Annotated in this window: 53 protein-coding genes and 1 tRNA gene (2 of these 54 cut by a window edge); 45 read left to right on the forward strand and 9 right to left on the reverse strand. The window is 44.3% G+C overall.

Features of this window, described 5'->3' with window-relative positions; translation table 11 throughout:
* A protein-coding gene (locus GM612_RS07055) for an APC family permease (protein WP_155431682.1) crosses the window boundary here: on the forward strand, positions 1-1,733 show its 3' portion. 103 nt of this gene lie to the left of the window's left edge; 1,733 of the gene's 1,836 nt are visible here — the last part of the coding sequence; its start codon lies beyond the left edge, outside the window; the stop codon is at positions 1,731-1,733.
* 291 nt (positions 1,734-2,024) lie between these two features.
* On the opposite strand, the gene lrgB is transcribed toward GM612_RS07055, so the two are convergent.
* Together lrgB and GM612_RS07065 are read right to left on the reverse strand one after the other, a co-directional pair.
* The gene (gene lrgB, locus GM612_RS07060; protein ID WP_155431683.1) at positions 2,025-2,789 is read right to left on the reverse strand and encodes an antiholin-like protein LrgB; all 765 of its coding nucleotides are present in this window, start codon (positions 2,787-2,789) and stop codon (positions 2,025-2,027) included.
* Between the two features lie 38 nt (positions 2,790-2,827).
* Positions 2,828-3,274 carry a CidA/LrgA family protein gene (locus GM612_RS07065; protein ID WP_155431684.1) on the reverse strand — a complete coding sequence of 149 codons (447 nt, stop codon included), beginning with the start codon at positions 3,272-3,274 and terminating at the stop codon, positions 2,828-2,830.
* A gap of 278 nt (positions 3,275-3,552) precedes the next feature.
* Here GM612_RS07065 and GM612_RS07070 point away from each other — a divergent pair, with 278 nt between their 5' ends.
* The gene (locus GM612_RS07070; protein ID WP_155431685.1) at positions 3,553-4,647 is read left to right on the forward strand and encodes a glycosyltransferase family 4 protein; all 1,095 of its coding nucleotides are present in this window, start codon (positions 3,553-3,555) and stop codon (positions 4,645-4,647) included.
* A 269-nt stretch (positions 4,648-4,916) separates the two neighbouring features.
* On the opposite strand, the gene GM612_RS07075 is transcribed toward GM612_RS07070, so the two are convergent.
* Positions 4,917-5,567 carry a YigZ family protein gene (locus GM612_RS07075; RefSeq protein ID WP_155431686.1) on the reverse strand — a complete coding sequence of 217 codons (651 nt, stop codon included), beginning with the start codon at positions 5,565-5,567 and terminating at the stop codon, positions 4,917-4,919.
* A gap of 54 nt (positions 5,568-5,621) precedes the next feature.
* On the opposite strand from GM612_RS07075, the gene GM612_RS07080 reads away from it, so the two are divergent.
* From GM612_RS07080 to uvrA, 23 genes are all read left to right on the forward strand, one after another.
* On the forward strand, positions 5,622-6,962 hold the full coding sequence (locus tag GM612_RS07080; RefSeq protein ID WP_425500339.1) for an ATP-dependent helicase ComFA: 1,341 nt from the start codon (positions 5,622-5,624) through the stop codon (positions 6,960-6,962).
* The gene (locus GM612_RS07085; RefSeq protein ID WP_155431688.1) at positions 6,963-7,643 is read left to right on the forward strand and encodes a ComF family protein; all 681 of its coding nucleotides are present in this window, start codon (positions 6,963-6,965) and stop codon (positions 7,641-7,643) included. It abuts the gene before it with no gap.
* Positions 7,644-7,802: 159 nt separating this feature from the next.
* Entirely contained in the window at positions 7,803-8,363 is a 561-nt protein-coding gene (hpf, locus tag GM612_RS07090; RefSeq protein WP_155431689.1) for a ribosome hibernation-promoting factor, HPF/YfiA family, read from the forward strand.
* Positions 8,364-8,574: 211 nt separating this feature from the next.
* Entirely contained in the window at positions 8,575-10,938 is a 2,364-nt protein-coding gene (gene secA, locus GM612_RS07095; protein WP_155431690.1) for a preprotein translocase subunit SecA, read from the forward strand.
* Between the two features lie 86 nt (positions 10,939-11,024).
* Positions 11,025-12,141, forward strand: a protein-coding gene (gene prfB / locus GM612_RS07100; protein WP_216644511.1) for a peptide chain release factor 2 whose coding sequence is annotated in 2 segments (ribosomal slippage) — positions 11,025-11,084 and positions 11,086-12,141 — 1,116 coding nt in all. Because the reading frame shifts where the segments join, the coding sequence is not laid out codon by codon here.
* Positions 12,142-12,344: 203 nt separating this feature from the next.
* On the forward strand, positions 12,345-13,496 hold the full coding sequence (locus GM612_RS07105; protein WP_155431692.1) for a PDZ domain-containing protein: 1,152 nt from the start codon (positions 12,345-12,347) through the stop codon (positions 13,494-13,496).
* 10 nt (positions 13,497-13,506) lie between these two features.
* Positions 13,507-14,217, forward strand: coding sequence for a response regulator transcription factor (locus GM612_RS07110; RefSeq protein ID WP_155431693.1), 711 nt, complete (start codon positions 13,507-13,509; stop codon positions 14,215-14,217).
* Positions 14,210-15,592, forward strand: coding sequence for a two-component system histidine kinase PnpS (gene pnpS / locus GM612_RS07115; protein ID WP_155431694.1), 1,383 nt, complete (start codon positions 14,210-14,212; stop codon positions 15,590-15,592). The genes GM612_RS07110 and pnpS overlap by 8 nt, the downstream gene beginning before the upstream one ends.
* A 183-nt stretch (positions 15,593-15,775) precedes the next feature.
* The gene (locus GM612_RS07120) at positions 15,776-16,663 is read left to right on the forward strand and encodes a phosphate ABC transporter substrate-binding protein PstS family protein (RefSeq protein WP_155431695.1); all 888 of its coding nucleotides are present in this window, start codon (positions 15,776-15,778) and stop codon (positions 16,661-16,663) included.
* Complete coding sequence (pstC, locus tag GM612_RS07125) at positions 16,656-17,582, forward strand: phosphate ABC transporter permease subunit PstC (protein ID WP_155431696.1); 927 nt, start codon at positions 16,656-16,658, stop codon at positions 17,580-17,582. The genes GM612_RS07120 and pstC overlap by 8 nt, the downstream gene beginning before the upstream one ends.
* A complete protein-coding gene (pstA, locus tag GM612_RS07130) occupies positions 17,579-18,463 on the forward strand; it encodes a phosphate ABC transporter permease PstA (RefSeq protein ID WP_155431697.1) in 885 nt (294 codons plus the stop codon). Before pstC ends, pstA begins: the two co-directional genes overlap by 4 nt.
* Positions 18,464-18,535: 72 nt before the next feature.
* Positions 18,536-19,324 carry a phosphate ABC transporter ATP-binding protein PstB gene (pstB, locus tag GM612_RS07135; RefSeq protein ID WP_425500340.1) on the forward strand — a complete coding sequence of 263 codons (789 nt, stop codon included), beginning with the start codon at positions 18,536-18,538 and terminating at the stop codon, positions 19,322-19,324.
* 12 nt (positions 19,325-19,336) lie between these two features.
* Positions 19,337-20,092 (forward strand): phosphate ABC transporter ATP-binding protein PstB, encoded by a 756-nt coding sequence (gene pstB / locus GM612_RS07140; RefSeq protein ID WP_155431699.1) that lies wholly within the window; start codon positions 19,337-19,339, stop codon positions 20,090-20,092.
* A gap of 30 nt (positions 20,093-20,122) precedes the next feature.
* On the forward strand, positions 20,123-20,785 hold the full coding sequence (gene phoU / locus GM612_RS07145) for a phosphate signaling complex protein PhoU (RefSeq protein ID WP_155431700.1): 663 nt from the start codon (positions 20,123-20,125) through the stop codon (positions 20,783-20,785).
* A gap of 183 nt (positions 20,786-20,968) precedes the next feature.
* Positions 20,969-21,262 (forward strand): PspC domain-containing protein, encoded by a 294-nt coding sequence (locus tag GM612_RS07150; RefSeq protein ID WP_246147641.1) that lies wholly within the window; start codon positions 20,969-20,971, stop codon positions 21,260-21,262.
* A gap of 12 nt (positions 21,263-21,274) precedes the next feature.
* Positions 21,275-21,631, forward strand: coding sequence for a phage holin family protein (locus GM612_RS07155; RefSeq protein WP_155431702.1), 357 nt, complete (start codon positions 21,275-21,277; stop codon positions 21,629-21,631).
* A gap of 197 nt (positions 21,632-21,828) precedes the next feature.
* On the forward strand, positions 21,829-22,767 hold the full coding sequence (hprK, locus tag GM612_RS07160) for an HPr(Ser) kinase/phosphatase (RefSeq protein WP_155431703.1): 939 nt from the start codon (positions 21,829-21,831) through the stop codon (positions 22,765-22,767).
* A 34-nt stretch (positions 22,768-22,801) separates the two neighbouring features.
* Complete coding sequence (gene lgt, locus GM612_RS07165; protein WP_155431704.1) at positions 22,802-23,656, forward strand: prolipoprotein diacylglyceryl transferase; 855 nt, start codon at positions 22,802-22,804, stop codon at positions 23,654-23,656.
* 12 nt (positions 23,657-23,668) lie between these two features.
* Entirely contained in the window at positions 23,669-24,682 is a 1,014-nt protein-coding gene (locus GM612_RS07170; protein WP_155431705.1) for an NAD(P)H-dependent glycerol-3-phosphate dehydrogenase, read from the forward strand.
* A 188-nt stretch (positions 24,683-24,870) separates the two neighbouring features.
* Complete coding sequence (gene trxB / locus GM612_RS07175; protein ID WP_155431706.1) at positions 24,871-25,815, forward strand: thioredoxin-disulfide reductase; 945 nt, start codon at positions 24,871-24,873, stop codon at positions 25,813-25,815.
* Positions 25,816-25,976: 161 nt separating this feature from the next.
* Positions 25,977-26,501, forward strand: coding sequence for a GNAT family N-acetyltransferase (locus tag GM612_RS07180; RefSeq protein ID WP_155431707.1), 525 nt, complete (start codon positions 25,977-25,979; stop codon positions 26,499-26,501).
* A 460-nt stretch (positions 26,502-26,961) separates the two neighbouring features.
* The gene (gene uvrB / locus GM612_RS07185) at positions 26,962-28,968 is read left to right on the forward strand and encodes an excinuclease ABC subunit UvrB (protein WP_155431708.1); all 2,007 of its coding nucleotides are present in this window, start codon (positions 26,962-26,964) and stop codon (positions 28,966-28,968) included.
* A 17-nt stretch (positions 28,969-28,985) separates the two neighbouring features.
* Positions 28,986-31,853, forward strand: a complete 2,868-nt coding sequence (gene uvrA / locus GM612_RS07190; protein ID WP_155431709.1) for an excinuclease ABC subunit UvrA — start codon at positions 28,986-28,988, stop codon at positions 31,851-31,853.
* A 216-nt stretch (positions 31,854-32,069) separates the two neighbouring features.
* Here the strand turns inward: uvrA and GM612_RS07195 are convergent, their stop codons facing one another.
* Positions 32,070-33,074, reverse strand: a complete 1,005-nt coding sequence (locus tag GM612_RS07195) for a YeiH family protein (protein WP_155431710.1) — start codon at positions 33,072-33,074, stop codon at positions 32,070-32,072.
* 116 nt (positions 33,075-33,190) lie between these two features.
* On the opposite strand from GM612_RS07195, the gene GM612_RS07200 reads away from it, so the two are divergent.
* From GM612_RS07200 to whiA, 5 genes are all read left to right on the forward strand, one after another.
* Positions 33,191-34,015 carry a LysR family transcriptional regulator gene (locus tag GM612_RS07200; protein ID WP_155431711.1) on the forward strand — a complete coding sequence of 275 codons (825 nt, stop codon included), beginning with the start codon at positions 33,191-33,193 and terminating at the stop codon, positions 34,013-34,015.
* A gap of 120 nt (positions 34,016-34,135) precedes the next feature.
* Positions 34,136-34,672, forward strand: coding sequence for an HdeD family acid-resistance protein (locus tag GM612_RS07205; RefSeq protein WP_155431712.1), 537 nt, complete (start codon positions 34,136-34,138; stop codon positions 34,670-34,672).
* A gap of 249 nt (positions 34,673-34,921) precedes the next feature.
* Positions 34,922-35,800, forward strand: coding sequence for an RNase adapter RapZ (rapZ, locus tag GM612_RS07210; RefSeq protein WP_155431713.1), 879 nt, complete (start codon positions 34,922-34,924; stop codon positions 35,798-35,800).
* A 2-nt stretch (positions 35,801-35,802) separates the two neighbouring features.
* Positions 35,803-36,813 carry a gluconeogenesis factor YvcK family protein gene (locus GM612_RS07215; RefSeq protein WP_155431714.1) on the forward strand — a complete coding sequence of 337 codons (1,011 nt, stop codon included), beginning with the start codon at positions 35,803-35,805 and terminating at the stop codon, positions 36,811-36,813.
* Between the two features lie 5 nt (positions 36,814-36,818).
* Positions 36,819-37,757 (forward strand): DNA-binding protein WhiA, encoded by a 939-nt coding sequence (whiA, locus tag GM612_RS07220; RefSeq protein ID WP_155431715.1) that lies wholly within the window; start codon positions 36,819-36,821, stop codon positions 37,755-37,757.
* Positions 37,758-37,837: 80 nt separating this feature from the next.
* Here whiA and clpP read toward each other — a convergent pair whose 3' ends face one another.
* Both clpP and GM612_RS07230 read right to left on the reverse strand, forming a co-directional pair.
* On the reverse strand, positions 37,838-38,431 hold the full coding sequence (clpP, locus tag GM612_RS07225) for an ATP-dependent Clp endopeptidase proteolytic subunit ClpP (protein WP_155431716.1): 594 nt from the start codon (positions 38,429-38,431) through the stop codon (positions 37,838-37,840).
* A 518-nt stretch (positions 38,432-38,949) separates the two neighbouring features.
* Positions 38,950-39,021 (reverse strand) — tRNA-Arg (locus GM612_RS07230).
* A 229-nt stretch (positions 39,022-39,250) separates the two neighbouring features.
* On the opposite strand from GM612_RS07230, the gene GM612_RS07235 reads away from it, so the two are divergent.
* The 11 genes from GM612_RS07235 (at position 39,251) to smpB (ending at position 52,507) form a co-directional block, all read left to right on the forward strand.
* Entirely contained in the window at positions 39,251-40,279 is a 1,029-nt protein-coding gene (locus GM612_RS07235; protein WP_173021244.1) for a sugar-binding transcriptional regulator, read from the forward strand.
* 66 nt (positions 40,280-40,345) lie between these two features.
* Positions 40,346-41,356 carry a type I glyceraldehyde-3-phosphate dehydrogenase gene (gene gap, locus GM612_RS07240; protein ID WP_155431718.1) on the forward strand — a complete coding sequence of 337 codons (1,011 nt, stop codon included), beginning with the start codon at positions 40,346-40,348 and terminating at the stop codon, positions 41,354-41,356.
* Positions 41,357-41,473: 117 nt separating this feature from the next.
* Entirely contained in the window at positions 41,474-42,676 is a 1,203-nt protein-coding gene (locus GM612_RS07245) for a phosphoglycerate kinase (RefSeq protein ID WP_155431719.1), read from the forward strand.
* Between the two features lie 157 nt (positions 42,677-42,833).
* Positions 42,834-43,589: a triose-phosphate isomerase gene (gene tpiA / locus GM612_RS07250; protein ID WP_343031842.1), complete on the forward strand. Its 756-nt coding sequence runs from the start codon at positions 42,834-42,836 to the stop codon at positions 43,587-43,589.
* Positions 43,590-43,686: 97 nt separating this feature from the next.
* The gene (eno, locus tag GM612_RS07255) at positions 43,687-45,006 is read left to right on the forward strand and encodes a phosphopyruvate hydratase (protein WP_155431720.1); all 1,320 of its coding nucleotides are present in this window, start codon (positions 43,687-43,689) and stop codon (positions 45,004-45,006) included.
* 143 nt (positions 45,007-45,149) lie between these two features.
* On the forward strand, positions 45,150-46,853 hold the full coding sequence (locus tag GM612_RS07260; protein WP_155431721.1) for a hypothetical protein: 1,704 nt from the start codon (positions 45,150-45,152) through the stop codon (positions 46,851-46,853).
* A gap of 85 nt (positions 46,854-46,938) precedes the next feature.
* Entirely contained in the window at positions 46,939-48,477 is a 1,539-nt protein-coding gene (locus tag GM612_RS07265) for a ClC family H(+)/Cl(-) exchange transporter (RefSeq protein WP_155431722.1), read from the forward strand.
* Between the two features lie 119 nt (positions 48,478-48,596).
* Positions 48,597-48,833, forward strand: coding sequence for a preprotein translocase subunit SecG (gene secG, locus GM612_RS07270; RefSeq protein WP_155431723.1), 237 nt, complete (start codon positions 48,597-48,599; stop codon positions 48,831-48,833).
* Positions 48,834-48,919: 86 nt separating this feature from the next.
* The gene (locus GM612_RS07275) at positions 48,920-49,654 is read left to right on the forward strand and encodes an alpha/beta hydrolase (protein ID WP_246147644.1); all 735 of its coding nucleotides are present in this window, start codon (positions 48,920-48,922) and stop codon (positions 49,652-49,654) included.
* 18 nt (positions 49,655-49,672) lie between these two features.
* A complete protein-coding gene (gene rnr, locus GM612_RS07280; RefSeq protein ID WP_343031843.1) occupies positions 49,673-52,012 on the forward strand; it encodes a ribonuclease R in 2,340 nt (779 codons plus the stop codon).
* A 21-nt stretch (positions 52,013-52,033) separates the two neighbouring features.
* Entirely contained in the window at positions 52,034-52,507 is a 474-nt protein-coding gene (smpB, locus tag GM612_RS07285; RefSeq protein ID WP_425500341.1) for an SsrA-binding protein SmpB, read from the forward strand.
* A 72-nt stretch (positions 52,508-52,579) separates the two neighbouring features.
* Here smpB and GM612_RS07290 read toward each other — a convergent pair whose 3' ends face one another.
* Positions 52,580-53,143 (reverse strand): LURP-one-related/scramblase family protein, encoded by a 564-nt coding sequence (locus GM612_RS07290; protein WP_216644512.1) that lies wholly within the window; start codon positions 53,141-53,143, stop codon positions 52,580-52,582.
* Positions 53,144-53,397: 254 nt separating this feature from the next.
* On the opposite strand from GM612_RS07290, the gene GM612_RS07295 reads away from it, so the two are divergent.
* The 4 genes from GM612_RS07295 (at position 53,398) to GM612_RS07310 (ending at position 56,183) form a co-directional block, all read left to right on the forward strand.
* Complete coding sequence (locus GM612_RS07295; RefSeq protein WP_155431726.1) at positions 53,398-54,111, forward strand: uracil-DNA glycosylase; 714 nt, start codon at positions 53,398-53,400, stop codon at positions 54,109-54,111.
* Between the two features lie 45 nt (positions 54,112-54,156).
* Positions 54,157-55,131: a phosphate acetyltransferase gene (gene pta / locus GM612_RS07300; RefSeq protein ID WP_343031844.1), complete on the forward strand. Its 975-nt coding sequence runs from the start codon at positions 54,157-54,159 to the stop codon at positions 55,129-55,131.
* Between the two features lie 73 nt (positions 55,132-55,204).
* Positions 55,205-55,687, forward strand: coding sequence for a tRNA (adenosine(37)-N6)-threonylcarbamoyltransferase complex ATPase subunit type 1 TsaE (tsaE, locus tag GM612_RS07305; protein ID WP_155431727.1), 483 nt, complete (start codon positions 55,205-55,207; stop codon positions 55,685-55,687).
* Entirely contained in the window at positions 55,677-56,183 is a 507-nt protein-coding gene (locus tag GM612_RS07310) for a GNAT family N-acetyltransferase (protein ID WP_173021245.1), read from the forward strand. Before tsaE ends, GM612_RS07310 begins: the two co-directional genes overlap by 11 nt.
* Positions 56,184-56,415: 232 nt before the next feature.
* Here GM612_RS07310 and GM612_RS07315 read toward each other — a convergent pair whose 3' ends face one another.
* Together GM612_RS07315 and GM612_RS07320 are read right to left on the reverse strand one after the other, a co-directional pair.
* Positions 56,416-56,949, reverse strand: coding sequence for a 3'-5' exonuclease (locus GM612_RS07315; RefSeq protein ID WP_155431729.1), 534 nt, complete (start codon positions 56,947-56,949; stop codon positions 56,416-56,418).
* Between the two features lie 32 nt (positions 56,950-56,981).
* Positions 56,982-57,671 carry the 3' portion of an exodeoxyribonuclease III gene (locus GM612_RS07320; RefSeq protein ID WP_343031845.1) on the reverse strand. Its footprint extends 75 nt past the window's final position, so the window shows 690 of its 765 coding nt (coding positions 76-765); its start codon lies off the right edge, out of view; the stop codon is at positions 56,982-56,984.

Genomic DNA, 57,671 nt, shown 5'->3' on the forward strand with positions numbered 1-57,671 from the left:
CTGATGCGTTGTCATCAGTCGCATATGGGACTGAACAAATCACAACAGTTTTAATTACACTTTCTGCAGCTGCTTTAATGTATCAATTATGGGTAGCAGCGCTAGTGTTGGTATTACTGTTTGCTATTACACTGTCTTATCAACAAATTATTCATGCCTATCCATCCGGTGGTGGCGCTTACGTCGTGGCAACGACTAATTGGGGACAATCTGCTGGGTTGGTTGCCGGCGGCTCACTTCTGGTCGATTATATGTTGACTGTGGCGGTTTCTGTGACTTCTGGTACAGATGCCATTATATCGGCGATTCCGTCACTAAGTGCCCATCAGGTAGGAATCTCAATCCTTCTTGTGCTTTTGATCATGGGCCTAAACCTGCGTGGGATGCGTGAGTCGGCATCGTTTTTGACGTTACCGGTTTATTTCTTTATTGCGATGATCCTTATTATGATTGGTTGGGGAATCTACGAAATTGTTACGGGTCAAATTGTTTACCATGCTGCCGCCCATATTGGTGCGCCAGTCCAAGGTATGACGCTCGTTTTGTTCTTCCGTGCCTTCTCAAGTGGTTCATCTTCATTGACTGGTGTTGAAGCCATTAGTAACGCGGTACCGAATTTCAAGAAACCTAAGAGCCATAACGCTAGTGCAACGCTCGCTATTATGGCCACGATTCTGGGGTTCTTCTTTGGTGGCATTACCTTTCTAAGTTATTACTTAGGCATTCGGCCAATGGCTGATAACACTGTTTTGTCACAAATTGGTTCGGCAATTTTCGGTCACGGTTTAATTTACTACTTGTTACAATTAGCAACTGCAGCTATCTTAGCTGTGGCAGCAAATACCGGTTTTTCAGCCTTTCCGATTTTGGCTTATAACCTGGCAAAGGATAAGTTCCTACCGCACGCCTACTTGGATCGTGGCGATCGGCTCGGCTACTCTAACGGTATTATTTCACTGGCACTGGGTGCGATTGTTTTAATTATTATCTTCCACGGGAAGACAAGCCTATTAATTCCATTGTACGCAGTCGGAGTTTTCGTGCCGTTTACTTTATCGCAGTCAGGAATGATTCGCCACTGGTTCCGAGTCCGTGAGGGGAAATGGCCATTAAAAGCAATGATCAACTTCCTGGGGGCTTTCATTTCATTTTCATTGGTGGTCTTTCTGTTCTGGTTGCATTTTGGCAACGTTTGGCCTTATCTGATCGTCATGCCTGCTCTGTGCTACATGTTCTATCGCATCCATCTGCATTATATGAACGTGGCGCGACAGTTAAAGGTGACCGCCGAAAGCGAGTCAGTTAATCACCACTATGATGGGGCAACGGTGATCGTTTTAGTTAGCAACGTAACTCAAGTGACAGCTAACGCTATTGATTATGCGCGTTCGGTAGGTGATTACGTGATTGCAATGCACGTTTCATTCGATGAGAATCCACGCAAGGAGCATAAGACCGCTCAAAAGTTTAAGGTCGAATTCCCTGATGTTCGATTTGTGGACATTCATTCTTCTTATCGGTCAATCATTACGCCAACGCTGCGGTTCTGTGATGTGATTGCGAAGCGGGCAGCTGAACGGAACTTTACAACGACCGTCTTAGTTCCACAATTTGTACCACGACGGCCATGGCAAAATATTTTGCATAATCAAACAGCGTTACGACTGCGATCAGCATTGAATACGCGTGAAAACATCATTGTTTCAACGTATAGTTACCACTTAAAACGTTAATAAAGAATTTAAGGCAACACTACAATTAAACAAACGAAATAGGGTTCCTGGAGACCAGCGACGATGTGTCGATTCTGGTCTCTAAGAACCCTATTTTGATCTTATGTGCTTGAGCAGCAATTTAATTGGCTCATAATGGCAGGTTGTTATTATCAATGAGACACCTGTATTTAACGTCAAATGCCGTTTGCAGTCAGAAGCTAGTCGAAAAATGCCTAGAGCAGCCAAAATAGGTCTAAAAAAAGCCCCGGAGCAAATGCTCTGGGACCTTTTTGAACGATGACTTTGAGATTAGAATAAGTGCATCATTGAAGCGAATGGTGGAACAACGACATCAACAACGATTGAAATAACAACAACCGCGATTGAAGCCATAGCACCTTGGATAGAACCAAGTTGAACGGCCTTCGCTGAACCAACCGTGTGTCCTGCGGTACCTAAACCTAAACCAGCACCAACGGGATCACTGTTCAAACGGAAGATCTTGATCAAGAAGTCAGCTAAAGCGTAAATCAAGACGGCGTTTAAGATACATGCCATCGCAGTTACGGCTGGCACGCCACCAGTGGCGCCAGAAATAGGCATCGCAATAGCAGTCGTTGCAGCTTGTGGTAACATTGATGAAATCATCTGGTTGTTCAAACCGAACAGTTTGGACATGTAGTAGATGATAAACAGTGAAATAACCATCCCGACAATTAATGAAAGAATAATTTCAAGCCAGAATTTTTTAACAACGTCATTACGACGGTATAGCGGAATGGCGAACGCAATAGTGGCAGGGTTTAAGAACCAGAAGATAATATCGCCACCTGGTTTGTAGGCTTCCATGTAGAAGGTTGGCAGGGTAACACCGAACCATTTAGCCATTAACCAAAGGATAAAGATACCTAATACCATACCAACGAATAGCGGTTGGAACAAGAAGAAACCATTTGAAATCTTAAATAGCCATTGACCAATTAAGAAAACGATTAATGATAGAAAGATACCAAAAAAGGCAATTCCACCAATTTTCGGATCTAACGCATTACCAAAAAAGTTGACCCAAGTCATTTAACTCAATCCTTTCTTTATTAAGATGAGAGTACCAATTACTGGATATCCGTGCTCTTGTGGAAGACGTGACGGCTGATAGCCATGAAGCCAGCGGTCGTGTAAGCAATGACAACTAACAAGATGATAGTCGCTAAGATAATAGTGACGATCAACATAACCCCAGTAAAGGCACCATCGTCAGTAAAGACGTTCAGTGAGTTGGCCATTTGAATTCCAGAAGGAACAAACAAGAAGGCAATCAGACTGATTAAGAAGTCGGCCATCTTTTCTACTTGGTACAACTTAATAATGTGTGAGGCTAAAAGCACGTACATCAAAACCAAACCAATAACCGGAGTTGGCACAGGAAACGACTTAGGGAATAATGGAGAAATCAATGATGACACAAACAGAACACACGCAAAAATACCCATTTGTTGTAAAATAGGTGCCGGTTCGTGTTCAACCTCCGATGTTTTGGCAGCTTGTTGATTACTTGCCATAGGTAAACACTCCTTTCAAAATATATATAAAAACTTTCACAAACTTGCAAAGCGTTTCCACTTCACATATACAGTATAATAATTTTTGCTTAAAAAGGCAAGAAGATAAAGATGTATTGGCATACAAAGCGGGATACGCAACTTGTGAAAAACCCGAAGAATCAGCTCTCATTGCTCAAAAATGCACGGATAATGTTGAAAATTCCATTAAGATTCATTGTGTTTACTGAAAGCGATTTGTATAATAGTACCAATGCGTCATGAAGAGAGGAATACAAATGAAATTTGAAATCATCGTCAGTTTGGTTGCGACCATGATTTTATCCGCGATCCTGACGCCGTTCGTACGAAAGTTGGCGTTCAAGGTTGGCGCTATCGACAAGCCAAACGCTAGGAGAGTCAACAAGGTGCCCATGCCAACCATGGGCGGTCTGGCAATCTTTTTGGCCTATACATTTGCCACTGTTTTCCTGTTAAGGGAACAAATACCGACCCGTCAGCTTTGGGGCGTATTCGGCGGCGAATGCGTCATTATTTTGACTGGAATCATCGATGATATCTTTGAATTAAAGCCCCGTCAAAAAGTTTTGGGGATCTCAATTGCAGCGCTGGTAGCCTACTTCGCGGCCGGTGTCAAAATGAGTCACGTCACAATTCCGTTTGTTGGTATGGTCTCGCTTGGCTGGCTGAGTCTGCCAGTCACCTGGATCTGGATCTTAGCCATTACTAACGCAGTCAATTTGATTGACGGCCTGGATGGGTTAGCAACCGGAGTAGGGATCATCGCATTGTCCACGATGGGAATTACCGGCTTGTTTTTCTTGAACGTTGCCAATACTTTCGTCGCAATCTCAATTTTCGCCTTGGTTGCTGCGATGGTTGGCTTTTTACCCTATAATTTCTTTCCCGCTCGCGTTTATTTGGGTGATACCGGGTCGCTATTTATCGGCTTTATGATCTCGGTTTTTTCACTCTATGGTTTGAAAAACGTCACTTTTATCACGATGATTATTCCGGTCATCATCTTAGGTGTTCCAATTACCGACACGGTTTACGCTATTTTACGGCGAATGCTTAATCGGCAGCCAATTTCACACGCGGATAAGCACCATCTGCACCACCGGTTGATGCAGATGGGCTTGACTCACCGTCAAACGGTGCTTGTTATCTATGGTATCGCGCTGATTTTTGCCTTTATCTCACTGCTTTATCCAATTTCACCAACCTGGGGCGCAATCTGTTTGACAATTGCTAGTCTAGTTGGTTTGGAGCTATTTGTGGAGGCCATTGGGCTGGTTGGCAGTCACCGTCAACCGTTACTTAACTGGATCAAAAAATTGGTTAAGGGTACGACGTCAAAGAGTTCCCGATAACTAAAACTGCATTTTAAAATTGTTAAAACTAAGTGCTATTCACTTGGTCAGCAATCGAGACGGTGACAATACTCAGCGATTAATAAAGTGGGCACTAATTTCTAGATTACTCAATCGAGGCTAAACAGATTTAGATCACCGCCATATAGCGATACTTAAAGTGGGTTCCCTAAACTTTTGGGAACCCATTTTTGATTTTGCGACATTCTGTGACCTAAACGTGTTCTACCACCTTTGCTACTTTGCGGGTCATCGAAGGTAGCCCTTCCTTAGGATTCGCCGTAAACTGGAACATCCACTTCGTGATAAGATTCGGTGCCGACGTCAAAGGTCGTTTGTCCTGATAGTAAGTTCATGACATCGTTTTTCAAGGCTTCCAAATCAGGTGTGTCGACTGCCACTTCGACTTTGACCTGTGCCGTGTACGCTGTGTCTTCAATCGCAATTTTTTGCTGTTCTAAAAAGTAACCTAGTTTTTCAAAGTTGGAGTAACTTACAGTCATCGTGACGCTGGTCTGCAAAACTAATTTGACGAGGCCGACACTCTCAATTGCGCGAGATGTGGCATTGCTGTAGGCACGGATCAAACCGCCTGCACCTAATTTAATACCCCCAAAATACCGTGTCACCACAGCGACTAAGTTATGTAAATTCATTTTTTTTAAAACTTCAAGGATTGGGACACCGGCTGTACCAGAAGGCTCTCCGTCATCTGATTCTCGCTGGATCTCATTATGCTCACCAATCATATAGGCAAAGCAGTTATGGTTAGCCTTGGTATTTTGGTGCCGAATCGTTTCGATAAAAGCATCGGCATCTTCCTTGGTTGTGACCCGCTGTAAATGGCAGATGAACTGTGATTTTTTGATATCCAATTCATGACTGCCAGACGTTTTAATTGTTAAATAATTTTCTGGCATATAAACATTGTCTCCTTTTCTGACGTAGTTAGTTGAGAAGGGATGATGAAAATGATTGATGCAGAACAGTTATACGGTCGTCAAATTTTGGCTGATGAGGTTCACTTAAATAACGCACAAGGCGTTCAACTGATTCGACGCCCTGCACTGGCAATTCAAGACCGTTGGGTACTTTGTCAGCGGTGCGGTCAACGAACGTTAAAAAAAGAAGTCCGGTTACCTGGAAATAAATTTTATTGCCCCCATTGCTTCCAACTGGGTCGGGTGACCTCTGATCAATGGCTGTGGTCGTTAGCCGAGCCTAACTTGTTCATGCCTATTGCAAGCTCACCGTTATCTTGGCGTGGTAAATTGACACCCGCACAGGCCAGCTGCAGTCAACAAGTTCGTCAATACTTTGCAGCCGGTCGGACGCACTTGCTTTGGGCAGTAACTGGAGCCGGTAAAACTGAAATGTTATTTCCGGGGATCCAATGGGCATTGTCGCATGGTCTGCGAGTTGGCATTGCGTCGCCTCGAGTCGATGTTTGTCTCGAACTGGCACCCAGATTTGAAGCGGCTTTCAAAAGCATTCCTCAAATTGTCCTGTATGGCGATATGAGTGGCACTTATGAATACCGCCAACTAACGATTTGCACCACTCATCAACTACTCCGATTTTACCATGCTTTTGATGTTTTAGTGATCGATGAGGTGGATGCTTTTCCATTTGCTGCTGACCCAGGATTAAGCTTTGCGGCTGAACAGGCCAAAAAAGAGAGTGGGGCCCTACTGTACTTAACCGCCACTCCCAGTCGAGAATTACAACGTCAAGAAAAGCAAAATAGATTGACGGTTAGCTATCTGCCTGCCCGCTACCATGGTCACGCCCTGCCGGAAATCAAAGTCAAGACGACTGGTAACTGGCGGAAAAGACTTAACCAGAACCACTTGCCTGGAAAGGTAAACCGAACACTTAGTCAATTGATCATGAAACAAAGACGATTTTTAATTTTTGTGCCACACGTTAATGACTTGCCAAGGGTTGAGACGGCGTTAAAAAAGCAGTTTCCTCCTTTAAAGTTGGCGACTGTCCATGCGACTGATCCGCAACGCCACGAAAAAGTGCAGTGGATGCGGGATCAACAGATCGATTGCTTGATCACCACGACAATTTTAGAACGGGGAGTGACTTTCTCTGACATTGACGTTATTGTGATTGGTGCAGATGACCAGGTTTTTTCGACTGCTGCACTGGTTCAAATCGCGGGTCGCGTTGGCCGTAAAGCTGACTTTCCCAGTGGATTAGTTCAATTCTTTGCTGATAGCCAGACTAAGGTGATTCGTGAAGCGCGCAGGCAGATCCGGTTTGTGAATCGCAAAGCCCGACAAGAAAAATTGATTGGTGATGTGTAAATGCAAACTTGCTTACTCTGCCACCGTGAAAACTTATATCAGCCGACCCTTTGGCAGCTACTCAATTTTCAAACCGTTTCACAATCTCCCGTCTGCACCGGCTGCTGGCAGACCTTTGAGCCGATACCGGCTGATCAGGCTTGTCAGGGGTGTGGACGACGAAGCGCAGAGAAAAAATGCCCGGATTGTCAAAAATGGCAAGCAGATTCCTCGTTTTCAAACCGTGCCCTTTACACCTACAACGCCCCTTTAAAACGCTATATGTCACAGTATAAATTTAACGGTGATTACCGGCTGAGACGGGTGTTTCAAGGTCAGTTCCAGCAAGCAGTGAAAACGCTTCAGGCTGATTTGATCGTGCCGATTCCGATTAATCAATCAACCCGAAAACAACGGGGCTTTAATCAGGTCCTGGGCTTTTTGGAAGGGGTCGAGACTCTGGCTGGATTAGCTACTGTACAGTCAGATAAATCTGTCCCGCAATCGGCCAAGACACGGCAACAACGTCTGCTAACTGCGCAGCCGTTTAAATTGAACGTTGATGAGGAAGTATTTCGTAAAAAACGGGTTTTGCTTGTTGATGATATTTATACGACGGGCCGGACAATTCGACATGCTGCTGAGTTATTGATCGGGGCTGGTGCCCGTGAAGTTATTGGCCTTACACTCGCCCACGGTTAAGCTCTTTTCAGACATTTTAATGAGGCTTCTCTGCCCTAAACTATTGTGTATTGTAGCGCTTTCTATTATAATTGGTTTATAAACAAAACAAATATTTAGGCACGCTTTTCAACCACGCTTAAATCAACTTTTGTTTGTTGTGGAAGGGAGAGAAGTTCTATGCTCACATTCAATATTCGTGGTGAAAACATTGAGGTCACTCAGGCAATTAGAGACTACGTACAAAAGCGGATCAGTAAGCTTGAGAAGTATTTTGAGCAAAGCGTCGATTCAACTGCGCACGTTAATTTAAAGGTTTACCAAAATAAGGATTCAAAGGTGGAAGTAACCATTCCGCTTCCTTATTTAACCCTTCGTGCTGAAGAGACGTCACCAGATCTTTACGCAAGTATTGATTTGGTTACGGATAAGCTAGAGCGTCAGATCCGCAAGTACAAGACAAAGATCAACCGTAAGTCACGTGAAAAAGGCTTCAAGAACCTTGAGTTTACACCTGAGGACGCAGAACCTGCTGACACAGATAATGATTCATCGAAGTTAGAAGTTGTTCGTACGAAGCGGGTATCTTTGAAACCCATGGACAATGAAGAAGCAATTCTACAAATGGATATGCTAGGGCACGACTTCTTTATCTATGAGGACGCTGAAACAGACGGCGTCAATATTGTATACCGTCGTAATGACGGTCGCTATGGTTTAATTGAAGCCGGCGAAGAATAAATTTAAGAATTTAACAGTGAAAGGGTCGAAGCCGTATGCAGAGAGGCTTCGGTCCTTTTGTTTATACTGAGTGAAAACGTTGTCAGAATATTTTTTGCATTATCAGCTCTCGATTAGTTTCAAAACCCTGTCATAAATGTTAGACTAATTGTTGGTATGCAATCAAAATGAATGAGTTAATTGAGAACACATAAACAGAAGGGAATCAAGTATGGCCAACATTTTAAGACGCTGGGTCGAAAGTGACAAACGTGAACTTCGACGAATCAGCAAACTTGCAGATAAAGTAAATGCGTATTCAAAAGAGTACGAGGCTTTATCCGATGACGAATTAAAAGCAAAAACGCCAGAATTTAAAAAACGATATCAAGATGGTGAAACCCTGGATGATCTATTACCTGAGGCGTTTGCCGTTGCACGTGAAGGCGCCAAGCGAGTCCTTGGTTTATACCCGTTCCACGTCCAAATTATGGGTGGAATCGTGCTGCATGAAGGAAACATTGCCGAAATGAAAACTGGTGAAGGTAAGACGTTGACAGCAACGATGCCCGTTTATTTGAATGCCCTGGCTGGCAAGGGCGTCCACGTGGTTACGGTCAACGAATACCTATCGTCTCGTGATGCTTCCGAAATGGGTGAGCTATACAATTGGTTAGGTTTGAGCGTTGGCTTGAATTTAACTGAAAAATCACCTGAAGAAAAGCGGGCAGCTTATAACGCTGACATCACTTATTCTACCAACTCAGAAATTGGGTTCGATTATCTTCGTGATAACATGGTAGTTTATAAGGAAGACATGGTTCAACGACCGCTGAACTTTGCAATCGTCGATGAAGTTGATTCAATTTTAATCGATGAAGCTCGGACACCGTTGATCATTTCTGGTCAGTCTGAAGGTACGTCGCAGTTGTATCAACGAACCGATCGTTTCGCCAAGACGCTGACTGAAGATACTGATTTCAAGATCGATTTGGAATCAAAGAGTGTGTCGCTGACGGAAGATGGAATTGCTAAGGCCGAGAAGTACTTCAATCTGAAGAACCTTTATGATACTGACAACACGGCTTTAACCCACCATTTAGACCAAGCGCTACGGGCGAACTTCATCATGCTGCGTGATAAGGATTACGTGGTAAGTAATGGTGAAGTTTTGATCGTTGATTCATTTACCGGCCGTGTTATGGAAGGCCGACGTTATTCTGACGGCCTGCACCAAGCGATTGAAGCTAAGGAAGGTGTGGACATCCAAGAAGAGTCTAAGACCATGGCTAATATCACTTATCAAAACATGTTTCGGATGTATGATAAGCTAGCTGGTATGACTGGTACGGCTCGGACTGAAATTGAAGAATTCCGTGAAATTTACAATATGGAAGTGATTTCAGTACCAACTAACAAACCGGTAATTCGTTTAGACGAACCTGATGTGCTTTACCCAACGTTGGAAGCTAAATTCAATGCTGTGCGTGACCGCATTAAGGAGCTTCACGAAAAGGGTCAACCAATGTTGATTGGTACTGTGGCGGTTGAAACCTCAGAATATTTATCTCAACTTCTGGATGAAGCTAATATTCCACACGTTGTTTTAAACGCTAAGAATCACGCCAAGGAAGCCGATATCATCATGAACGCTGGTCAGCGAGGTGCCGTGACCATTGCCACCAACATGGCTGGTCGTGGGACGGATATTAAGCTTGGACCTGGTGTCCGTGAACTTGGTGGTCTAGTTGTTTTAGGTACTGAACGGCATGAATCACGGCGAATCGATAATCAGCTTCGTGGTCGTTCTGGGCGTCAAGGTGACCCTGGTCTGACTCAATTCTATTTGTCGCTGGAAGACGATTTAATGCGGCGGTTTGGGACTGACCGGGTCAAAGCTTTCTTGGAACGGATGAACGTTGAAGGCGAAGATGCTGTGATTAAGAGTCGCATGATCAGTCGTCAGGTTGAATCTGCTCAAAAGCGGGTTGAAGGAAATAACTATGACTCACGGAAGAACGTTTTGCAGTATGATGATGTTATGCGTGCACAACGTGAAGTGATTTATGGTCAGCGAAACCAAGTCATTAACGAGGATAAGTCCTTGCGGTGGGTTATTATGCCAATGATCAAACGAACTATTGACCGTGTGGTTAACCTGCACACTCAAGGTGAACAGAAAGATTGGGATTTAAGCACAATTTTAGATTTCGCAATCTCAGCGTTGGTTAGTCCTGATAAGGTTAGCTTAGATGACTTTAAGGATAAGGATGCTGACCAGATCAAAGCCTTCTTGTTGAGCCTTGCTGAGAGCGTTTATAAAGAAAAGCAAAAGCAGCTTTACGATCCGGCTCAAATGTTGGAATTTGAAAAGGTCGTTATCTTAAGAGTTGTTGACTCTCATTGGACAGACCATATTGACGTCATGGATCAATTGAGAACTTCAATTGGTTTGCGTGGGTATGGGCAATTGAATCCATTAGTTGAATATCAACAAGACGGTTATCGGATGTTTGAAGAAATGATTGCTGATATTGATTACGATGCGACTCGACTGTTTATGAAGTCAGAAATTCGGCAAAATATTACACGTTAAACAAGCTGAAAGTCTGCATAGTCGCTGCTGGCTATGCAGATTTTTACTGTCGAGACAGACATCATTAGTCAGATGGAGGGAAAATCATGGAATTAAGTGATATTAAAAGAGACTTAAAAGCAATGTCGGCAGAGATCGATGGCTTTGGGAGGTCTCTTTGACTTAGATGCTTTAAACGAAAGCATAGCCATTAACGAGTCAAAGATGGCGGAACCTGGTTTTTGGGATAATCAAGCCAGAGCTCAAAAGTTGATTGACGAAACTAATCAGTTAAAAGCCAAATCAGAATCTTATAGCGACCTGAAGAGTCAACTAGATGACGTTCAAGTTGCTGTGGAATTACTAGAAGAGGAGCCAGACGCCGAAGTTCAAAAAGAATTAGAGACTAATTTAGCAACTTTAAAACAGAATCTACAGCAATATCGGTTAAACTTACTGCTGAATGGTCAATATGATGCCAATAATGCGATTTTAGAAATTCACCCTGGTGCAGGTGGAACAGAATCTCAAGACTGGGGATCAATGCTGTTGCGGATGTACACCCGCTGGGCAGAACAACACGGCTTTAAAGTGGACACTCTTGATTATCAAGCCGGTGATGTTGCCGGCATTAATTCGGTCACATTGTTGATATCTGGGCATAATGCGTACGGCTATCTGCGTTCTGAAAAGGGTGTTCACCGCCTCGTTAGAATCTCGCCGTTTGATTCTGCGGGTCGTCGGCATACTTCTTTTGCGTCTGTCGACGTCTTGCCAGAACTAGACGATTCCGTTAATATTGACATTAACCCAGCCGATTTAAAGGTCGATGTCTACCGGGCAAGTGGTGCCGGTGGACAACACGTTAACAAAACCTCTTCGGCGGTTCGAATTACCCATGAACCAACGGGTATTGTTGTGGCCAGTCAGGCTCAGCGTTCACAACTTCAAAACCGGCAAACGGCAATGAACATGTTGAAAGCTAAGTTATATGAGCGCGAAGAAGAGAAAAAAGCGCAGCAGAAGGCGGCTATTGAAGGTGAACAGTTGGACATTGGCTGGGGTTCACAGATCCGCTCGTACGTTTTCCATCCTTATACAATGGTAAAGGACCACCGAACAAACTACGAAACAGGTAATGGTCAAGCTGTGATGGACGGTGACCTTGACCCGTTCATCAACGCTTATTTACAATATCAATTAGAGCAGTCAAACCCTGATTAACGACGGCAGCGCCTGACAAATCGCAAACACGACACGTTGGGCGTTTTCCTTTTTATAAAAGATAGTTAAGCCCCTATATCATATAATCTATGAACGGACGATAAACTATTCGATCCGGTTTCCAGTGAGTGGGCAAGCTGCGGCTGGTTTATGCTATACTGCTTTTAGGTACAGATAATGAAAAGCTGGGAGTAATGATGACAATGGGATTATTGATTTTAACTTTGGTTGTACAGCCGGTTTGGTGGATTGCTTTAATTCGTGAGTGGCGCACGGCTGATCGACGGATTGTCCGGGAACGGCGAGCGTTTGAAAGTGCAGTTTACACGGATAAATTCGAAGTTCGACACTTTATCCTATTAAGTTTACTGTTTGGACTGGGACTTTCCGTCGTCTCATTGTTAGCCGGACTAACGGTGCCTGTTGGCTGGTACCTCTGTTACAGTGCAGGGGCCTTAATTGCCGTAGTAATTATCCCAGTTGCGGGGCTCCCAATGACCATTTTTATCGGATCCGTGGTATTGTATGTCTGGGTCAAACAAATGGGTTGGGCTAGCAAACTAACTCGGCCTGTGACTCAGCGTTTTGGCCTGACTAATGAATCTGTAAATATGGCGAATTTGGTTATTTTACTGGCAGCGTTATTAATCGTTTTGGGTTTTTGGTTGCACCGCACTGGTGGCCGATTTGCCTCGCCGCGAATCTTTGCTCAGCAACGTGGTAAATTGATTGCGGGTTATCCATTTAATGAATTATTAGTGATCCCAACGTTAGTCTTAGTTCCAGGAAACTGGCTGACCAGTCACTTAGCATTTTGGCCAGTTCTTTCAGTTGGCGGAATGTCTTTTACACCACTTTTTCTACCGCTATTGATTGGACTTAAAATGACTGTTTTCAAGCAAAATCCACGAACTGCTTTAACTAGGTTAGCAACGATGATCCTTCGGCTAGGGATTGTAGTCTTGATTGCCGGAATCGTTAGTTTATTCTTTAAAATGGCGGTACTGCCAATTTTAGGATTGGCATACGTTTGCTACCTTGGCTGTCTGATTCATGCCCGACTTAAGGACCATCACCAGTCATTTTGGTTTTCAAAGGTTGATCACGGTGTTCGAGTTTTGGGCATTAAACCGGAAACGCCGGCTGCAAAGATGGACGTTCAGGTAGGCGATATCATGGTTCAGTGCAATGGACAGTCCATTTATTCTGAGAAGAGTTTTTATGAAGCGTTAATGTTAGATCCAACTTATTGTCATTTGAAGATCAGGACCCCAAAGGGTGATTTAAAGGTAACTGAAACTGCCATCTTTGATGGTGCACCACACGAAATTGGCATTGTCGTTTTTAAAGATTAGGGAGGGCCTTATGCAACGAGTTTTAGTTGTTGATGATGAACCGGCAATTGTAACACTTTTGACGTATAACCTTGAGAAATCTAATTATGAAGTTGAGACTGCCATTAACGGGCGTGAGGCTGTTCAGCTGGCAACCGACAAACACTTTGATGCCATTCTTTTGGACCTTATGCTTCCAGGTATAGACGGTGTTGAAGTCACTAAAAAGTTGCGCCAAGAAAAAATTGAGACGCCCATTATTATGATTACAGCCAAAACGGATGAATTCGACAAAGTTTTTGGACTTGAACTAGGAGCCGATGATTATATTACGAAACCCTTTAGTCCGCGGGAAGTTTTAGCACGACTTAAGGCTGTGTTAAGACGCTCTCAAAGTAATGCTGATCATGAATCGGATCTTAATGACGGGCAGCAACTGCACGTTGGTGACATATTAATTGACCAGTCCACAGTCAGCGTGATGATTCGTGGTCAAAAGGTAAAATTGACCCCCAAAGAATTTGAATTGCTGGTTTACCTCGTTAAGCGTCCCAACCAAGTGTTAAAGCGAGATCAGTTACTAGAGGGCGTCTGGGGTTTTGACTATGCCGGTCAAACACGGATGGTGGACATTCATATTTCACATTTGAGGGATAAAATCGAAACGGATCCGAAACACCCAGCGTACTTGAAAACGGTGCGGGGATTTGGTTACCGTTTTGAGGAAGCTCAACATGACTAAACGGCTGGGCATTCAATATTTGATAGCGTTAATCGTAAACATGTTTGTTTTTATTTTAGTCGCCCGTTTAATTGCTGATCAACTGGTGGTAAGCCAAATGATTTTACGCTTGCTGGGTCTTAATGCAATCGTCTCTGCAGTTGAAGTGGCCCTATTTACCTTTGCCACTCGACATCGGCAACAGCCGGTTAAAGCCATGACTCACAAAGTTGAAGGGATGCTTAAGGATGAAGAACCAGCCCACATCCTACTGCGTCATGACGACGATTATTATGAGCTGGCCATGGCTATTAATCGGCTGCAGACCCACCAGCAAAAACTACTCCGAGATAAAAATCAACAAAGCGAAGAGTTGCGAATGTTGCTGGCTTACCTGCCAATTGGGGTGATGGTGATTGACCGTTATCGTAAAGTTGAAATGGCTAATCCGGCAATGGCGGAGTTTTTACAGACTGAGATTAAATCTCGGCGTCACCCCTACACGCAAGATATTCACCAATTCGAATTAGTGGCCATGATTGGTCAAGTAATCAGCACTAAAGCGTCAAAACGAAAAGTGATCACGTTACCGGGTGTGCCGACCGAAAAACGGGTTGAAGCGTCCGTCATTTACACCTCAACAACCGAAGATTTTTTCCAAATTTTGGTGCTGCTATATGATGTGACTGAGATCTACGCGGTTGAAAAGATGCAAATGGACTTTATTTCTAACGCGTCACACGAACTAAAAACACCGGTAACGGCAATTGCAGGTTTTGCGGAAACGCTGTTATCAGGAGCTAAAGATGACCCGAAAACACTGAATGAATTCTTAGAGATCATTCAGCGGGAAAGCAAGCGTTTAACGGAATTGATTCAAGACGTTCTATCAATTTCTCGCATCGAGTCACAATCACTCTCAGATCAGCATTTAAGTTCAATTGAACTTTCGAGCATGATTGATGAGCAGATCAGCGTTCTTCGGCAGATTGCTTCAATGAAAAACGTCTCGTTGATCAATAATGTGCCGAAAAATACCGTTCAGAAATCTGATGAAAGTAAGTTAGTTGAAGTTCTGAAAAATTTGATGTCTAATGCGATTAAATACAATCGTGAAGGCGGTCAAGTTGAAGTTAGTTACCAATCTGGTGAACAAAATTGGTCACTTCAAGTAACTGATACCGGTATTGGCATCGCTAAAAATGAACAGTCCCGGATTTTTGAACGCTTTTACCGGGTCGATGCTTCTCGGACTCAGCAAGTAGTGAGTGGGACGGGCTTAGGATTGGCGATCGTCTCGGAATTGGTCAAGTCACTTCATGGTCAAATTAGCGTTACCAGTCAACGCGGCGTGGGCAGTACTTTTACAGTGACATTTCCTACCCAAAGTAAATAAGTTAACGATATGTATGGATCCTCGATATTCAGCAAAGTGAGTATCAGGGGATCCTTTTTGTTTAAAACGAGTCTGTGGTAGTTGATAATGTAAAACATTTACAAAACATTTACAAAAATATGTATTTTAGATTTACAATGCTTCGATATACTAGGCTTCGAAAGATGGAATGGAGGATTGAACATGCGAAAATCGCGTTGGATCGAAGGCTTGCTTCTGGTAGGCCTGATAATTTTAGGCGGCTGGGCATACCAGACTCGGCAAGTGAATCATTCCAATATGACTATAACCGCAGTTGGTTCAACTGCTCTTCAGCCACTCGTTGAAGCCGCTGGTGAAGACTATTCAACACAGCACCTTGGCACGTTTATCAACGTCCAGGGCGGCGGATCCGGAACCGGCCTTAGTCAGGTTCAGGAGGGTGCCGTTGATATTGGCAACGCCGATGTTTTTGCGGAAGAGCAAAATGGTATCAACGCCAACCGGCTGAAAGACCACCGGGTTGCCGTCGTTGGCATCACACCAATTGTTAATCGCACGGCTGGTGTTCACCGCTTAACCTCGGCTCAGTTAATTGGCATTTTCACGGGGAAAGTACTTAATTGGTCGCAAGTTGGCGGCCGTAATCAAAAAATTGTCATCTTAAATCGAGCCCAAGGTAGTGGCACGCGGGCAACGTTTGAACGATACGGGCTTGAAGGTCACCGTAGTTTGGCAGCTCAGGAGCAAGATTCTTCAGGAATGGTTCGGCAAATTGTCGCGACCACTCCGGGTGCCATCAGCTACGTTGGTTTTTCCTACGTTGATAAAACTGTTCAAGCGGTCAGCCTCAATGGTGTTAAACCAACTAATCAAAATGTAACCAATAATCGGTGGCCAATTTGGTCGTATGAGCACATGTATACTGGTCAAAAGCCACAACCATTGGCCACTGAATTCATTCACTATATTCAATCAAAGAAAATTCAAAATACCCTTGTCCGACGGCTTGGATATATTAGCATGGCGGATATGAAAGTTGCTCGTAATGGTCAAGGACAGATTCATAAGGTGGTGAAAGGGCATGAATAGTAAACTTCAAAAGCAGCTTCTCAAACGTTCAAAAGCTGCTAAAATCGAACGTTTAGGAAAGGGTGTGAGCTTTCTAGCCCTAATGTTGATCGTTTTGACCGTTTTTGCAATCATCATCTTTGTGACCTCAAAAGGGTTATCAACCTTCTTCAGTAACCACGTCAACGTGATTGATTTTTTAACTGGTAAGAATTGGAATCCCAATGTGACAAACGCCAAGGGTCAGCCTGAAGTCGGGGCTCTCCCAATGATCACGGGCTCGTTTGTTGTGACGATCCTGTCCGCTTTACTAGCGACACCCTTTGCGATTGGCACAGCAATTTTTATGACGGAAATCTCCCCCCAAAGAGGGGCTAGAATTTTACAACCCGTGACTGAGCTGTTGGTTGGTATCCCATCAGTAGTGTACGGCTTCATTGGTTTAACCGTAGTAGTTCCTGCCGTGCGAGCGGTCTTTGGCGGCAGTGGTTTTGGGATTCTTTCTGGAACCTTCGTTCTCTTTGTCATGATTTTGCCAACCGTCACTTCAATGAGTGTTGATGCCTTGCATTCCGTTCCGCGTTATTACCGCGAAGCTGCACTAGCACTTGGGGCAACCCAGTGGCAAACTATTTATAAAGTTGTTTTACGAGCGGCGACCCCTGGGATGCTGACGGCCATCGTCTTCGGGATGGCACGGGCGTTTGGGGAGGCATTAGCAGTTCAAATGGTGATTGGAAATGCCGCACTGTTACCAACCAGCCTTGTCTCACCAGCATCTACCTTGACCTCGGTCCTGACGACTGGCATCGGTAACACTGTGATGGGTTCGATGCAAAATAACGCACTTTGGTCACTCGCCCTTGTACTCCTTATCATGTCACTAATTTTTAATCTGATTATCCGTTTGATTGGACGAAGGGGGGCAATCACCAAATGAATCCGAAGCTCAGTAACCGTATTGCGATTACAACACTGTATGTGATTGCCAGTCTGATTGTCCTGATTCTGGCTGCCTTACTTGGTTATATCATTATTAGCGGGCTACCGGCTTTAAGCTGGCATTTCTTAACTTCACCAGCGCGTGCCTTTACAAGTGGTGGTGGTATCGGGATTCAACTTTTTAATTCGTTTTATTTACTGATTTTAACGATGTTGATCTCCTTTCCAATCGCTTTGGGGGCCGGTATTTTCTTAAATGAATATGCCAAACAAAACTGGGTCACCTCATTAGTCAGGACATCCATTGAGATTCTGAGCTCCTTGCCATCCGTAGTTGTTGGGTTGTTTGGGTTTTTAATCTTTGTGGTTCGATTCAATTTTGGCTTTTCCATTTTATCGGGAGCATTTGCCCTGACGTTTTTCAACTTGCCGTTACTAACCCGAAGTATTGAGGAAGCACTGGCTGCTGTCCCTGATGAACAGCGTGAAGGTGGCCTGGCACTTGGGCTTTCAAAGTGGGAAACAGTGACCCACATCATTGTCCCCGCAGCGTTACCAACCATTTTAACCGGGGTAATTTTAAGCGCCGGCCGAATCTTCGGCGAAGCTGCCGCGTTGATCTTTACCGCTGGGCAAAGTGCACCGGCGTTGGACTTTGGTGATTGGAACCCGTTTAATATTTCTAGTCCGTTGAACCCCATGCGGCCGGCTGAAACGCTTGCTGTCCATATCTGGAAGATCAATTCGGAAGGTATCATGCCCGACGCCAAGGCAATTTCTTCTGGGGCATCGGCTGTCCTAGTCATTTCAGTTCTCGCGTTTAATTTACTGGCACGGTTTATTGGCCGACGTTTGTTTAAGCGATTCACGGCTGGATAAGATCGATGATTAACCATAGGAGGAACTCAGATGTTAATTAATCCTGCAAGCACACATCAAGACGACTTATGGTTGGAACGGCACATTGTCGATCCCAGCCAAGATAATCGTCAACCAATCATCCTAGAAACTAAACAGTTGCACGTTTACTATGGTGATAATGAAGCAATCTACGAAGGGGATCTTAAATTTGCCGAACATCAAATATCTGCATTGATTGGGCCTTCCGGATCTGGTAAATCAACATTTCTTCGATCGCTTAACCGGATGAATGATGGTGTTGCCCGCGTTGCAGGCCAGATTTTATACCGTGGTGTTGATATTAACCGTCCTGAAATTGACGTTTATGAGATGCGGCGCCGAATCGGTATGGTGTTTCAGCGGCCGAATCCGTTTTCAAAATCGATATACGATAACATTACCTTTGCGCTTAAACGACGTGGCGTCACGGATAAAAAAACTTTGGATGAGGTCGTCGAAACCAGTCTTAAACAAGCTGCAATCTGGGATGAGGTCAAAGATCAGCTAAATAAAAGTGCGCTGGCTTTATCTGGTGGGCAGCAGCAACGTTTATGCATTGCTCGTGCAATCGCCGTGAAACCCGATATTCTATTACTTGATGAGCCAGCCAGTGCATTGGACCCCGTTTCCACTGGTAAATTAGAGGAAACGTTAACGGCTCTAAAATCTAATTACACGATTATTATCGTGACTCACAATATGCAGCAGGCGGCACGAATCAGTGATTATACGGCCTTCTTTAACATGGGGCGAGCACTTGAATATGATAAGACTTCACAAATCTTTACGTCGCCAAAAGTTCAGTTGACTAATAACTATGTTGCCGGTGACTTTGGCTAAGGAGGGTGTCACATGAGTGCAATATTAGAGACTCACGATTTACATGTGTATTATGGCAAAAAAGAGGCCCTCAAAGGAATCGATCTGTCCTTCAATGAGGGTGGAATCACCGCATTAATTGGACCTTCTGGGTCAAGTAAATCAACTTATCTCAGGACTTTAAACCGGATGAATGATCTGATTCCAGATGTCACGGTAACTGGAGACACCCTGTTTCGCGGTCAAAATATTTATTCACCACAAATTGATTTGGTCACGTTACGTAAGGAGATTGGCATGGTGTTCCAGCAGCCCAATCCCTTTCCCTTTTCAATTTACGATAACGTTGCGTTTGGACTAAAATTGGCTGGTAATCAAAACCGTGAGTATTTGGATCAAGTCGTTGAGACCAGCCTGAAACAGGCCGCAGTCTGGGATGAAGTTAAGGACCATTTGCATGATAGTGCTTTATCACTTTCTGGTGGGCAACAGCAACGGGTCTGCATTGCGCGAGTTCTCGCTGTTTCACCGGATATTATTTTACTGGATGAACCCACTAGTGCCTTGGATCCAATTTCAAGTAGCCAAATTGAATCGACTTTGTTAAAATTAAGAGCTGATTACACTATCATTATTGTCACGCATAACCTGCAACAGGCGTCTCGAATCGCTGATCGGACAGCTTTTTTTATGAATGGTGAAGTGGTTGAGATCGATGAAACTAAGAAGATTTTTATGAATCCAGCTAAGAAAGCAACTGAGGATTACATTAGTGGGCGCTTTGGCTAGTACTTAGCATCACGCAGAAGGAGGGTATCAATGAGACGCTTATTTGATGAAGAATTAGATGAATTGGACAATGGTTTTACCGAAATGGGGATTTTGGTAAGTAATGTGGTTCAGCAGTCAGTTGACGCCTTTATTAACCATGATCGGCAGGCTGCACAAAACATCATTGACCATGATCACGATATCAACGAACGTGAGATTCAATTGGAATCAAAATCCTTTGAAATTATCGCTTTATATCAACCAGTCACCACGGATCTAAGGGAAGTGGTCACAATTTTAAAGGCCGTCTCGGATTTAGAGCGAGCGGGTGACCATGCTCGTAATATTGCGTACTCTACGATTGATGTTAAGGGTAATACTCGGGTGGCTGAAATTGAGACTGAGCTTGCCGAGATGGGTCAACTGACAACCAAGATGGTTAAACAGGCCATTCAGGCATACGTTGATAAGGATGAAGAAGCCGCCAAAACACTAGTTGAGGTGAATGAACAATTAACGGCTTTTCACGACCAAATACTGCGGGCGAGTTATGACAATATTGCTAAAGACACGGGTGTGCTGATTGCAGCAATGAATTATAATAAAGTTGCTGATGACCTGATTCGCATTGCGGACTATTTAATTAACGTTGGTGAGTGGATCGTATACCTAAAGACGGGACAAATTGTTGAATTAAAGCTAATGAAGTAGTATAAATGAGGCCAACTATCGTTTTTTAAATAACGATTGCTTGGCCTTTTATCGAATGATCATAGGTTAGCCGTAAATCCCAGAATTTCTGTTAAGATTCTGATTGAAATTAGTTTTGGGCTTGCTTTCAACGGCTACTTTCTCTATTCTGTAATTGGTAACTAGAAATGAGGTGATTTTTTGATGAATAGTAAGCGGCGCCTTACGCGCTCATCAAACCGGATTTTAACGGGCGTTCTCGGTGGCCTAGCTGAATACTTTGGCATTCGACCTTTATGGGTTCGTATTGTCTTTGCGATTCTAACGATTTTCCCAGGTCACCTAGTGTTTGGGTTGTTAGTTTATTTACTACTCACCGTCCTGATTCCTGAAGATACAGGAACTTCGAAGCATTCTTCTATGTGGACAAACAGTCAGCAATCACACTCACGCAAAGTGTTACATGATGTGACCGAAGAAGATACTGATAAGAAGTGAGTTGCTTAAGAGATGAAATTTTGGATGCGAATCATAGTTAACGCCGTTTTATTTATGGCACTGGCTGGATTTTTAAAAGCGGACTTTTACGTTGCTAGTCCCTGGATCGCCATACTGGCAAGCTTGATTTTAGCTGTTCTAAATGCATTAGTTAAACCGTTTTTGGTGTTGCTGTCATTGCCAATCACGGTGGTGACCCTCGGCCTGTTCAGTATTGTAATCAACGGGTTCATGCTGCAAATGACGTCAGCTTTAGTCGGCAATGACTTTCATTTTAGTTCGTTTGGCATTGCGCTGTTGGTGGCGATTTTGATGTCGATATGTAACACAATCATTTCCAGCTATATTGGCCGAAATCGCCATGACTGAGAGTCGTAGAGAATTTGAAAATATAATTTTTACCTATATTAATACCATGACTAGACTTAAAAAGAAGGGGAGGCCGCTACTGGTCAATGTTAACCAATTCGGTGATGGTATTGTGGGTGGGATGTCTTCCCCCAGGTTAACGGGGCGCTTTAAAGTGATAGCGCTTTAGTGATATGAAACCAGTAGTGGACGAAAATTTGGCAGATAGTGTAACAGTGGCAGATTTAGTTAAAAATATTCGCTTAGATATCATCTATGGCGACGATTTGTTAGAGGATAGGAGGATCACCACCAGTGATATTTCCCGGCCTGGGCTTGAGTTGACCGGTTATTTTAATTATTATCCAGCCAAGCGAGTCCAGCTTTTAGGTATCACAGAAACCTCCTTTGCTAAGGGAATGAGTCACGAGGACCTTTTGAACGTGATGCGCCAAATGTGTCAACCAGAGACGCCGGCCTTTGTCATTTCAACTCAGTTAGAGCCGCCTGAAGAATTGGTTCAAGCAGCCAAGGAGACCCGAATCCCAATTTTAGGGACAAAGATGACGACTTCTCGAGTTCTCAGTAATATGACTAACTATCTAGAAGGTAAGCTGGCGGAACGACAGTCGTTACATGGCGTGCTGGTTGATATTTACGGTGTTGGTGTGTTGATCACCGGTGATTCAGGTGTTGGTAAAAGTGAAACCGCGCTGGAATTGGTTAAGCGTGGTCACCGCTTGATTGCTGACGACCGGGTGGAAGTTTATCAACAAGACGAACAAACCTTAGTCGGGTCAGCACCAGCAATCCTATCCCATCTACTTGAAATTCGTGGAATCGGTATTATTGATGTGATGAATCTGTTTGGTGCCGGCGCTGTTCGAAGTGAGGCCGACATTGAGTTCATCGTGCACCTAGAAGCCTACTCAACTGACAAGAAGTTTGACCGTTTGGGAAATGGTGATGAGACGCAAAAAATCTTTGATGTGGAAATTCCCAAAATTTCTATTCCGGTCAAAACGGGCCGTAATTTGGCCATTATTATTGAAGCAGCAGCCATGAACTTTCGGGCCCGTTCCATGGGTTACGATGCAACTAAAGTTTTCGATCGTAACTTGAACCGATTGATCAAAGAAAATTCTAAGAAGAACTAAGTTAATTAATCTGTAGAGTAGAGAGGTGTCATTCTTGCGGGGAATAACTGCAGCACTTAACCCCATTGCGTTTAATTTAGGCCCGATCGAGGTTCACTGGTACGGCATCATCATTGCCAGTGCAGTCATTATCGCGGTCACTTTGGCCGTTCGTGAAGGTGGCCGCAGAAACGTTAATGCAGACGATATTTATGATATGATTTTATGGGCATTGCCCGCAGCAATTATTGCCGCTAGAATATACTACGTGGCTTTTGAATGGTCGTATTATTCTCAACATCCTGCGGAAATCATTCGAATCTGGGATGGCGGTATCGCCGTGTACGGCTCACTGATTGGAGCCGGCTTGGTCGTTTTTTTCTTCTGCCGTTCACGGTTCATTCCGGTTTGGCTAATGTTAGATATTGCAGCGCCGACGGTTATTATGGCTCAAGGGATTGGTCGTTGGGGTAATTTTATGAACCAGGAAGCCTTTGGCCAAATCACTAGTCTTAGCTTCTTACAAGGTTTACATCTACCGCACTTTATCATTTCTCAAATGTTCATTCAAGGTGCGTATAGGCAACCAACCTTTCTGTATGAATCAGTCTGGGATATTCTGGGCTTTATCGTGTTGATGAGTTTGCGTCATCGTAAAGGTTTATTTAAACAGGGTGAAGTCTTTTTAGGTTACGTCATGTGGTATTCATTTGGCCGGTTCTTTACCGAAGGCATGAGGACGGATAGTTTAATGTTATTTAATTCGATTCGGGTCTCGCAATTGTTATCTGTGATATTATTTATTGGAGCGATTGGGTTGATTATTTATCGTCGGCGTTTGGGGACACAAGTGCCGATGTATCTGGACGGCAACCCATTTTCAAAAAAAGCCCAGCAGGCTAAAAATTAAGGAGAAATCGTTATGTCTGAAAAAATTGCAGTATTAGGTGCAGGTTCATGGGGCAGTATTTTAGCTAATTTATTAGATGAAAACGGCAATGATGTGTCGCTTTGGTCTTATAATCCGGATCAGGTCAACGAGCTTAACCAGCACCACACCAATACGGCTTACATTAAGGATTTTACCTATTCCGAAACCTTAGTGGCCTATTCTGATATGAAACAAGCGTTGGATGGCGCAACTACCGTTCTGTTTGTTGTCCCAACTAAGGCCGTTCGCTCGGTGGCCCAGCAAGCTAAAGCCGCTTTAGCTGATTTAAACACTAAGCCGGCCTTAATTCATGCCAGTAAAGGTATCGAACAGGGCACCTATAAACGAATCTCTGAAATTTTAGCTGAAGAAATTCCTGCTGATCTGCGTTCTTCAATTACGGTTTTATCAGGGCCCAGTCACGCTGAAGACGTTGCCAAGCGTGACATTACCTTAGTCACTGCTGCTAGTGCTGACCTGAGCGCTGCCGAACACGTCCAAAAGTTATTCATGAACCGTTACTTCCGGGTATACACTAATTCTGATGTGATCGGGGTTGAAATTGCCGCCGCTTTGAAAAATATTATTGCACTCGGTACGGGTGCTTTAAACGGTTTAGGTTATGGCGACAACGCAAAAGCAGCTCTGATGACCCGTGGACTGGCTGAGATCTCTCGTCTTGGGGCTTCTTTTGGTGCTAATCCGTTAACCTTTATTGGTTTAGCAGGCGTTGGTGACATTATCGTCACGGGGACCAGTAAGAATTCACGTAATTACCGTGCCGGTGATGAACTGGGTCGTGGTCAGTCGTTAGATGAAGTTATCGATACAATGGGAATGGTTATCGAAGGGGTTGCAACAACTAAGTCTGCTTACGAACTTTCGAAGCAGCGCGGAGTTGAAATGCCAATTACAGAGGCAATTTACCAAGTCCTTTACGAGGGTAAAGATATTCGTCAAGCCATCTCTGATTTAATGATGCGTGAGGGTCGTTCGGAATTTTAAGTATTTTAAAAATCAACCTAATCTCGCAGACTTTGGGAGACTCGTCGGTATTTCAAGAATTGGCAATTTAAAGCAGAAAATGTTTATGCTCGACAAACTTACAAAAAGATAGTAAACTGGGCTTCGTTATCAAATTTACCGAAAAATCAAGAAATGTCGCATTCGTTGCGCATGAAAGGGGAAGTCATATGGCAAAACAGTATGATGTAATTGTAATTGGTGCTGGACCTGGCGGCATGACCGCTGCGCTTTACGCGTCTCGTGCCAACTTATCCGTGCTCATGTTAGACCGCGGAATTTATGGCGGCCAGATGAACAACACTGCGGCAATTGAAAATTATCCGGGCTTTTCATCAGTTATGGGACCAGATTTAGCAGAAAATATGTACAAGGGTGCTACTCAGTTTGGTGCTGAATATGCATATGGCAACGTTGAAGGGGTCGAAGATCATGGCGCGACAAAAGTGGTCAAGACTGATACTGATACGTTTGAAGCTAAAGCGGTGATCATTGCTTCGGGTTCTGAATACCGTAAATTAGGTGTGCCCGGTGAAGAAGCCTATGGTGGCCGGGGTGTTTCCTACTGTGCGGTATGTGATGGTGCCTTCTTTAAGGGGCGTGAAGTCATTGTCGTTGGTGGCGGTGACTCAGCCGTTGAAGAAGGACTTTACCTTACTCAGTTAGCTTCTAAAGTGACTGTTATTCACCGACGTGACCAGTTACGAGCTCAGAAAATTCTCCAGGATCGAGCCTTTGCTAACGACAAGATGAACTTTATCTGGAACAGTAATGTTGAAGAGATTCTTGGCGACGATCAGAAGGTTACTGGCGTTAAACTTGTCAATAACCAAACCGGCGAAGAAACAACTCTGGATGCTAGCGGGGTCTTCATTTACGTTGGTATCTTACCTAAGACTGAGCAATTTTCAGACTTAGGCATTACCGATGACATGGGCTGGATCGAAACTAACGATCACATGGAGACCAAGGTTGACGGTATTTATGCCATTGGTGACGTACGCGTCAAAGACTTACGTCAGATTACAACTGCTGTTGGTGACGGTGGCATTGCTGGTCAACAAGTCTTCAAGTACATTGAGTCGTTGGCGGATCAGAGTGCAGCTGTTAAGTAAATAAATTTAAAATACAGTGTGATACGTTGTCTGTATTTGAGTGTGAGGGATAGTCAAATGGCTGTCCCTTTTTTGTTGAAGAATGAATCCAGTGGCAAAATTTTTTTGGCTAATTAAGATATAATAGGTGTTAATAAAGGAACGGAAATGGAGAAAATAGTATGCAAACATTGGTGGAACAACTGGCAAAACGGCTCCCGTATGAAATTCGAGTGTTAACGCATGATGACGAAGATCAAATCTATGGGTTACAGCAGAAGCACCAGTCGTTTTTTAATTTATTTCTAGACCATAAACTAACTCGGCGAGAAGCGGTTGCTGATTTAGACGAAGTCGCTAGTGAGGCTGCTGCAGCTCAAAAATATTACCTCGGTCTGTTTAGCCACGGCACACTAATAGCTACATTGGACTTGACGGTTGATTACCCGTTACCACAATTAGTTTGGCTGGGACAATATTTTGTTGATGGGGACGCTATTTCTGAAGAACAGCGGGCTCAAATTTTAACTGCTGTATTGGCAACTTTAAAAGACCTAACAGCAGTCCAAGTTCAACTCCTAGTTTTAAAAGCCGATACTGACAGTCAGCACTTTTATCAAAGCGTACAGTTTGAAGAAGTTAGTGCGACACGCTCACGGGTTGGTGACCAGTTTGTTGATGTGTTCGTTTATCAGCGAAATTTGTAAGTAGCCTGAAGATACCTTAAGAATACTTGATCTATTATCTAGCCTAATCGGGCTCACCAAGGCCAGGACTTGCACCTAAGACAACTTCACCACAATTCACGGCCAAGCCCGCCGTAAATTCTGCCAAAGTTGCCTTAGACTCCAGTCCTAAACGCCTTGGTTCGCACCTTGTTGCAAGTAACATTTCTCATTTTTGATTTAACTTTTTTCTTTTAACTAGCCTAATCGGGCTCACCAAGGCCAGAACTTGCACCTAAGACAACTTCACCACAATTCACGGCCAAGCCCGCCGTAAATTCTGCCAAAGTTGCCTTAGGCTCCAGTCCTAAACGCCTTGGTTCGCACCTTGTTCTTCTTACTAGCGAAAATACGTTCCCTATGGTAAAATAGACGGACGCATGTGGGAAGGCCCCGGCTTTCCTATTTTTAACGTGTACTGAAATTAAGGGGGTCGCCATCCATGATTGAACGGCAAGAAAATCGTAAGTTTGATCTGGTTTCTAAGTATCAGCCCACCGGAGATCAGCCCGCTGCCATCAAACAACTGACAGACGGTATCGAAGCTGGCAAAAAAGCCCAGGTGCTACTGGGTGCTACTGGAACCGGGAAAACTTTTACTATTTCTAACGTGATTAAAAACGTTAATAAACCAACGTTGATCCTGTCCCACAACAAGACACTAGTCGGACAGCTTTACGGCGAATTCAAGGAATTTTTCCCCAATAACGCGGTTGAATACTTTGTTAGTTATTATGACTATTATCAACCCGAAGCTTACGTACCATCAAGTGATACCTATATTGAAAAAGATTCCTCAATTAATGATGAAATTGATAAATTACGGCACTCTGCCACTAGTTCTTTGCTTGAACGTAACGATGTGATCGTTGTTGCCTCGGTTTCTTCGATCTTTGGGTTAGGGGATCCAACCGAATATAAAAATCACACCGTTTCTCTGCGAGTTGGGCAACAAATCGAGCGTAATGATTTAATGCGCAAATTAATCGATATTCAATTTGAACGCAATGATATTGATTTTCAACGTGGCCGTTTCCGAGTTCACGGTGACGTTGTTGAGATTTTCCCAGCGTCGCGTGATGAACACGCCTTTAGAGTGGAATTCTTCGGTGATGAAATTGACCGGATTCGTGAAGTCGACGCTTTAACCGGCGAGATCGTCGGTGATCGTGACCACGTTGCCATTTTCCCAGCGACCCACTTTATGACTAACGACGATATTATGGATCATGCGATTTCTGGTATTGAAGACGAACTTAAAGACCGGCTAGCCTACTTTGAATCAGAAGGTAAGTTGCTTGAAGCGCAACGACTTAAACAGCGAACTACGTATGATATTGAGATGCTGCGCGAAATGGGTTATACCAGCGGGATCGAAAACTATTCCCGGTTCATGGACGGTCGAAAGCCAGGGGAACCGCCATTCACACTACTGGATTTCTTCCCCAAAGACTTTTTGTTGGTCGTCGATGAATCCCACGTGACGATGCCTCAGGTTCGGGGAATGTACAATGGTGACCGGTCTCGAAAGCAGCAATTAGTTGACTACGGATTCCGTTTACCGAGTGCTCTGGATAATCGCCCACTGAAATTGGACGAGTTCGAAAAGCACGTTAACCAGGTTGTTTACATGTCGGCCACGCCAGGCGACTATGAAATGGATCAGACAGATACAGTCGTCGAACAGATCATTCGACCGACCGGCTTACTGGACCCGACAGTTGATGTCCGGCCAATTATGGGCCAGATGGATGATTTAGTCGGTGAAATCAACAAGCGAATCGATGCCAATGAGCGGGTATTTGTGACGACACTGACTAAAAAAATGGCTGAAGACCTAAGCGATTATTTGAAGGACTTGGGTATCAAGGTGGCTTATTTGCACAGTGATATTAAGACGTTGGAACGGACGCAGATCATTCGTGATCTGCGGTTAGGCAAATACGATGTGCTAGTTGGTATCAACCTATTGCGTGAAGGTATCGATGTTCCTGAAGTCTCACTGGTTGCAATTCTCGATGCTGATAAGGAAGGCTTTTTGCGGAATGAACGTTCGCTAATTCAAACCATGGGACGGGCTGCTCGAAATGTTCACGGGTCGGTCATTATGTATGCTGACACCGTGACGGATTCAATGAAAAAAGCGATGGACGAAACTGCCCGCCGTCGGAAAATTCAAATTGCTTATAATAAGAAGCATCATATTACACCAACGACCATCGTTAAGCCAATTCGGGATCTGATCAGTGTCACGAAACCGGATACCGATACAGGAGAAAAGGATGACTTTGTTGAAAATGACTTTGAATCGATGACCCATGAACAGCAAATGGATATGATCAGTCGACTTGAAGATGAAATGCGCAGTGCTGCCAAGAAGCTTGACTTTGAGCATGCTGCAACGTTGCGTGACACTGTGCTTGAATTAAAAGCTGAAGTAGATGCGTAATAAGGGGGACGTTATTTTTGGCAAACGATTATATTGATATCCATGGGGCTCGTGCTCACAACTTGAAGAACATCAACGTGAAAATTCCAAAGAACAAACTCGTTGTGGTGACTGGGCTCTCTGGTTCTGGCAAGAGTTCGCTTGCATTTGACACCCTTTACGCAGAAGGGCAACGCCGCTACGTGCAGAGCTTGTCAGCCTACGCCCGGCAATTTTTGGGTCAAATGGATAAGCCTGACGTGGACTCGATCGATGGTCTGTCGCCGGCGATTTCAATTGACCAAAAAACAACTTCCAAGAACCCACGGTCGACCGTTGGAACCGTAACGGAAATAAACGACTATCTACGTTTGTTATGGGCGCGGGTCGGCACGCCAATCTGTCCAAACGATGGAACTGAAATTACGAGTCAATCGGTTGAACAAATGGTTGATAAAGTACTGTCGCTGCCTGAACGAACTAAGTTACAGATTCTTTCACCAATTGTTCGCGAAAAAAAGGGCCAGCATAAAAAGGTGTTTGCCAAAATTAAGCGCGAAGGCTTTGTACGAGTTCGAATCGATGGTGAGGTTCATGATGTTGATGAAGAAATTGATTTGAATAAAAATCAGATGCATTCCATTGATATTGTTGTGGACCGGATCGTGGTTAAGGATGGCATTCGTTCACGGCTGTTTGATTCTTTTGAGGCAGCTTTACGTCTCAGTGGTGGTTATGCTGTGGCGGATCTGATCGATGGCGAACCAATCATGTTTTCTGAGCACTATGCTTGTCCCATCTGTGGGTTTACGGTTGGTGAACTGGAACCACGTCTATTCTCATTCAACGCCCCATTTGGTGCTTGCCCGGACTGTGATGGCTTAGGGATGAAGATGGAGATCGATCCCGACCTGATCGTACCGGACCCAAGTAAGACCCTGCGTCAGGGTGCGCTGGCACCGTGGGATTCGAGTTCTAAGTACTATCCCGAGATGCTTCGCCAAGCTTGCGAACAGGTTGGCATTGACATGAATACACCATGGGAAAAGCTGCCTGAAAAAGATCAGCAGTTCCTTTTGTATGGTTCTAAGGGCAAAGCCTACCACTTTGTTTTAGACAGTGATTTTGGCGGTGTTCGCGAAACGGATGCACCATTCGAAGGCGTCATTAATAATGTGAACCGTCGTTATCACAATGGTTCCGACTTTACTCAGGGTCAGATGCAGCAGTATTTTCGTGAATTAACCTGCCAGACCTGTCATGGGTATCGTTTAAACCGAAAAGCCTTAGCGGTTAAGATCGATGGTCAGCATATTGGTCAAGTGTCCGACTTAGCCATTGGTAAGGAACTACCATTTTTTGAGAAATTAAAATTCAGCGAGCAAAACGAAAAAATTGCCAAACCAATTCTAAAAGAGATTCGCGACCGCCTCACGTTCCTGGAAAACGTTGGTTTGGATTACTTAACGCTCAGCCGGGCAGCCCGTACATTATCTGGCGGTGAAGCGCAACGGATTCGGTTGGCAACTCAGATCGGTTCTAACCTGTCCGGAGTGCTCTACATTCTTGATGAGCCTTCAATTGGGCTGCATCAGCGCGATAATGATCGTTTGATCTCCTCACTTAAAAAGATGCGTGACCTAGGTAACACGTTGATTGTTGTTGAACATGACGAGGATACGATGCTGGCCGCTGACTACCTAATTGATATCGGTCCCGGAGCTGGCGAACACGGTGGTGAAGTCATGGCTGCCGGCACCCCTAAACAGGTGCGCAATACCAAGAAGTCACTGACTGGGCAGTACCTTTCTGGGCGTAAATTTGTGCCGGTACCCACTAAGCGGCGAAAGGGTAATGGGAAGAAAATTCGCATTACTGGCGCTGCCGAAAACAACTTAAAAGATATTACGGTTGATTTTCCGCTTGGTGAATTTACCGTGGTCACTGGAGTTTCGGGCTCTGGTAAATCGACACTGGTTAATACGATTTTAAAACGAGTACTGGCACAAAAAATTAACCGAAATTCTGAAAAACCGGGAAAATACAAGTCGGTTTCTGGCATTAAAAACATCGAAAAAGTAATCGACATTGATCAAAGTCCGATTGGGCGGACACCACGTAGTAATCCAGCTACCTATACCGGTGTTTTCAACGATATCCGAGCATTATTTGCTCAGACAACTGAAGCGAAGTTGCGCGGTTATACTCAGGGTCGGTTTAGTTTTAATATTAAGGGTGGCCGCTGTGAAGCTTGCCACGGTGACGGGATCTTGAAAATTGAAATGAACTTTTTGCCTGACGTTTATGTGCCATGCGAAGTTTGTCATGGTAGTCGTTACAACTCAGAAACTTTGGAAGTTGAGTACAAGGGCAAAAACATTGCTCAAGTCCTAAATATGACGGTTGATCAAGCGCTTGATTTCTTCAGCGCCATTCCCAAGATCACTCGCAAACTTCAAACGATTCATGATGTTGGCCTGGGCTACGTGACTTTAGGACAGTCAGCGACGACCTTGTCTGGTGGTGAAGCACAACGGATGAAACTGGCTTCAGAACTGCAAAAGAAGTCTGATGGTAAGAATTTCTACATTCTAGACGAACCCACGACTGGGTTACACACAGATGACATTAAACGTTTGTTGGAAGTACTCCATCGTTTAGTTGATAATGGCAATACCGTTTTGATTATCGAACATAACCTTGATGTCATTAAGACTGCAGACCATTTGATTGATCTTGGGCCTGAAGGCGGTGACGGTGGCGGTCGAGTTGTTGCTACCGGGACACCGGAAGAAATCGCTCAGGTCAAAGAAAGTTACACCGGCCAATATCTTGGACCAATTTTGGAACGGGATAAAAAGCGAATGGCAGAAGTTGAAGCCAAGGAAAAAGTTAAAAGTAAATAGTAGCAGTGCAAAAGAGTTGTGACGAAACTTTACTCTTGAAAAAATGCGACTAATAACTAGATTGCTATCTTGCTTAAATCGGTGCCAAGACTCAGGATACGGCTGTATAGTGATACAAAAATTGGGTTCCCTGAACTATTGGGAACCCAATTTTTGTATTGCTATATTTTGTGATCTAAACGAGTTTTGTCACATTTTTGCATGTCGCTCATTGCTTTAAAGTAACACGGTGATTAAAATCAGGGCACTAACTACCTGAACAATCAAAATGCTGCTTCCATAAAGCGCAAGTTTCTTGCCAGCTTTGACGAACGCGGCAAAATTCAAACGGAGCCCGATTGCCGCTAATGCGGTGACTTCACACCACCCGGAAAGGCCATGGGCGATACCAGAAATGGTGCCATTAAAATGAAACCAAGAATTCAGTGCGCAAAGAATAATGAAGCCCACAACGTACCAGGGCAAAGCACGTCGCCAACTGTTTTCAACGGTTGATTCAATCCCTTTAGCGGACTGATGATGCTGGTGCAGTTGACTGAAGATCAAGACAACCACCACTAACATGATGATTCGTAAAATTTTAAAAAGCGTTGCGTATGTGGTTGTTGCCTGATTTACCATGGTGGCACTGGCAATCACTTGACCCACTGACTGCACGGTTCCGCCAATGATTGCGCCGCGTAAGAAGTTATTATGGTGAAAAGCTAACAGGCTGATGATGGGGAGTGTCAGCATTAGAACTGTTCCCATCAGGTTGACTAGGGTGACTGCCAACCGCTTGTCTTCATCACGGGCTTCAATAACGGGGCTGATGGCAGCAATTGCCGATGACCCACAGACGGCATTCCCACCGGCCATTAGCAGGGTCATTCCTTCTGAAAAATGCAGTAGTTTGCCCAGTAGCATTGCTCCGCAGATCGTTATCGCCATTTGCATGACGATAAAGACGATTCCAGTTAATCGTAATTCCTGAATGGTTTGAAAGGTAATGGTGGCGCCTAACAATAATACGGAATATTCTAACAATCGTTTTTCGGACCAAGCAGTTCCACTTTGCCACTTTGGCTGTCGAATAATGGTGTTCCCTAATAAAATGCCAATCAGTAAGGCAACCGTTGGGGCACCAATACCCTTGATCAAATAGGAGTTGATCAACTGACTAATAATGGCAATCACAAAACTTAAACTTAAACCTGGTAAAACCGCTCGTTCTGGCTTCATCAATTCGCTTCCTCTCTGTCTTAATACCTGTTGTAGTATACAGATTTGATTGCCATTACTGAAATATCAAATTATAATAGGTTCAATTAAGATTTTTAATAGATGGAGGGAAAACGGTGGAAAAACTATTAGCCGCATTCATGGCGGTGTATGAAACCCGCAATTTTTCGTTAGCGGCCAAGCAGCTTTTTATTTCTCAGCCAAGTGTATCCGTGCAAATCAATCAACTTGAGGAGCGGTTAGGAGTCAGTTTATTTGATCGGAGTGGCCACCGACAAGTTCAGCCCACACCGGCAGCGTTTCAACTGTACCAAACCGCTGAAAAACTGCAGCAGACCTGGCAAACGGGGTTTGAACGGTTGCAACAAACGGCTGAAAAGCCACGGATCAAGGCAGTTCTAGGATTCTCTCAAACCACCTCCGTTGAACTATTGCCTCGGGTAATTAAAACTTTACTAAGGGACGAGCGATTTCAGTTTGAAGTTGAGACGATGAATTCAGAGGCAATTTTGAAGGCCGTTGTTGACCGTCAAATTGCATACGGCATTATCGAAAAACCAATCGTGGCTGATTACGTTCAGCAAACTGAAGTTTCTGGTGATCAGTTAGTCTTAGCAGGTCGGCAGAATGAGAAATTATGGCTGTTTAGAGAACCAGGATCTGGTGTTCGCCATTACACGGATGCCTACTTACATGAACAGGGCATTGTTCCCCAGCGTACATTGGTGGTTGATAGCAATCAGGCCATCATTGGACTACTTGATCAAGGGATTGGCAAAACGTTAATGTCAGTTGGCGTTTTACCCACTCAGGTACCGAGAACAATACTTTCTGAGCAGTATCGCCGGCACTTTTATTTGATTGGTTTGGATCAGCAGCCTAACTCACAGTTAGCCGATTTAAGGCGGTCCTTAGTAACGTCTATGCGGATGAAATCGTGAATTTAACTGACGAATTGTTAACCCAAGCGCAACTTTCTATGGAAAACTTGCCCTTATATCTCACAATCGTTATGATGGCAATAGGAAAAATATTTGATAACAGACTAGGAGTGAGGGATTATGTTTAGTATGAGGCCACGTTGGGGATTCGATTGGCACGAACTGATCACTGGCGTTTTGAGCTTGATTGCGGCTTACATCGTCGTTGGGATGCCCCGTGTCAGCCTAACAGCAATGTCAATTGTTTTCGGTTTCTTAGCCGTCTTAAGTGGTTTAACCACGTTATCTGGCTACACTAAGTTACGCGATTTCGTTGGTAACTGGGCAGTTGCTGCACTAATTTTTGCCATTATTGATTTATTGATCGGGGTCTTTTTCATTGTTGATCCGAGCAGCGGCATTGTCGTCATGGGTTACATGGTCGCTTTTTGGTTTTTGCTGGATGCAATTGAACGTTTGATGGTCGTTGGTCATCTGCGTGAATTTGGTACTGGATATTTCATTGCTTCAATCATTTTGGATATTTTATCCTTGCTGATTGGTTTAATGTTGTTGATCAACCCAGTAGTGGCTTCGATTTCGATCACATGGCTGATTAGTTTTTACCTAATTGTTTTTGGTGTGAACGCCATTATTCTAGCTTTCGCAAGACGGTAAAGGCAGTAATGAACTTGACCAAGTTTGATCAATTCTGATGCCAAAAGTTTTTTCAAAATTGTAATTTGATTATCTTAATCGAGCAGTGATGAATTTCGTTAATAACGAAAGCAGTGCTGCTTGTTTTTTATTCTAAACGCCACTTAAAAAGTGTTGGAAATAAAAAACACCCGGCTAAAATTAGTAATGAAACGCCAGGTGTGTTACACTGTTGAAATGGATTGTAATGGAACGAATGGAGATCATAGGATGAATAACGATGTGCAATTAGTAATTATTTCTGGCATGAGTGGTGCTGGTAAGACTGTTGCCATGCAAGCCTTTGAAGATTTGGGCTATTTTTGCATTGATAATATGCCACCGTCTTTGATGAGTAAATTCTGGGAGTTAGTTCAGGAGACGGGTAAAATCAAGAAAGTGGCCGTCGTCATCGATCTGCGTTCGAAGGCTTTTTACGATGAGATCGTGCAGATGACCACTGATATTTCTGATTTAAATCGTTCGGATATGGCTCAAATTGTATTTTTAGATGCCGATGACGAGACGTTGGTATCCCGATACAAGGAAACCCGTCGTTCCCATCCCTTGGCTCGAAATGGCCGGGTGATCGACGGGATTAAGGACGAGCGTAAAATACTGGCGCCCTTGAAGCAAGCAGCTCAGCTGGTCATTAACACGACATCGTTAACACCCCGAAAACTGCGGGAAGAAATTTTCCACAATTTTGAATCCCGAGAGAATCAGACCTTCCACATTGAAATCATGTCGTTTGGGTTCAAATACGGGCTGCCCATTGATGCTGACATTGTTATGGATGTCCGATTTTTGCCAAATCCGTACTACTTACCGGAACTGAGAAATCAGACTGGGTTGGACGAACCGGTTTACGATTACGTGATGAAACAGCCTGAAACAGAAGACTTTTACCATCAGTTTTTGAGCCTGTTGCAGACCACTGTGCCGGGGTACAAACGGGAGGGTAAAACCAACTTGACGATTGCGATCGGGTGTACTGGCGGTCAACACCGTTCAGTTGCACTGGCTGAACGAATCGGCAACGAACTGGGTGAAAAGTATCCGGTTCACATTTCGCACCGAGATATTAACAAACGAAAGGAAAACAACTAATTATGATCGAAGAACGACGGCGACCAAAGATTGTCGTAATGGGTGGTGGCACTGGGCTACCGGTCATTTTGCGCAATCTAAAGGGTCGCGATGTAGACATCACCGCTGTTGTCACAGTCGCGGATGACGGCGGATCGTCAGGCATTATTCGGGATTATGTCAACGTGGTGCCACCTGGCGATATTCGTAATGTGGTGGTCTCACTATCCCAACTGTCACCAATCATTCTGCAACTTTTTCAATATCGATTTGATAGTAACGATCAATTTTTTGCCGGTCATGCGCTGGGTAATCTGGTGATTGCTGCGTTATCAGAAATGAAAAACGGCATTTTTGAAGCGGTTCAAGAACTGTCCGACATTATGCAAGTTGACGGCCACATTTATCCGGTGGCTAATGAACCTTTGGAACTTAACGCTGAATTTACTGACGGTACTAAGTTGACAGGCGAATCAGAAATTACCGCGGCTCATAAGCTGATCAAACACGTTTGGGTGACTTCTAGTCAACACCATGATGTGGCACCTAAAGCGGTTGATGAAGTGATCGAAGCGATAATGGATGCTGATCAAATCGTGCTGGGTCCCGGGAGCCTGTTCACCAGTATTTTGCCAAATCTGATGATCAGTAATGTTGGTGAGGCGTTGCGGGAGACCACTGCAGAAGTTGTCTATATTTGCAATATTATGACGCAGAAGGGCGAAACGGAGAAATTCACGGATGCTGATCACGTCAGAGTTTTGAACCAGCATTTGCAACAAAACGTGATCGACACGGTGTTAGTGAATACTAAAAAAGTGCCAGATGAATACATTGATTACCAGCGCTGGAACGAAATGTCGCGTCAGGTGGTTCATGATTTTGCCGGTTTGCGCCAACAGGGCTGTCGTGTCATTTCTGCTGATTTCTTGAAGCTGCGAGATAACGGCGCTTTCCACAACGGCGAATTGGTCGTTAACGAATTAATGAACCTGCTGGGACAGGTCAATATGAAGCAGTTCGAGGGGAGATAGTAACTTTGTCATATGCAAGTGAAGTGAAAAAGGAATTGACTACGCTTGAAGTTCATCGTGAAAATGCGAAGGCCGAACTGATTGCTTTGATCCGAATGAACGGGTCAATGGCAATTGCTAACCACCATTTTGTGCTGAATATTCAAACGGAGAACCCCGCGATTGCCCGGCGGATATACCGGTTATTAAAACAATTCTACGACGTCGAAAGTGAATTGATCGTTCGTCGTAAGATGAAACTCAAGAAGAACAATCTCTATATTGTGCGGGTCAATGAAGGTACAGACAAAGTGTTATCTGACCTGGGAATCTTCAAAGATGGCCAGTTGATCGAACAAGTGCCACCCGAGCTGTTGCAAAATGACGCTCAGGTGCGTTCATACTTAAGGGGTGCTTTTTTAGCCGGCGGATCTGTCAATAATCCAGAGACCTCACGCTATCATTTGGAAATCTACTCCGTTTATGAAGACCATAATCAAATGATTGCTGATATGATCAATCACTATGATTTGAATGCCCGGACAACACCAAGGCGAGGTGGCTTTATCACCTATCTTAAAGAGGGCGAGCGAATTGCCGATTTTCTTTCATTAATTGGTGCAAGCAGCGCTATGTTGAAATTTGAAGACGTGCGGATCATGCGTGATATGCGTAATTCGGTCAACCGATTGGTAAACTGTGAAAACGCCAATATGGACAAGGTTGCTAACGCATCGAGCAAACAAATCCAAAACATTGAATTTATTCGCTCAACAGTGGGCTTAGCTCAGTTGCCTCCCAAGCTACGGGAAGTTGCTGAAGTCCGGTTAGCTAATCGTGAAGTCAGCCTTAAGGAACTTGGCGCGATGATTCCGAGTGGGGCAATCTCTAAATCGGGAATCAATCACCGCTTAAGAAAAATCGGTGAATTTGCTGATAGCTTACGAGGAGCAAAAGCCGTTTAATTAGCAACTCGAGCAACATTAACCGACACAAAAAGGGCGTCACCTCTTATGAAGTGACGTCCTTTATTTGTAAAACAAGCTTACTTACGATCTTTGGTACTCGTCATGATTGAATCAAGCAAACCATAATCGACGGCTTCCTGAGCGGTCAAGTAGTTATCACGTTCAGTATCCTTATTGATGCGATCAATTGGCTGACCAGAATTTTCAGCCAAGATCTCGTTGATCATCTTACGAGCCTTTAAAATTTCTGTGGCCGCAATTTCAATTTCAGTTTGTTGACCTTGAGCACCACCAGAAGGTTGGTGAATCAAGACTTGTGAGTGTGGCAATGCGAAACGTTTGCCCTTGGTACCTGACGATGCCAGGACGCTGGCCATTGAAGCGGCCATACCAATAACGATAGTTTGAACGTCAGATTGAATAAAGTTCATCGTGTCGTAAATTGCCATTCCTGAAGTGATGACACCACCTGGTGAATTGATGTAAAGGTAGATATCCTTTGTTGAATCCTGCGCATCCAAGAACAAAAGTTGGGCGATGATGGCATTAGCCATGTCGTCTTCAATTGGACCGGAAAGCATGATGATTCTGTCCTTTAATAGGCGAGAGTAAATATCATAAGCACGTTCGCCACGGGAAGATTGTTCAATAACCGTTGGGACTAAGTTCATAGCTTTGCAGCCTCCTTATGATCAATAGTTTATTAGTCTGTTTTGACTAACTGATTTGTAGTTTAACCTAAAGGTCAACAAAGGTCAAACAAAACAACTTCGTTTTACCGTTGTCGTGCAAATCAGCTTTGTACCAGACGGTAGCATAACATATTTTGCGCTATTTGGCTGTTAAATGCCTCTCAGTTGAGTATCGCATTCAAATAGTGACTGGCAGTGAGAATTAGTATGACGGTCAATGCTTCAAACACGCTTTTTTGCTAGCGGTGGACTAGTTTAATAATCCAAATCTCAATCGAGTTAAAAAGGTTGAAGCTTGTCAAAGATTTCGCTATTAACAACAATGGCACTGTTTTCTAGCGCTTCCCTGACTTAAAATGATGTCAGCACTTGAATCGCAGTTGTCGAGTGATACAAAAAGTGAGTTCCCCCAAAGTTCAGGGAACCCACATTCTGAATCAATTTATTCTGTCATCTAAACGGGTTTTGTTACAGGTGAACCGCTTAGATACTCATTATGCGCCCGGAGGGAATCGAACCCCCATTTCAAGAACCGGAATCTTACGTGCGATCCATTACACTACGGGCGCATTTCAACACTAGAATACTATACCCGAAATTGCATATAAATACAAGGGGTAATTGGTGAGATGAACTTGAATAGGTTCTCACGGATATTTGCATTTCTTATTTGTCGCTGTTATAATTCAGTTTGTGGGTAGGAATTAGTACCCATTAATTTTTGACCTATATGGGTCGCATTACGTCACTATGGGACATGAATTGTCCCATGACGTGATAGAGAGTTGGTTTTGTCTTATGGACTTAGAGTGGAAATGGGTGAACGCGGTTGTACCGAAGATGACCCAGAAGCTACTCAGACGCTACTCACTGTTACTGATGATCCGTCAGATGCAACCGGTCGGTAGGCGCTCCTTAGCAGAGACGCTGGAGCTCACTGAGCGGACGGTGCGAACGGATCTTGATAGCCTACTTGATAATGGTTTGATTTCAATGCAGGCGAAGGGGGTTTGGCTAACGGATGACGGCCAAAAAGCCGTTAAGAACTTGCAACCGTTAGTTGAAAACCTGGCTGGCATTCGTAAGAAGGAGTCCTTGTTGAAAGCGCGCCTTGGTCTTCGTGGCTGTCAAATCGTTCCGGGTGATTGTGATGATCGACCGGACGTTAAGACTTCAATGGGTAAGGCCACGGATGAATTGCTCCGTCAGCAACTCCCAGCAGGCGAAAGCATCGTTGCCGTGATGGGTGGCACCACAATGGCTGCCGTTGCAGGCACGCTTAGTGAAACATTAGCTGATAACCGTCAGCTAACGTTTGTACCAGCTCGTGGCGGTATGGGAGAGTCACCGGCAATTCAGGCAAATACGGTCTGTGCCAGAATGGCAGAAGTGACTGATAGCCATTATCAGGCGCTGTATTTACCAGAGCTTAGCTCAGAGTCAACGTCTAGTTCTTTACGCCGTGAACCAATGATTGCTAAGACACTAAACATGATCGATCACGCAAACGTGGCAATTCACTGTGTGGCGGATGCAATGGCAATGGCAAAACGGCGTCAGATGCCCGACGAAGATACTGCTGTTTTAGAGCAGCGACATGCCGTGGGAGAAGCGTTTGGTGATTTCTTTGATCAGGATGGTCAAATTGTTTACCGCGTTCCCAAGTTAGGCTTGTCGATTGCCGATTTAGATCGAATGGATCTAGTGGTTGCAGTAGCTGGCGGTCACAGTAAGGCTGCCGCTGTCGAGGCATATTTTCAAATTCCTCCGGCCGAAAGTTTTTTGGTTACGGACGAGGGATTAGCTGACACGATTTTAAAGAAGTGATACTATATATTAGTGTTACTTTTTAAAATAATTATTTTTAACTTCCTAAAGGAGGAAAACACAGTTATGACTGTAAAAATTGGTATTAATGGTTTCGGCCGTATTGGTCGTTTAGCATTCAAGCGGATTCATGAACTTCATTCTGACGACATCGAAGTGGCAGCAATCAATGATTTGACTACCCCTTCAATGTTGGCCTACCTGCTAAAATATGATTCAACACATGGTCGTTTCCCTGGTGAAGTTTCAGCAACTGATAAGGGTATCGTTGTTGATGGCAAGGAAATCCCTGTATACGCAGAACCTAAGGCACAAAACATTCCTTGGGTTAAGAACGATGGCGTTGACTTCGTTCTTGAATGTACTGGTTTTTACACTTCAGAAGAAAAGTCACAAGCTCACTTGGACGCCGGCGCAAAGCGGGTCTTAGTTTCAGCTCCTGCAGGTGACGTTCGGACTGTTGTTCCAGGTGTTAACTTGGATACATTACAAGCTAGCGACAAGATCGTTTCTGCTGGTTCATGCACGACTAACTGCCTAGCACCATTGGCTTACTTCATGAACGAAGAATTCGGTATCAAGGCTGGTACAATGACTACTGTCCACGCCTTCACCGCTACTCAACAAATTCTTGATGGCCCTCGCGGTAAGAAGATGCGTAACAACCGTACTGCAAGCATTAACACGATTCCTCACTCAACTGGTGCAGCCAAGGCGATTGGTTTGGTTATCCCAGAATTGAATGGTAAGCTTCAAGGTCACGCACAACGGGTTGCCGTTGTTGATGGATCATTGACTGAATTAGTCACTGTCCTTGACAAGAAGGTTACTGCTGACCAAGTTAACGAAGCTATCAAGAAGCACACTGTTAACAACGATGCATTTGGTTACAACGATGATGAAATCGTCTCAACTGATGTTATTGACGATCCTCATGGTTCAGTATTTGACCCAACTCAAACTGAAGTTACAACTGCCGGTGACACTCAATTAGTTAAGACTGTTGCATGGTACGATAACGAATGGGGCTTCACTTGCAACATGGTTCGTACTTTGTTGCACTTCGCTTCACTTTAATATTAAATAAGCGTAAATTTAAAAGGCGGAGGAGGAAACTTTCTCCGCCTTTTATAGCAAATGACTTGTACCAATGGTCACAATGATTAATTCGATTTCAATCAGGAGGGCTACAAATTGGCTAAATTAACAGTTTCAGATTTAGATTTAAAGGGTAAAAAAGTCTTAATGCGCGTGGACTTCAACGTCCCAATTAAAGATGGTGTGATCGGGAATGATAACCGTATCGTGGCTGCATTACCAACCATAAACTACGTCATTGATCATGGTGGTAAGGCAATTTTGCTTTCCCACTTAGGTCGGATCAAGTCCGAAGATGACAAACCTGGCTTATCAATGCGTCCGGTGGCTGAACGGCTTTCAAACTTGCTGAATAAGCCGGTCACCTTTGTGCCAACGACTGAAGGTCCACAGCTTGAAGACGCCATCAATAAGATGAGCGATGGTCAAGTTCTAGTGATGGAAAACACTCGTTATGAAGACGTGAAAAACGGTGAACAAGTTAAACGTGAATCAAAGAATGACCCATCATTGGGTAAGTACTGGGCATCCCTTGGTGATGTGTTCATTAACGATGCATTTGGTACCGCACACCGTCAACACGCTTCAAACGTTGGGATCGCTTCAAACATGCCACAAACCGCTGCCGGTTTCTTAATGGAAAAGGAAATTAAGTTTATCGGTGGTGCCGTTTCTAATCCAGCTCACCCATTTGTTGCCATTTTAGGTGGTGCTAAGGTTTCTGACAAGATCGGTGTGATTGACAACTTGTTGGATAAAGCTGACAAGGTGATTATCGGTGGTGGTATGACGTACACCTTCTACGCTGCAAAGGGTATGAAGATCGGTAATTCATTAGTCGAAAAGGATAAGATCGATTTAGCAAAATCGATTATGGATAAGGCTGGCGACAAGTTAGTATTACCTGTCGACTCAGTGGTTGCTGAAAAGTTTGATAATGATGCACCTCACAAGACTGTTGAGGGTGACATTCCTGATGGCTACATGGCATTAGACATTGGCCCGAAGTCAGTTGCTGCATTTGAAGATGTTTTAAAGCCAGCCAAATTGGTTGTTTGGAATGGCCCAATGGGGGTCTTCGAAATGAGTAACTATGCTCAAGGAACGCTTGAAATTGGTAAGTACCTTGGTACTTTATCAGATGCGACGACCATTGTTGGTGGTGGTGACTCAACAGCCGCCGTTCAACAACTTGGTGTTGCTGACAAGTTGACCCACATTTCAACCGGTGGTGGTGCATCACTTGAATACCTTGAAGGTAAGACCTTGCCTGGTATCGCTGCTATCAGTGAAAAGTAAACAATTTAAGAAGCCGGGATGATGTCCTGGCTTCTTTGCTAGAAAGCCTTTTGGGGTCTCCTAGAAAATTGATGATCAACATGACTGGCTAAACCGTTTTCATTTCGATAAAATAGGGTTGTTACTATAAAAAGATTGAGCAAAAGGAGCGTTTACTGTGCGGATACCATTAATTGCGGGTAATTGGAAGATGAATAAGTCGATCGAAGATGCCCGTTCGTTTATGCAAGCTGTGTCAGATCGATTACCTGAACCAGCTCAAATTGAAACGGCAATTGCCGCTCCAGCGATTCTATTGGAAACCATGCTCGAAATGAATTCGGCGAACCACCTTCGAATCGGTGCGGAAAATTGTTACTATGAAGATTCTGGTGCCTTTACCGGTGAAACTTCACCACTGGCACTTTCGGAAATGGGTATTCCCTACGTCATTGTAGGTCACTCAGAACGGCGGAGTTATTTTAACGAAACCGATGATATTATTAACCGAAAAGTGCATGCGGTTTATCGCAATCACATGACACCGATTCTTTGCTGTGATGAAACAATGGGTCGGTTGGAAGCCGGTGAGAAGATTCACTGGGTCGTAAGTCAGGTGACGGGTGCCTTAAAAGACATTAGTGACGATTTAGCTCGTCAGTTGGTCATCGCTTATGAGCCAAGCTGGGCAATTGGTAGCGGTAAATCTGCTTCGGCCGATCAAGCTGAAGAGGGTTGCTATCTGATTCGCCAAACGATCGCTGATATTTACGGTGATGACGTCGCTAACCAGATGAGAGTTTTATATGGTGGCAGCGTGAACCCAGATAATATTTCTGAAATCATGGCCAAGCCAAATATTGATGGTGTTTTAGCGGGTGGCGCAAGCCTAGATGCCAAAACCTTCCTTCAATTAGTCAACTACCAAAAATAAACTCAAATAGTAATTGCAAGTTCAAGGTTAAACTAATAGAATAGACTGCGGGGAATTGTTTCCCGCTAGGTTAAACTTTCATTAAGGAGAGAATATAATGTCAATTATTTCTGATATTTACGCCCGCGAAGTCTTAGACTCACGTGGTAACCCAACTGTTGAAGTTGAAGTTTACACAGAAGCCGGTGCAGTTGGCCGTGGAATCGTACCTTCTGGTGCATCTACTGGTGAACATGAAGCCGTTGAATTACGTGATGGCGACAAGAACCGTTTCGGTGGCAAGGGTGTTACTAAGGCCGTTGACAACGTAAACAACATCATTGCAAAAGAAATCGTTGGCTACGATGTTACCGATCAAATTGCAATCGACAAAGCAATGATCAAGTTAGACGGCACGCCTAACAAGGGTAAGCTGGGTGCTAACGCTATTTTAGGTGTTTCACTAGCTGCTGCCCGTGCTGCTGCTGACGAGCTTGAAGTTCCGTTATATAATTACTTAGGCGGTTTCAATGGTCACTTGTTACCAACTCCAATGATGAACGTTATCAATGGTGGTAAGCATGCCAACAACAAGGTCGACTTCCAAGAATTCATGATCATGCCCGTTGGCGCTCCTTCCATCAAGGAAGCGATTCGAATGGGTTCAGAGACTTTCCATGCTTTGAAGTCAATCTTGAACGACCGCGGTTATTCAACTGCTGTTGGTGATGAAGGTGGTTTTGCCCCTGACTTAAAGAACAATGAGGAACCATTCGAAATCTTAGTTGATGCCATTAAGCAATCTGGTTACAAGCCAGGTAAAGACGTCGCAATCGCCTTTGACTGTGCTGCATCAGAGTTCTACAATACTGAAACTAAGACCTACGACTTAGTTGGTGATGGCAAATCATACACTGCTGAAGAATTTGTCAGCTTATTGGAAACCATCGTTGACAAGTACCCAATCGTTTCAATTGAAGATCCCCTGGATGAAAACGAATGGGAAGACTGGCAGATGGCAACTTCTCGCTTAGGCAAGAAGGTTCAAATCGTTGGTGATGATTTGTTTGTCACTAACACGAACTACCTTGAAAAAGGTATCAAGATGGGTGTTGCCAACGCTATTTTGATCAAGCTTAACCAAATTGGTACTTTAACTGAAACTGTTGAAGCTGTTGAAATGGCTAAAGAAGCAGGTTACACTGCTATCATTTCACACCGTTCTGGTGAAACTGAAGACACGACGATTGCTGACTTAGTTGTCGCATTGAATGCTGGTCAAATTAAGACTGGTTCAATGAGTCGTGGCGAACGAATTGCTAAGTACAACCAGTTGATGCGGATCGAAGATCAATTGGGTGAAGTTTCTGACTACAAGGGCATCCACTCCTTCTACAACTTGAGTGAACAAGCTCGTGAAGCCATTCAAAACAAGTAATTTAACGCTAGAAATTTGTTAATGATTCACTAAAAAGGCTGCTGAATTTATTCAGTGGCCTTTTTTGATTTGCAAATCAGAATTTTAGCCAAAATCGACCTTTTTTGGCGTAGTTAACTCTGTACAAAGAAAGGAGAGTTAATATGCAAATCAAAATGAGTCGATTATTGCTATGTCTGGGGGTGACCTTAGGGGTATTTGCTAACAGTGTCAGTGCTAGTGCAGCCACTGAAAGTTTCGAACCGTACACCATTGAATATAACTATACCAAGTTAGTTATTGACGCTGGTGCACTTACTAGACGACCAATTTCGGGCACCACGACGTATCGGGTTGAAGCTGGCGGTCAATTTGCAAAATATCAAAGTATTTCTGCTGATGGAAAGCGAATCTTTAATTTTGCGCCCCTATATCCAAATTATGATTGGAGCACGCAACAACCGGTAGTGATTTCTAAGCTGGAGGATAACCGGACATTTTTTGTCTCTCAAACTCTTGTTGCTAAGAAAGCTTTAGTTCATTTGAATTATAAGCTTAAAAATCCTGACGGGCAGATCAGTAAGAAGAAATTTCAGAACTATGATTATCAGACGGGTACTCTTGAGGGAAAATGTGTACCGATTTTGACGGAAGCACTCGGCTCTTGTTATGAGCTAGAGGATCCTAAAGAGTCCCTAATTGAAGCTGACGGTCAAAGTTTTGATACCATCATTCACCGTCGTCAAATTGATTTTACTATCGATTATAAGGTTGTTTCTGACCAGCAAATTTCCACAGCACATTTACCGGATAAAATGGAAGCCAATTTTAAGGACGTCAAAGATAAGCTATCAGAATTAGACCAGCAAGTTAAGCAAGCTGGTTATCGTATTCTTTCAAATCAAGTTACGTATAATCTTGAAGGTTATGGTCACGTGACGTTTAATTTAAAGACCAATAATGTCAGTGGGTCTGTTTCTAATCCTGGAGAGTCCGTTGAGAAGCCGAGGCCGACGCCAGAAACCAAGCCAGAAATCGTTCCCGAGGCAAAACCAGAAGTGAAACCAGAGACTGAGCCGGATGAAGGGCAAGAGATGATTCCTGCCCCGAAACCTGACGTAACTCCAGAGGTTGAACCAGAGGCGAAACCAAGTGAAAAACCTCAGGTGACACCCGATTTTAACCCTGAGGAAAAGCCAGAGGGTACTCCTGATATTAAACCTGATGTCACCCCAGAAATTAAATCAGAAGAGAAGCCAGAAGTGGCACCGGACACAAAGCCTGACCAGAGACCAGAGGGAAATTCTGATACTAAACCAGAAACAACTCCAGAAACTAAACCGGAAAACAAACCGGAAGTCACCCCAGAGATCAAACCCGATGAAAAACCTGATGTGACGCCGGAGACCAAGCCAGAGGAAAAACCAGATCAGATTTCAGAACCGGATGCAGGGGATAAAACGGGGACCGATCCTGAAGTCAAGCCAAATGAAAGGCCTGTTCCGAATCCTGATTTTTCTTTAAAACCGCAGCCTGATAATAATCAAATAAGTGAAAATGATTTAAAGAAACCAGAGATAGTCGCTGATAATCAGCATTATGACGATTTAATGTATCAATTAGCCAAGATTATACAACGATTGGATAAAATTTTATGCCAACTACGGATCCAACACCCAGTTCGTCCACATCATCGAGCACCTAAGTCACATTTGAAGCATTCAAACAATAAGCGCCATCATGCGAGTCATCAGTCCCATCATAAAAAGCCTCACTCAAAACATGCAAGACATAAGAAGCATTTTTCTCATCGACGTCATCATCATTTAAAGCAGCGCCTACATCCGGGGCTAAATCAGCGTCACTAAAATTTCTAGCTTGATGTTATGTCAGGCTAGGCCATACATATGATAGAATGGATTGCGTACATTAACTTAGGAGTGCATGATTGAAATGAATGTGTTAAGACATAAAAAATGGGATTTCACCCGAATTAACGCGGTGCTGCAAGGAATCCTAATTGGATTGATCGCCGGTTTCATCGTGAGCACCTTTCGCTTATTGATCAGTCATGGTTTGAAACTTGTCCAATGGTTTTTCCACCTGGCTAAGGGGAATCTATGGTTGCTACTGATCTGGGTGGTCTTCAGTGTCATCTTGACACTGCTGATCGGACGCTGGCTGAAAACGACGCCAGAGATTACAGGTTCCGGTATTCCGCAGGTTGAAGGGCAATTAATGGGTGAGGTTGAATACCACTGGTGGCCTGTCTTATGGAAGAAATTTGTTGGCGGTGTGCTGGCCATTGGCAGTGGGCTTTTTCTTGGTCGGGAAGGGCCTTCTATTCAGCTTGGAGCAACGGTTGGGCAAGGATTTGCGGAGTCCCGTAAAATTACCGGTAATAAACGGCGAACCTTAATTGCTAGTGGCGCCTCGGCTGGTTTATCTGCTGCGTTCAATGCCCCGATCGCCAGTTCGCTCTTTATTTTGGAAGAAGTGTATCATAATTTTTCGACCATGATTTGGATCACCGCATTAGCAAGCGCAATCGCAGCCGACTTTGTTTCAACGTTTTTCTTTGGTTTGACACCTGTTTTACATATTACTTATGTCCATCCTTTACCCTTAACGCAGTATGGCTGGTTGGTTATTTTGGGGCTTCTACTGGGTCTATTTGGGCGGCTGTATCAGGTGGTCGTTTTACGGGTCGGCGAGTGGTATCACCGTATCAAGTGGCTGCCAGATCAGTACAATAGTCTCATTGCGTTTTTATTGTTGATTCCGGTTGGCCTGTTTATTCCCCAAATTCTCGGTGGGGGTAATCAGTTGATCGTTTCGATCGGTGGCAATGCACCTACGGCAATGATTCTCCTGGTCGTCTTTATCGTTCGGTTTGTCTATTCGATGATTTCATATGGGACCGGATTACCCGGCGGTATTTTTCTGCCTATCTTGACTTTAGGCGCTGTTTTAGGAGCCCTGTTTGGACAATTATTAGTGAGCTGGCACTTGGCCAGCCCGGCAGTGGTGCCAATTTTTACGATTGCTGCCATGGCTGGATACTTTGCTGGCATTAGCAAGGCACCATTTACGGCTATTTTACTGATTACTGAAATGGTTGGGACACTTCAGCATCTTATGCCGTTAGCATTAGTCTCGTTAATTGCCTATTTGACGGTAGATGTTCTCGGTGGTGCGCCAGTGTACGCAGCCATGCTTGAAAAATTTCTTCAGAAGTCCCATACTGGACAGACTGTACCAGTGACACAATTGGAGTTCCCAGTGTTTGAAAATGCCGTTTTAGACGGAAAGCAAGTTCGTGATGTTGACTGGCCAGATGGTGCTTTACTGGTTGAAATCAAACGTGGTGAAAAAATCATTGTGCCACATGGTGACACAGAGATCCGGTTAGGTGATACACTATTATTGAGTGTCCCACAGAAGTATTTGATTCATGTTCGTCACGTGATGATGCACTTATCTGGCAATTGATCTTTGGGGTATTAGCCTAGTAGAATTTGAGCTGGACACTAGTATTCTGTTTGGTTTTATGATAGATTGTATAAAGGTATTGTCAGTGAGACGGTGCAACATATCTAGGAGGCAAGCTCTTGTATAATTTACTATTAACAGGATTGATGATTGATAGCGTACTTATTATTATCGCAGTGTTAATGCAACCCGCAAAGCAAGACGATGCAATGTCTGCTTTAAGTGGCGGCGGTACAGACTTATTCTCCCGTCAAAAAGCTCGGGGCTTTGAAGCATTTATGCAAAAGGTTACGGTCGTTTTGGGAGTTATTTTCTTTGTGCTGGCGTTAGCATTAGCTTATCTATCTTCACACTAGCAATTAGATCCTCCTGTGAACCATGCAGGGGGATTTTTCGTTCTATAATCGTCAGGTCTCAGTGAGGTGAACAAACGATGATTCAGATGCCAAAACCATTTTATTTTGAAGGTGGCAGTCGGGCGATCGTTCTACTGCATGCGTATGCTAGCAGTGCCAATGACGTTCGAATGTTGGGACGCTATTTGCAAAAACGGCAATACACAGTCTTAGCGCCGATGTTTACGGGCCACGCAACGGGTGACCCAGCGGATATTTTGACGCAGGGTTCACCAGCGGCTTGGTGGTCTGACACTCAACGAGCAATTCAAAATCTGCGTGACAAGCATTTTAAACAAATCAGTATTTTTGGCTTGTCGCTGGGCGGTATTTTTGCTATGAAAGCCTTAGAGGAATATCCTGACTTGATCGGTGGCGGTTCGTTTAGTTCCCCCGTGGTCATGCGCGGTAAAAATAACCTGGTGCCGGAGTTTTTACGACTGGCTAAAGCAACGTATCGGGCCACCAACGTCACGGGCGATGACGAGCAACGACGTCTTGACTGGCTTGAAGCAAAGGTCCCTGATCAGTTATCACTGATCACCCAGTTTGCTGCAACGGTCGCAGACCAATTAAGTGCAATCAAGCAGCCAACGTTTGTAGCACAGGGTGGTCAAGACGAACTGATCGACGCGCAAAATGTGTACCAACTTCGTGATTCGCTCACTAGTAGCCAAGTTGATTTTCACTTTTATCAAGATGCGGGTCATGTGATTACCGTCAATCAAGCCCATCATCAACTTGAGCAGGACTTAGTAGCCTACCTAGAAAAAAATTTATAAATAATGAGGAATTAAATCGTGGAAGATAACAATTTAAAGCAACAAATTTCGGAAATACTTCGTGCCAATCCATCTAAGCGTTTTCGGGTCGAAGACGTTTCGGACGCGCTTGGCTATCACGGCTCAGCTGCATTTAAACTGATCGTGCAGGAATTGGCACAGCTGGAGCGCGAAAAAATCGCCGTGGTGACTACTGATGGCGAATTTCAACTCAATGAAAAGGCCCGTCAACTGACTGGCATATTTCACGCAAACGATAAGGGCTTCGGCTTTGTCGCTTACGATGACGAATTACCAGACGCTTTTATCGCGCCAGACGACACCATGATGGCGTTAAACGGTGATGAAGTTGATATGGAGATCGTGCGGGCAGCGGATCCCCATTCTGACAGGGGTCCAGTGGGTAAGGTTACTGGGATCGAAGAACATCACTACACCCACGTTGTTGGGGACTTTATCCAAACTAATGATGATATGGGTTATTACGGGCAGGTTCGTCTAACTGACAAAAAGCTCTCCCGCTATAAGTTTTACGTGGTTGATACTGGTTTAAAGCCAACCCCAGGCGAAGTGGTGACAGCAGAGATCACTGAATTTCCAAACAGCGATCACCCGCTGGCAATGGTGGGTATTGCTAAGCAGGTTATCGGTAGTGTGGACGATCCCGGTATTGATATTTTACAGATCGTGTATGCTCATGATATTCCTGCTGAATTCCCTGAGGACGTTTTGCAGGAAGCGGATGCCATTCCAGATCACGTCACCGAAAATGAACTAGTTGGCCGTGAAGACATTACGGATCAAGACCTAGTGACCATTGATGGCGAGTCTTCTAAAGACTTGGATGATGCGGTCACAGTGTGGAAACTCGACAATGGTAACTATCATCTGGGTGTTCATATTGCGGACGTGTCACACTATGTAAAGGAAGGTTCACTGCTGGATCAGGAAGCCTATAAGCGGGGCACCAGTGTCTATTTGACGGACCGCGTCATTCCAATGTTGCCACGACGGCTCTCAAATGGCATCTGTTCACTTAATGAGGGTGTTTTACGGCTGTGTATGAGCTGTGAAATGGAAATCGATTCTGAAGGTAACGTGGTCAAGCATCGGATTCACCCAAGCGTGATGAAGTCTGCGGCGCGGATGACTTACACGGATGTTAACAAGATCTTGGAAGCTCACGATACTAAAACGCGGGAAAAATACGATCGGTTAGTGCCCATGTTTGAGGACATGTCAGAACTGCACAAAATTTTGTACAAGCATCGTAAGCGCCGTGGTGCCATTGATTTTGACGACCGGGAAGCTGAAATCATCGTGGATGATAAAGGGCATGCTATCGATATTCAATTACGAGTTCGCGGTTTAGCCGAAAAGATGATTGAATCGTTCATGTTGGCGGCTAACGAAACCGTGGCTGAACACTATAATAAAAAACGGGTACCATTTATTTACCGTGTTCATGAAACTCCAGATGGCGAACGGGTAAAAAACTTCTTCGAATTTCTGACGGCGTTTGGTGTGAACGTTAAGGGTGATCCCGATCATTTACGGCCTAAGATGCTCCAAAACGTCTTAAAATCAGTTGCTGGCAAGCCTGAAGAAGCGGTGGTTTCCGTCATGATGTTACGGAGCCTTAAACAGGCACGGTATACTGACCAGTCGCTGGGACACTTTGGCCTGGCTGCTAAGTACTATACCCACTTCACATCACCGATTCGCCGTTATCCTGATACCATGGTGCATCGTTTGATTCACTATTATGAAGATCACGGTATTAACGATAAGAGCAAGGAACGCTATGCTGACTTACTGGAAGAAATTGGCGTGCACTCTTCTGAAATGGAACGTCGAGCAATTGACGCCGAACGTGACACTGACTCAATGAAGAAAGCTGAATACATGGCTGATCACATTGGTGAAAAGTTTGATGCCACCGTTAGTTCTGTCATGAAGTTTGGTATGTTTATTGAATTGCCGAACACTGTAGAAGGTTTGATCCACATTAGCCGTTTGACGGATGACTATTACGAGTACGTTGAAAAATATCTTGCCTTAGTGGGCACTAAGACCCACCGGACATACCGAATCGGGCAATCAGTGAAAGTTAAAGTCGTTCACGTCGATAAGGAGCAGAGTCAAATTGATTTTGAACTGGTCGACCCATCAGCTGCTCCGGTAACGGATCTGTTACCGAAGCGCGAACACCGGTCATACAATGGCAGTCGGAACCGGCGGCCTGGTGATCATCGACGGCCACAAAGCAATAATAACCAAAGTGGACGCAATAAGGTGCACCACACCCGTAATCAGACGCAGTCAAGAAATCGTCAGAACCATAAACCAAATCATTAATATTTAAAAGTGAGGTGAGGACTGTTGGCAAAGAAGAAAAAGCCGACCGATAAGAATGTCATGGCACAGAATAAAAAGGCCCGGCATGACTATACGATCCTCAACACTTATGAGGCTGGAATCGCGCTGACGGGAACTGAGATCAAGTCGATCCGGGAACGTCGTGTGAATTTAACTGATGGATTTGCTCAAATCCGTAATGGAGAAGCTTGGCTGATGAATATTCACATTAGCGAGTATACTCAAGGAAACCGATTCAACCACGACCCTTTACGCAACCGTAAGTTGCTGCTGCATAAAAAGGAGATCACGCGTTTACAAAATGAGACCCAGGACAAGGGTATCACGATTGTCCCCCTGAGGATCTACATTAAAAATGGATTTGCGAAGGTCCTGCTTGGTGTGGCTAAGGGTAAACACGAGTATGATAAGCGAGAAACGTTAAAGCGCCGTGACCAGAAACGGCAGATTGAGCGTGTCTTGAAACACTATTGATCAAAACAGTCAAAATAGATTGAAACGAAAAGAGCCCCAGTTTTGACTGAGGCTCTTTTGGTGTGCTGTCGTTTAATTTTTAGACTGTTTATTGGCATAATGCCAGGCACGGTTCCCTGGTAGCCCCATTGGGACGTTGAATTCAGCGTGCCACGCTTTTGAAGGAAACTTGATTTTTGAGCGCCGATTAGCCCAGTGATCTAAGGTTGCCGCGATACAGATGCAGATTGGTTCAAGCTTGCGATTAGCAATTTGCATGGCGCGCAGGTCACCGTCACCCTGGGAACTCATGATTGTCGTCGTCCCGTGAAATACCTTATAATTACCGGTATTCAAATTACCCACAATAATCCAGTGGAGGTTACTGATGTATATCATTTCGTTAAAGAAGCCTAAGCGCTTCGAAATCGCCCCAACTTTTTTGCCCTGATAATAGATGTCGAAGCGGGGGAGGAGCCCCAGAGAGGTTTGCTTGAGCTCTGCCAGCAGATCACCACTGATCTGGTACAGGGAAAGCGCGTCTTGATGGCGCCCCCACTTCCCAATCAACAGGTAAACAGAACGTTTATTCACGTCGCGGACGACACTGGCCCCCTTAGCAGCTAAACTGTCCTGACGAATATACAGTGTGCGCATGGAAGCCCCTCCATTCAATCGAGTATTAAGTGGACTCAATCCACCCAATCATATTATGTTTCATTTTAACATGAATGACAGAAAATGTGAGCCAGACTACCATTTGTTTTTATATTCTGAATTAAGCTAGGTTTACAAATTTCTAAGTCGCTGCCATTTTGGCAATCGAATGTGACTTTGCCTGGCCTTAATTTTCTGCTTACTACTAATAATTTGTGAAAATCTATGATAGAATGAACGTTGAGGTGTTGGGAATGAAACCGTTTATTCATAATGATTGGTGGCCGGTTTTGGAGCCTGAGTTTAAGAAGGCTTATTACCAAAATCTGCGAGTCTTTCTTGTTCATGAGTACCAGACGCAAAACATCCATCCGGATATGTTTCATATTTTTGAAGCGTTTGAGTGGACGCCATTTTCACAAGTTAAAGTTGTGATTTTAGGACAGGATCCTTATCATGAACCAAATCAAGCTCACGGACTGAGTTTTTCCGTCTTGCCTGGTGTTCAGATTCCGCCCAGTCTGCGTAACATCTATAAGGAATTACAGTCGGATCTTGGCATTAAGCCTGTGAATCATGGGTATTTGGAAAAATGGGCAAAGCAGGGTGTGCTGCTTTTGAATTCCGTACTGACAGTGCGAAACGGCCAGGCCTTTTCCCACAAAGGGAAGGGTTGGGAACAGTTGACGGATGCGGCGATTCATAAGTTATCTGAACGGCCGATGCCAGTGGTCTTTATTCTTTGGGGTCGCGCAGCGCAGTCGAAGATCAGTTTGATCGATACAAAATCAAACATTGTGATCCAGTCCGCGCATCCTAGTCCGTTGTCCGCCAATCGAGGTTTCTTTGGATCAAAGCCGTTTTCGAAAACCAACATCGCATTAAAGTCGCTTGGTGAAGAGCCAATCGATTGGCAGTTACCAGAGCATGTTGATGCCCCGGAGCAGACGCCACAGCATGAGGCATAGAGAGAGTTGACTAGTCGGAATTTCAAACATCTGGAGGTCTAGATTGTGGAACTTTTTGATAGTTTAAAGCAAAAGATTAGTGGTTTGAACAAAACGGTGGTTTTCCCAGAAGGGGAAGATGTCCGCATCATTGGAGCAGCTACTAGATTAGCTAAGGATAACTTGGTTAAGCCCGTTTTACTTGGAAATACAGATAAGATCAAAGCAACTGCCAGTGAGAAGGGCTTCGATTTAGGTGACATTCAAATTGAAAATCCAGCTAACGCATCTGGTGATGAGCATAAGAAAATGCTGGATGCTTTAGTTGAACGTCGGAAGGGTAAGAATACGCCTGAACAAGCAGCTAAGATGCTGGAAGATCCAAACTACTGGGGGACGATGATGGTTTATCTGGGTGAAGCTGACGCCATGGTCTCAGGCGCCATTCACCCAACTGGTGACACGGTGCGTCCGGCACTGCAAATCATCAAAACTAAGCCAGGGGTTAAACGCATCAGTGGTTACTTCATTTTGTTAAAGGGTGAGGAACGCTTATTGTTTGCTGACTGTGCGATCAACATTGATTTGGATGCTGACGCGATGGCAGAAGTGGCAGTTGAAAGTGCGCTTACCGCCAAGAAGTATGACATTGATCCTAAAGTTGCGATGTTGAGTTTTTCGACTAAGGGTTCAGCCAAGGCTGATCAAGTGACCAAGGTTCAAGAAGCGACCAAGTTGGCTCAAGAAAAGGCACCTGATATTCCAATTGATGGTGAATTACAATTTGACGCCGCTGTCGTGCCAGAAGTCGCTGCTGCCAAAGCACCAGGTTCGAACGTCGCTGGCCACGCCAACGTGTTCATTTTCCCAGAGCTTGAAGCTGGTAATATTGGTTACAAGATTGCGCAACGACTTGGGGGCTACGAGGCCATTGGTCCGCTGCTTCAAGGCCTAAACGCACCTGTTTCTGACTTATCTCGTGGTGCTAATGAAGAAGACGTTTACAAGGTCGCTATCATCACTGCGGCTCAAGCGGTTTAATATCACTGAGAATAAAAATCTTGGAGCTGCCGGCAGTTGTTGCCCCAGCTCCTTTTGAGTTAAAGAGGTTATTATGGCACTAACAATGAAAGTTTCTACACCAGAAGAAACAATGGCAATCGGCCAGCGGTTGGCACCAATGCTGGCCGCTAAAGATATTATTTTACTGGATGGTGATCTGGGTGCTGGTAAGACGACCTTCACTAAGGGTCTAGCCCTTGGACTTGGTATTAAACGAAACGTTAAGAGTCCGACTTTTACAATAATTCGTGAATATCAGGATGGCCGTTTGCCACTCTATCATATGGATGTCTACCGCCTGGAAGATGGCAGTGGTGATGAGCTTGGACTTGATGAATACTTTGATGGCGATGGTGTCAGCGTTGTCGAATGGTCCCAATTTGTCGCGGATGAATTACCTGATAGTTATCTGCGAATTGCTTTTAAACGCCTGGATGATCAGGGAGAAAACGTTCGAGAACTGCATTTTGAACCCCATGGTCAGCGGTTTATTACAATGGTTCAGCAACTGGAGGATGGCCAAAATGGCAAATGATGATGCGTTGGTGATTCGCCAAGCTACATCTCAAGACGCAGTTGGGCTGCTGGCACTTTTAAAGCAGTTAAAAACTGAATCAACAACCTTTGAGGATACCAGTGACCACCAAATTGGGGTAACCACGCAAGCACAACAAATCGAAGCTATCGGCAGTTCACTGCAACAGTTATTGCTGGTTGCCTTGATTGATGACCATCCCGTTGGCTTGGCAACGGTGCTGCCCACTAATGAGCAGCAAATTGGTGAGATTGGTGTTGCCGTACTCAAAAAATACTGGCAGCAAGGAATTGGTCGGGAACTGATGCTCAGTGGCCTTGACTGGGCAGCACTGCAAAGTCAATTTGCCATCATTACTCTGACTGTGCAAACTGTCAATCAGCGCGCTGTGAAACTGTATACCGATATTGGGTTTGAAACTGTGCGTGAACTACAGGTGACAAATTCAAAGGGACAACGGGTGGCGGCGATTGAGATGCAGTTGGCAGTGAAGTAAAAAGCTTCAGTGACCAAATGACGGTTAATAATATGAGTGGTTTCATGCACAACAATCAATCTTGATTCGCCACCATTTCAAAACTGTTATCTAGCGTAAACCGTGTTAAAACTCAGATTCTAGCTCTATAGCGACAAAAAGGAAAATTTCCTCCATTTGGGAAATTTTCCTTTTTGTCGCTATTCTTTGGTATTTAAGCGAGCTTTGTGATGCTCGTTTTTTATTTTTAGAGCTAGGTTAATTTGATGAAAGGTTTAATGGCATCCTGTCCAAATGTTTTAGCCTCTGTCAGTAAGATATTAGCGCAGGCTAAGCTGTCATCCAGGGCATTATGATGATGTTCCAGTGCAATTCCGAGAGCGTCAGCCACGGTGTTTAACTTGTGGTTTACCAGCCGCGGTAAGAATTGCCGGCTGGTCTTCACCGTGTCTAAGGTTAAGTAAGCCGGAGATGGAATTCCATAATGATTCAAGGTCTGCCTTAAAACACCATTATCAAACTGGGCGTTATGGGCAATGACCAATTGATCAGGGGTGAAAAGTGACTGGATGTGCGGCCAAACGGTGGGAAAGTCTGGTGCATCGGCTACGTCAGCTTCGTGAATGCCGTGAATTTGGGTATTGCGCCAATAAAATGGGGTGTCTGGTTTGATCAAGGTGTAAAATTCATCAGCAACTTGGTTGTTGCGGACAATCGTCAACGCCAATGAACAAGCGGAGTAGCGCTTGCCACTAGCAGTTTCAAAGTCCATTGCGACAAAGTTCATCTTCGCCACTCCCTTCCTGTTATTCATAAAAATTATACGTGAAGATCACTGGTTGTCAAGAATATTGGACAGTGGTCAGAACCATAGATCTGGTCTTTGATTCCCGCGGACGCTAGTTTGGGACGTAAAGTGTCACTCGTGACAAAATAGTCGATTCGCCAGCCAGCGTTCCGGTCCCGCGCGTTAAACCGGTAACTCCACCACGAATACTTGTCCGTTGCGTCCGGGTAGAAGTAGCGGAAGGTATCCGTGTAACCGCGTTTCAACAAATGAGTGAACTGCTCACGTTCCTGGTCGGTGAAACCAGCATTTTTATGATTGGTCTTGGGATTTCGGATATCAATTTCTTCGTGGGCCACGTTCAAGTCGCCACATAAGATGACTGGTTTTTTAGCATTAAGTGCATCCAGATAATCCTGGAAAGCAGCTTCCCAGCCCATGCGAAAGTCCAGCCGTTTTAGACCCGTACCAGAATTAGGCGTGTAGCAAGTTACCAGGAAGAAGTCTTGATATTCCAGGGTGATTACCCGGCCTTCGTGGTCAAAATCGCTGACACCAATATCGTAGGTCACGTTGAGTGGCTTGTATTTTGTAAATACCGCAGTGCCAGAATATCCCTTGCGCTCGGCGGAGTTAAAATACTGTTGATAACCAGGCAGGTCCAACGTTAACTGATCTGGCTGCATCTTGGTTTCTTGGACGCAGAAAAAATCGGCATTGAG

The sequence above is a fragment of the Secundilactobacillus folii genome, from assembly GCF_009720675.1.
Classification (GTDB): Bacteria; Bacillota; Bacilli; order Lactobacillales; family Lactobacillaceae; genus Secundilactobacillus; species Secundilactobacillus folii.

Excerpts from the sequence above, each read along its gene's own strand:
- lrgB (WP_155431683.1), bottom strand. The coding sequence starts at position 2,789 with ATGACTTGGGTCAACTTTTTTGGTAATGCGTTAGATCCGAAAATTGGT.
- GM612_RS07065 (WP_155431684.1), bottom strand. The coding sequence starts at position 3,274 with ATGGCAAGTAATCAACAAGCTGCCAAAACATCGGAGGTTGAACACGAA.
- GM612_RS07070 (WP_155431685.1), top strand. The coding sequence starts at position 3,553 with ATGAAATTTGAAATCATCGTCAGTTTGGTTGCGACCATGATTTTATCC.
- GM612_RS07075 (WP_155431686.1), bottom strand. The coding sequence starts at position 5,567 with ATGCCAGAAAATTATTTAACAATTAAAACGTCTGGCAGTCATGAATTG.
- GM612_RS07085 (WP_155431688.1), top strand. The coding sequence starts at position 6,963 with ATGCAAACTTGCTTACTCTGCCACCGTGAAAACTTATATCAGCCGACC.
- hpf (WP_155431689.1), top strand. The coding sequence starts at position 7,803 with ATGCTCACATTCAATATTCGTGGTGAAAACATTGAGGTCACTCAGGCA.
- secA (WP_155431690.1), top strand. The coding sequence starts at position 8,575 with ATGGCCAACATTTTAAGACGCTGGGTCGAAAGTGACAAACGTGAACTT.
- GM612_RS07105 (WP_155431692.1), top strand. The coding sequence starts at position 12,345 with ATGGGATTATTGATTTTAACTTTGGTTGTACAGCCGGTTTGGTGGATT.
- GM612_RS07110 (WP_155431693.1), top strand. The coding sequence starts at position 13,507 with ATGCAACGAGTTTTAGTTGTTGATGATGAACCGGCAATTGTAACACTT.
- pnpS (WP_155431694.1), top strand. The coding sequence starts at position 14,210 with ATGACTAAACGGCTGGGCATTCAATATTTGATAGCGTTAATCGTAAAC.
- GM612_RS07120 (WP_155431695.1), top strand. The coding sequence starts at position 15,776 with ATGCGAAAATCGCGTTGGATCGAAGGCTTGCTTCTGGTAGGCCTGATA.
- pstC (WP_155431696.1), top strand. The coding sequence starts at position 16,656 with ATGAATAGTAAACTTCAAAAGCAGCTTCTCAAACGTTCAAAAGCTGCT.
- pstA (WP_155431697.1), top strand. The coding sequence starts at position 17,579 with ATGAATCCGAAGCTCAGTAACCGTATTGCGATTACAACACTGTATGTG.
- pstB (WP_155431699.1), top strand. The coding sequence starts at position 19,337 with ATGAGTGCAATATTAGAGACTCACGATTTACATGTGTATTATGGCAAA.
- phoU (WP_155431700.1), top strand. The coding sequence starts at position 20,123 with ATGAGACGCTTATTTGATGAAGAATTAGATGAATTGGACAATGGTTTT.
- GM612_RS07150 (WP_246147641.1), top strand. The coding sequence starts at position 20,969 with ATGAATAGTAAGCGGCGCCTTACGCGCTCATCAAACCGGATTTTAACG.
- GM612_RS07155 (WP_155431702.1), top strand. The coding sequence starts at position 21,275 with ATGAAATTTTGGATGCGAATCATAGTTAACGCCGTTTTATTTATGGCA.
- GM612_RS07170 (WP_155431705.1), top strand. The coding sequence starts at position 23,669 with ATGTCTGAAAAAATTGCAGTATTAGGTGCAGGTTCATGGGGCAGTATT.
- trxB (WP_155431706.1), top strand. The coding sequence starts at position 24,871 with ATGGCAAAACAGTATGATGTAATTGTAATTGGTGCTGGACCTGGCGGC.
- GM612_RS07180 (WP_155431707.1), top strand. The coding sequence starts at position 25,977 with ATGCAAACATTGGTGGAACAACTGGCAAAACGGCTCCCGTATGAAATT.
- uvrB (WP_155431708.1), top strand. The coding sequence starts at position 26,962 with ATGATTGAACGGCAAGAAAATCGTAAGTTTGATCTGGTTTCTAAGTAT.
- GM612_RS07195 (WP_155431710.1), bottom strand. The coding sequence starts at position 33,074 with ATGAAGCCAGAACGAGCGGTTTTACCAGGTTTAAGTTTAAGTTTTGTG.
- GM612_RS07205 (WP_155431712.1), top strand. The coding sequence starts at position 34,136 with ATGTTTAGTATGAGGCCACGTTGGGGATTCGATTGGCACGAACTGATC.
- rapZ (WP_155431713.1), top strand. The coding sequence starts at position 34,922 with ATGAATAACGATGTGCAATTAGTAATTATTTCTGGCATGAGTGGTGCT.
- GM612_RS07215 (WP_155431714.1), top strand. The coding sequence starts at position 35,803 with ATGATCGAAGAACGACGGCGACCAAAGATTGTCGTAATGGGTGGTGGC.
- clpP (WP_155431716.1), bottom strand. The coding sequence starts at position 38,431 with ATGAACTTAGTCCCAACGGTTATTGAACAATCTTCCCGTGGCGAACGT.
- GM612_RS07235 (WP_173021244.1), top strand. The coding sequence starts at position 39,251 with ATGGACTTAGAGTGGAAATGGGTGAACGCGGTTGTACCGAAGATGACC.
- gap (WP_155431718.1), top strand. The coding sequence starts at position 40,346 with ATGACTGTAAAAATTGGTATTAATGGTTTCGGCCGTATTGGTCGTTTA.
- eno (WP_155431720.1), top strand. The coding sequence starts at position 43,687 with ATGTCAATTATTTCTGATATTTACGCCCGCGAAGTCTTAGACTCACGT.
- GM612_RS07260 (WP_155431721.1), top strand. The coding sequence starts at position 45,150 with ATGCAAATCAAAATGAGTCGATTATTGCTATGTCTGGGGGTGACCTTA.
- GM612_RS07265 (WP_155431722.1), top strand. The coding sequence starts at position 46,939 with ATGAATGTGTTAAGACATAAAAAATGGGATTTCACCCGAATTAACGCG.
- GM612_RS07275 (WP_246147644.1), top strand. The coding sequence starts at position 48,920 with ATGCCAAAACCATTTTATTTTGAAGGTGGCAGTCGGGCGATCGTTCTA.
- GM612_RS07290 (WP_216644512.1), bottom strand. The coding sequence starts at position 53,143 with ATGCGCACACTGTATATTCGTCAGGACAGTTTAGCTGCTAAGGGGGCC.
- GM612_RS07295 (WP_155431726.1), top strand. The coding sequence starts at position 53,398 with ATGAAACCGTTTATTCATAATGATTGGTGGCCGGTTTTGGAGCCTGAG.
- tsaE (WP_155431727.1), top strand. The coding sequence starts at position 55,205 with ATGGCACTAACAATGAAAGTTTCTACACCAGAAGAAACAATGGCAATC.
- GM612_RS07310 (WP_173021245.1), top strand. The coding sequence starts at position 55,677 with ATGGCAAATGATGATGCGTTGGTGATTCGCCAAGCTACATCTCAAGAC.
- GM612_RS07315 (WP_155431729.1), bottom strand. The coding sequence starts at position 56,949 with ATGAACTTTGTCGCAATGGACTTTGAAACTGCTAGTGGCAAGCGCTAC.